Origin of the sequence: Microbacterium paraoxydans (assembly GCF_020524545.1) — a bacterium.
GTDB classification, from domain to species: Bacteria; Actinomycetota; Actinomycetes; order Actinomycetales; family Microbacteriaceae; genus Microbacterium; species Microbacterium paraoxydans_C.
The window spans coordinates 1-57671 of sequence record NZ_JAIVLG010000003.1 but is presented as its reverse complement, the minus strand read 5'-3'; the positions used below and the strand labels follow the sequence as shown (position 1 = coordinate 57671).

Genomic DNA, 57671 nt, shown 5'->3' with positions numbered 1-57671 from the left:
TTCGAGGACGCCGACGGTGCGCTTCTTCTCGTCGACCTCGTAGTCCTCCCCCGCTTCGAGGGTGCGCGCGATCTTCGCGAACTCGGCGAACCAGCGATTGGCCTCGCCGGAGGACGGCCCGGAGATGATGAGCGGCGTCCTGGCCTCGTCGATGAGGATGGAGTCGACCTCGTCGACGATCGCGAAGAAGTGCTCGCGCTGGACGAGGTCCTCCTTGCGCCACGCCATGTTGTCGCGCAGGTAGTCGAACCCGAACTCGTTGTTCGTGCCGTAGGTGATGTCTGCGGCGTACTGCTCGCGGCGGATCGCGGGCGTCTGGCCCGAGACGATGATGCCGGTGGTCATGCCCAGGGCACGGAACACACGCCCCATGAGCTCCGCCTGGTAGCTCGCGAGGAAGTCGTTGACGGTGATGACGTGGACGCCCTTGCCTGCGATCGCGTTCAGATACGCGGGAAGGGTCGCGACCAGGGTCTTGCCCTCTCCGGTCTTCATCTCGGCGATGTTCCCGAGGTGCAATGCCGCGCCGCCCATGATCTGCACGTCGTAGGCACGCATGCCGAGCGTGCGCTTGGCCGCCTCGCGTACGGCGGCGAACGCCTCGGGCATCAGCTGGTCGAGCGTCTCGCCCTTCTCGAACCGCGCCCGCAGCTCCGTCGTCTCGTTGCGCAGTTCGTCGTCGGTGAGCTTGGAGATGTCCTCTTCCAGTGCTCCCACTGCTTTGACGACCTGATTCAGGCGGCGGATGACCCGCCCCTCGCCCGCACGCAGCAGCTTCTCAAGAGGATTGGCCACGGATGTCATCTCCCTGTCAGTGGGTAATTCGCCGGACATCGATGGACCCGACGCCAGGCATACTTTGCCATGTTACCGGCCCGTGACCTGCACGTCGCCTGCATGGCGGTGCCGCGCGTCTCGACGAGTCGGTGCCCGGTATCCATATACTCGGTATCGCATTCGGCCCGATCGTAAAAGGAGACGCAGATGTCCGTACGCCAGAGCATGCTCGCCCTCCTCGCCCAGGGAGCCTGCTACGGATACCAGCTGCGGCACGAGTTCGATCGACGCACGGGTTCGGTCTGGCCGTTGAACGTCGGCCAGATCTACAACACGCTCGAAAGACTCGAACGGGACGGCCTGGTGCAGCGCGGCCACACCGATGAGCAGGGGCACGTGTACTGGCAGATCACCCGCGCAGGAGAGGCGGAGGCCGCACGGTGGCTCGCCTCCCCCATCGCACCGGCCACCGGGACCCGCGATGAGCTGGCGATCAAGCTCGCCGTCGCCGCGACCCTCCCCGGCGTCGACGCAGCGGCCACGATCCACGCCCAACGCGCGGCATCGCTGGAGCAACTCGAGACGCTGCGGCACATGCGACGGACGAAGCGCGGTGAGGACGGCCCCGAAGGACTGGCCTGGTCGCTGGTGATCGACTCGATGATCTTCTCCGCGGAAGCCGAGGTGCGCTGGCTCGACCACGCTGCCGAGCGCCTCACGGGACACCCGCAGCACGCGATGGCGCTCGAACTGACCGCCGAGCGCCCGAAACGCGGACGCCCCGCGAAATCCGCGACCGAGATCTCGGAGACCGCACCGGCGGCATGACCGCATCGGGGCGAGACGACACGGAACGACTCGTCCGATCGTCCTCGTTCGCCCGGAGCGGATGCTCAGCCGGCTCATGCGCCGGGGAAACTAGGATCGACCCATGGCTGGATTTTGGGGCAAGCGCAAACGCGAACAGGAAGAGATCGCCGCACGGGACGCCGATCTGGCTCGGCGTGCGGAGCAGGCCCTCGTCGGAGCGGACGAGCGGATCCGCACCACGGCCGATGAGCTCTCCTTCGCCGAGGCCGAACTCGGCGAAGGCCTCACCGCCGACCTGCGTACGGCACTCACGGCGGTGCGCACCCATCTGCGCGAGGCGTTCCAACTCCACCAGCTGAACCACGACGAGATCCCCGACACCGACGAAGAGCTGCGCACCCGCAACGCGCGCATCCTGCAACTGTGCGAGTGGGCTCAGGACCTCCTCGACGAGAAGACCTCCGTGCTCGCGGAGTCCGTCGCCAAGGTTCGGCGCGCGCCCGAGGTCATCGCGCAGGTGCGAGCGCAGGCCGCAGCGCTCAGCGACCGCATCCCCCAGACCACTGAGACGGTCGCGCGGCTCTCCGCACGCTACGCCGATTCCGCGATGCACCAGATCACGGCCAGCGCTGCCGAAGCGGAGCAGCTCATCAGCTTCGCAACGCACAGCGCCGACGTGTCGGAGCGCCGTCGAGCGGCGAAGCAGAACGAAGAGGCCAACGTCGCACTCGAGACGGCGACGGAAGCGACCAGGCGAGCGTCCGCCCTGCTCGACGCGGTCGAGGACTTCGAGATCGAGGCGCTGCGTGCCGAGTCCACCCTCGCCGAGGTCGTGGCCGACTCCCGCAGCGACCTCATCGCCGCACGCAACGCTCCCGCGGTGCCGGCGGTGGCTTCGGCCGTCGCCGCCCTTCAGGACGCACTCGCTGCGCTGACGCCTTCGGGACAGCCCAACGACCCGTTCGCCGAGCTCTCCCGGTTGCGTGACGCCAACTCGGCGCTGGACGACGCCATCGCGAAGGCCCGCCACCGCGCCGAGAACCCGCTCCCGAGCATCTCCCAGGTGCAGCACGCGATCGACGATGCCGATCGACAGCTGGGGGTGGCACGCGGCCTGATCGCCGGTCATCGCGGCTGGATCGGAGCGGACGCCCGCACGCGTCTCGCGGAGGCGGAACGGCTTCGTGTCGACCTCTCCGACCTCCTCCCCGCCGAAGACACCCGCGAAGCCGCTCTCGTGCAGGCACGGCGGGTGGCGCACCTCGCTGCCGAGGCTCTGCAGCTCGCGCAGCGGGACATCGATTCCTCCCGCCCGCAGGACGAGGGCTGGGGCGGCGGCGGATGGGGTGGCGGCGGACGACGTGGCGGGGGCGGAGACCTCGCGTCCGGCATCCTCGGCGGCCTCGTGATCGGCAGCCTGCTCGACGGCATCTTCGACTGAGTCCGGGCTTCCAGGTCTCCCGGACGCCGGAACGGCCCGGTCCCGTTCGGGACCGGGCCGTTCCGCGACGGGGGTCAGGAGGCGAGGGCCTCGGACGGCGGAGCCTGGGTGCTCAACGCGATCACGCCGTAGTCCCAGCCCTTTCGCCGATAGACGACGCTCGGGTGGTCGGTGCGAACGTCCACGAAGAGGAAGAAGTCGTGTCCGACCAGTTCCATCCTGTCGACGGCCTCCTCGACGGTCATCCACTCGGCATCGAAGCTCTTCGTGCGGATGACGACGGGCGAGTACTCCTCCTCTTCCGCCTGCTGCACCGGTACGTTTCCGGTGGCCACGGCATGCAGGACGTCGGCCGACGCCGGCTGGACGTCTATGCCCGTGAGTGCTCCGCTCTCCTTCTCGAAGTGGGCGCCGCGCGGGTGCTGTCGTCCATCGACCCGCTTCTCCTTCGCGCGGCGCAGCTGTTCGGACATCTTGTCGACGGCGAGATCGAGAGCGACGAACTTGTCTCCATCCGTCGCTTCCGCGCGGACGACGGGGCCCTTGCCGATCAGCGTGAGCTCGACGGTCTCATCGGGTACATGACCGTTGCGATACACGCGATGGGTGACCTTCACATCCAGCCTCTGCGCGCGAGACGCGAGCATCTGGATCTTGGCGATCTTCTCTTCGACAACGGTTCGGAAGCGATCGGTGATACCCACTCCGACGCCAACGATGCTTGTTTCCATTGCTGCCTCCTTGTCCCGGTCCTCCCGGCCAAGGGCGGACCGTGGTCGCCTTGTGTCCCCCCACCGTAGTCCGCCCGTCGGCGGATGTCACGAGCTGGTTCTCCTGTGTCTGCGGTGGGTTGCCGATGAGGTTCATCCGAATCCGCCGTGAAGCGGCGTGGCGGCGAGCGCGACGGCCGCGACGACACGGAAACCGGCCGCGGTGAGGGTGCGTGCGGCCTCGTCGAGCGTCGCGCCGGTCGTGACCACGTCGTCGACGACGACCGCCTGGGCTCCCCCTCCTCGACGCCGGGCACGCATCGTTCCTCGGACGTTCGCCTGGCGTGCGCGCGCGCCCAGCCCGCGCTGATCCGGGCGCGCTCCCACCGTCGCGAGCACGGCATGCGGATCGGCGCGCGCACGGCGGACGAGCAGGTCGGGGACGCGATAGCCCCGACGCCGGAATGCGGAGCGACTCGTCGGGACGGGCACGACCCACGTCGCCGCTGTCACCAGCGGGGTCAGGACGCTCGCCAGCGCCGCACCGAGCGGGCGTGCGACGAGAGTGTCGCCCTCCCCCTTGAGTCGTCGGATGCAGCGCGCCGCGACCCCGTCGAACGCGAGGGCGGATCGGACGGGCAGCCCCGCCGGTGTCACCGACTCCTTCGGTCTCGGCGCCAAAGCACTCCGACACCCTGGACACAACAGGAGACCGGGCTCACCGCAGCCCGCACAGCTCGCAGCGAGCAGGAACGCGGCGGCCTCTGCGCCGATCTGAAGGAGGCGGGAATCTTCCTGCATCCGACGAGTCTGCGGCTCGTCGCCTCGGCCGCACCGTCGTGCCGCCGATGATCCTCAGAGCTGCCGGACGAGACCGTGACGTGCAGGAAAGGTCATTCCCCTGCGCGGGTCGCGAGGACGGAGATGCCGGACGCGACCTCACGCCACGCCGTGCCCGCATGTGCGAACAACTGACCGTTCGCTCCGAGGATGCGCACTCCCACTGTCGTCCGTGCGCCGGCAGCGGAGATCGCGTCGCCGGGAGCAGCCTCCGACGTACCCGGTCCCCCCACCATCTGGGTGATGAGCTTCGGGCTATTCGGATCCATCAGCACGCCCAGCTGATCGGGCCCCAACCACACCAGACTCGTCGCCGGCTCTGAGAGCTGTATCAGCTGCTTGGCATCGCCCAGCTCGATCGGAACCCCCTCGGTGTCGCGGACGATGCCTGCCACGACCACCCAGTACTGCTTGCCGACCGTGATGACCGCAGCCACCCGGCTGCCGTCCGCGGCGACCCGCAGATCCGAGATCGCGGACGCATTCGGCCAGGCATTCCCCACCGCATGCGGGACCACCTCGGTGTCCCGAGCCTGCACGGCGGACGGGTCGCCCCCCGGCACCGTCCAGGTGTAGCCGTACGGGTCGAGCGAAGGCTCGATGAGACCCGTACGCGAATCCAGCTCGATACGACTGTCCTCGCGGACGAGATAGACATGGCCGTCGCCGAGTCGCGCCGCGACCTGTGACTCGTCGGCTGCCACATCGAGGGAGAGGATGGGTTGAGCGATCGCGGCGATCTCGGCGCTGACTCCCGGAAGCGGCGAGATCTCATCTCCCACGATCCTGCCGAAGACTCCGTCCTTCAGGACGAGGGTGCCCACCTCGCTCGACGGTTCGATCACCTCGACCACTCCGGCATCGAGATCTCGGCCGTCCACGGTGAACTGCACGCGGGTGATGGCGACGCCTGCGGCCCTCAGTGTCGCCTGCAACTGGGTGCGCATCCGCGCGAGCGTCGTCGCGTCGAGTGCGACGGCCGGACGGGTGAGCGCGACTTCGGCCACCTGCCCGGTGATGGGAACCGCGTCCTGGGCCAGCTGCACATCGGCGGGGAACGAGTTCTGCACGACGGGATCCAGCCAGACGCTCGGCGCGCCGCCGATCAGAGCGCGCGTGACGGTCGTCGCCGGGCTCTGGCGCCGGGGGAACCACCTCATGTCGGGCACGAGTCTGGACCAGCCGAGGTCGAAGTACTGCAACGGGTACGCGTCGTACACCTTGTCGAAACGCGCGTCGTCGATCACGACGCCGTCGAGTGCCTCCGTGATACGCCATTCGCCGTCCTCCATCCGCTCGAGGGTGAACGGCATGGTCGAGGCACCGGGCGCGTCCGCATAGGCACCGGCCTCGTCGACGCTCGCGACCAGATCCAGCTCGACCTGCACCTCCGCCGACTCCGCCTCCTCCACCAACTCATCGGGGACCGTGGAGGTGATGGTGCGGGATTCGGTTCCCACGTCGACGGACACGCCCGAAGCCGGTCGCCAGGTCCGCTGCAGCGCGGGCGAGAGGAACTCGCGCGCCGTCGCCCAGTTGTCCGAGGTGGTGATGCCGGCCTCCAGGAAACCCTCCACGATCCGCTCCGGTCCGGCGCCCTTGATCGGGCCCGAGGCGACCGGGAGGAAATCGATGTCCTGCGACGACTCGCCGAGTTTGAGACCGACCGTCACGTCACCGCTGGTCGGAAGCCCTGCACACGCGGGCAGCAGCAACGCCGCGAGCGCCAGAGCCGCAGCACGCAGCCGTCTCCTCGATCGTTCGCGGATCATGATCCCTCCCCCTCGTCGAACAGATCGATGCGACTCTCGGCGAGGGAGATCGGCTGCGTCGCGTCGCCGAGCTCCGCCAACGGTTCCTGCGGCTCGACGGGGATCGGGCTGGGACCGTCCAGCGTCCCCTCGTGGCGAGGTATGGTCAGCACGAAGTTCGTCCCGACGCCGAGTTCCGACCAGACCGCCAGCGTTCCTCCATGCAGGGTGGCGTCTCCGAGGGCGATCGACAAGCCGAGCCCCGTGCCTCCGATGGTGCGCTGCCGCGACGGGTCCGCCCGCCAGAAGCGATCGAACACGCGCTCCGCGTCACCCGGCTCCATCCCGAGACCGAAGTCGCGCACCCCTGCGGCAACAGCGTGTTGGTTGCTGTCGACGGTGATGACGACCGGGCGACCCTCCCCGTGCTCGATCGCGTTGCCGATCAGATTGCGCAGTACGCGGCGCACCCGTCGGGGGTCCATGTCCACGGGCGAGTAGCCGCCCGGCGCCACCAGCCGCAGTTCGGTGCCGTGTCCGTCCGCGAGCGGCCTCATCTGTTCGATGACGTCCTCCGCCAGGTGCGCGAGACTCGTCGCCTCCAGCTCGAGCTGCACCGATCCCGCGTCGTAGCGGCTGATCTCCAGGAGGTCGGAGAGCAGGGTCTCGAACCTCTGCACCTGCGCGTGCAGCAGTTCCGCCGCGCGTGCCGTGGTCGGCTCGAACTCCGTGCGCTGGTCGTTGAGCATGTCCGCGGCGAGCCGGATGGTGGTCAGCGGCGTGCGCAGCTCGTGCGAGACGTCGGAGACGAAACGCTGCTGCACCATCGACAGTTCGCCGAGCTCCTTGATCTGCGCCTCGATGCTGTCTGCCATGGCGTTGAACGAGCGCCCGAGGATGGCCAGCTCGTCCTCGCCGTGCACATCGATCCGCACGCCCAGATCTCCCGCGGCGAGCCGCGCGCTGGTCTCGGCGGCCTGGACGATCGGTATCGAGACCGCCCGCAGGACGACCCAGGAGATCGCCGCCACGATCGCCACCAGCCCGATACCGGCGATCCAGAGCGTGCGCTGGACGAACAGGAGAGTCTGATCGGCGTCACCCAGGTCATAGGCGAAGTAGATCTCGAAGGGTCCCGCCTCCGGAACCTGGAGCTGCTGACCGACGACGATCCCCGGGACCACACCGCCGTTCTCCACCGGCAGCGCAACCGACTGCCACTCCTGGCGGTCATCGAGCTCGACCACGCGCCTGCGCAGTTCGGGGCTCAGCAGGCTCTCGCTCAGGCCGGCCTCGAACCCGTTCAACGGCGAGGTGTCGGCATCGGTCTCGATCTTGTACCCCGCGAGCTGGTCGGTGCTGGACGTGCGCGCCAGTGTGTCCCTGATGCCGTCCCAGAGCGTGCTGAGCGCAGCCGGGTCGTCTCCCACCTCGGCCACATCGAGGATGCGCTGCGCCTGGTCGACCGCCCGACGTGCGTCTTCGAGGGCGACGTTCTTCCGAGAGATGAACAGGTCGTTCTGGATCGCGAGGGCCATCGTCACGCAGGTGATGAAGATCGCCAGCGAGGTCGCGAGCAGCGTGATAGAGAGGGTGCGGAACCGGAGGGACCGCCTCCACAGGAGGCCGAGCATCGTCGGCCAGCCTCGCCAGTCGCGCAGGACGGCGACCGTCGTCGTGGTCGCTGTCGTCGCAGCCATCGTGCTCCTAGCCCACACTCCCGGCGCGGTAGCCCACACCACGTACCGTCATCACGATCTTGGGATTGTCCGGGTCGAGCTCGACCTTGGCGCGCAGGCGCTGCACGTGCACGTTGACCAGCCGCGTGTCCGCCTTGTAGTGGTATCCCCACACCTGCTCCAGGAGCATCTCCCGCGAGAACACCTGTTGCGGCTTCGAGGCGAGAGCGACCAGCAGTTGGAACTCCAGTGGCGTGAGTGCGATCGGATCGGCGCCCCGACGCACCTCGTGCGCGTCCACGTCGACCGTGAGGTCGCCGACCCGCAACTGCTCACTCGTGGCCTGCGGCGTCGGCCGGAGACGGGTCCGGATCCGAGCCACGAGTTCCTTGGGGTTGAACGGCTTGACCATGTAGTCGTCCGCACCCACTTCGAGCCCACGGACGACGTCGGCCGTATCGCTGCGTGCCGTGAGCATGATGATCGGCACCCCGGATTCGGCGCGGATGCGAGTGCAGATCTCGATCCCATCCATCCCGGGCAGCATGAGGTCGAGCAACACCAGATCGGGCCGCTGCGTGCGCCATTCCTCGACGGCTCGTGCTCCGTCCGCGCAGAAGACCGGCTCGAAACCCTCAGTGCGCAGCACGATTCCGATCATCTCGGCGAGTGCTGTGTCATCGTCGACCACGAGAATGCGTGAGGTCATAACTGTTACCTTATGGCACCCAGTCCCACCGGCCCCAGGTCTGCGCACCACGTCGTGGATATGACACGATGGGACCGCACGATGGAGGGAGTGCCTTTTGAGTGGCCAGACGTGGACGCCCGCCCCGAAGAAGGGGATCATCCCTCTTCATCCGCTGACATTCGGGATGCTGTTGGGGAAGGCTTTCGCGGCGCTCCGACACAACCCGAAGGTGCTGTTCGGCTTCGCGGTCGTCCTCCAGCTCGTCGTGGTGCTCGTCACGGCGGGGGTGATGGGCGTCGTGCTGTTCACGACGTTCTCCCGACTGGAGACGGTCGCCCCCTCTTCCCCGGACTTCGAGGCGGTGCTGGCCGGCACGGTCGGGATCAATCTCATCGCCGGGATCGCCGTCGGTCTCGCGACGATCGCGTTCACCGCGATCATGCAGGGCGTCGTCGCCGCCGAGATCGGCTACGCAGCCGTCGGGGTGAAGGCCACGCTCCGGATGCTCTGGCGCAGGATGGCCCCGTCATTCTGGCGGCTCGCCGGCTTCGCATCGCTGACGGTGGCCGCGGTGTTCGGGCTCTTCGCGATCGTCGCGGCGATCATCGCCGCGTTCGTGGCGGGCGGTCTGGGCGGCAGCGCCGAGCTCATCGGGCTCGTCGTCCTCACGGTGATCCTCATCGTTCTCGCCGCGATCCCGCTGTTCGCGTGGCTGACGACGAAGCTGCTGCTGGTTCCGTCGATCCTCGTCCTCGAACGCGCACGCTTCCGCGACGCACTCATCCGCTCCTGGCGCCTCACCCGTGGTCGCTTCTGGGTCGCCTTCGGGGTGATGTTCCTCATCAGCGTGATCATGGGCGTGGCTATGCAAGTGGTCAGCATTCCGTCGACGCTTCTGAGCACACTCCTCACGCCCGTGATCGCGCCCACCGGGGCCGTGGAGCCGGCGGCGGTGGTCGGCTTCGTCCTGGCTGTCCTCGCCCCGCAGATCCTCATCCTCGTGATCCAGGCGATCGCCGCGGTGGTCCAGAGCACCGGTGCCGCGCTCATCTACGTCGACTGCCGCATGCGGTACGAAGGCCTGGATCAGACGCTCATCGCGTATGTGGAACGCCGGGACCTCGGCTGGACGGACGAGCAGCAGAGTGATCCGTTCCGGGTGGATCCCGCTCTCGCCGTCAGTTCCGCGCCACCGCCCCGCCAGGTACCGGAGCACGTGCAGATGACCCGGGGGTACGCCTCTGCGCCGTACGGCACAGCGCCCTACCCTCATCCGGGAGCGCCCACGTACTCGGGGCAGCCTTCGCCGTACCCCTCCGCACCGCCCGTGTCGCCGCGGAGCACGGGCTCCCCCGCGGCCACGCCGGCAGTATTCCCGCCACCGCCACCCCCCTCGCCAGCGCCGACCGCCCCGCAGGAGACCGGTTGGGCCGCGCCCGGCGGCGATGACACGGCATGATCAGACCGCTCGACGACCTGTTCGTCCCCGACGGCGACGAGGCGCGACGCTGGGCCGAGGAGGAGCTCGCCAATCCGCGCTATGCCGACGCGAAGCCGACGTGGTTCGACCTCCTCGCCCGCGACGTGGGCCGGTTCCTCGCCGATCTGTTCAGCGCCGACAACAGTGCGGGCGTGGGGCCCGCGGCCCTCGTGATCGTGATCGCCATCATCATCGCGGCACTGATCGCGGCCCTCATCATCTGGGGCCGTCCGCGTAGCTCCCGCGCCGTCCGCCGCGGGCACACGGATCTTCTCGGGGAGGCCGATGACCGCTCGGCGTCCCAACTGCGCAGCGACGCCGAGCGCCGTGCACGCGAGGGCGACTGGGACGCAGCGACGATCCTTCGATACCGCGCCATCGCCCGCGGTCTGCTGGAGCGCGATCTGATCGATCCTGCCCCCGGCGCCACCGCACAGTCCATCGCACGCGCGGCGATCCGCGTCTTCGCGGAAGAGGAGGAAGCGATGCGCCGCGCGGCCACGACCTTCGACGACGTCCGCTATCTCGGGCACTCCGCGACCGAGCAGAGCTATCGGGAACTCGCCGACACCGACGCCCGGCTGATGGCGCGTCGCCCCGTGGAGGTGCCCGCGTGAGCGTGACCGAGCGAAGCGCGTCGGTCCCGTCGACCGCCGAACGCGGACCGCGCCGGACGAAGACGATCCTGGGCTGGCTGATCGTCGCGGCGCTCGTGGTCGTCGTCGCTTTCGTCGCGCTCCGCGTCAGCGCGACACCGCCGGGAGCTCGGGGAGCCCTCGACCCCGAGGGCCGTGACGACTCCGGCGCGCTCGCCCTCGCCGAGATCCTCCGCGACCGAGGAGTCGACGTCGAGGTCCAGCGTTCCCGCACGGCGGCACGAGCGGCGATCGGCGACGACACGACCCTCGTGATGGCGAACCCCTACACGTTGACGGATGACGCCTTGGAGACGCTCCTGGCACCGGCGGCACGCGTCGTGTTCCTCTCCGCGGGGACGCATCTCCTGAGCGCACTCGACATCGGTGAGAACGCCCCGGGAACGCTTCCCGCGGTCTCCGCCGAGTGCGAGGCCGCCGAGTTCGCCCGGGTGGGGACGATCCGCGCCGACCGGCTCTTCTCCCCTGCGCCCGGAGTGACGGCCTGCTTCGGCGGCACGGACGGTGCCGCCGTGCTCGTGGATGACCGCACGGACGACCGCCGTGTCGTCGTGGAGGGCACCAGGCTGTTCGGGAACGCCTACCTCGCGGAGAACGGCAACGCCGCACTGGCCCTCGCCCTGCTCGCTCAGACAGACCACGTCGTCTGGTACGTCCCGAGCTTCGTGGACTCCGACATCGAGGGCGAGTCCGTCGACACGCTCGGCGCCCTCACGCCGCCCTGGGTCACACCGGTGATCCTCCTGCTGCTCCTCTCGGGAGTCGCCGCTGCTGTCTGGCGCGGTCAGCGCTTCGGTCCTCTGGTCGCCGAGACCCTGCCCGTGACCGTCCGCGCCTCCGAAACCATGCATGGTCGTGCGCGTCTGACGGCCAGGGCCGCAGACTCGGCGCACGCCGCGGAAGCTCTCCGCGACGGCGCCCGGCGACGTCTCGCGCGCCGGCTCGGACTCGCCGCACGCGCCGAGGCGAACGAGGTCGCAGACGCAGCCTCCGACCGACTTCGGATCCCGCGCGGAACCCTGCAGGACCTGTTGGACGGGCCCCCGCCCGCCGATGACGCCTCCCTGATCGATCTCGCACGCCGTCTCGATGACCTCGAGACGGCTGTGGAGGCGAGCACGCGCAGCGCGAGGAACGACGAATGATCGAACGAACCGACCCTTCCATCCACTCCAGAGAAGCCGAGGGAACCCCGTGACCGTTGAGAATCAACCCGCCGACGACGCCGCGCTTCGGCAGGCGATGCATCGGGTCCGCACCGAGGTCGACAAGGCCGTCGTCGGCCAGGCCGGCACCGTCACCGGACTCCTGGTGTCCCTGCTCGCCCGGGGACACGTCCTCCTCGAAGGCGTGCCCGGGGTCGCGAAGACGCTGGTGGTCCGATCCTTCGCTCGAGCGCTCGGCCTCGACACGAAGCGCGTCCAGTTCACACCCGACCTGATGCCGGGCGATGTCACCGGTTCGCTCGTGTACGACGCCCGCACCGGCGAGTTCGACTTCCGGGCCGGCCCCGTGTTCACCAACATCCTGCTCGCGGACGAGATCAACCGCACACCCCCGAAGACGCAGGCGGCGCTCCTCGAAGCCATGGAGGAGCGCCAGGTGTCGGCCGACGGCGTGAGCCGTGCGTTGCCGGACCCCTTCCTGGTCGCTGCAACCCAGAACCCGATCGAGCACGAGGGCACCTACTCGCTGCCCGAAGCACAGCTGGACCGCTTCCTGATGAAGCTCGTCGTCGGCATGCCGGAACGTGATGCCGAGGTCTCGGTCCTCCGCCGACACGCCGACGGTTTCTCCCCCCGTGAGCTGACGGGCATCGACCCGGCGGTCTCGCCGGACGAGATCCGTGCCGCCCAGCAGCGCGCCGCAGCGGTCGAGGTCACCGACGACGTCCTCGGCTACGTCGTCGACCTCGCGCGCGCGACACGACAGTCGCCCTCGGTCGAACTCGGCGCCAGCCCCCGTGCCTCGACCGGACTGCTCGCGGCCGCCAAGGCCTGGGCGTGGCTCAACGCCTCTTCCGCGGTGACCCCCGACCACGTGCAGACCATGCTGGTGCCGGTCTGGCGCCACCGGCTCCAGCTGCGACCGGATGCCCAGATGGAGGGGGTGTCGGCCGACGCGGTCCTCACCTCCGTGGTGCAGCAGACGCGGGTGCCGATCTAGGTGTTCGTCACCGGCCGGCTCGCGATCGCCCTCGCCGTGGGTGTCCTCCCGCTCGTCCTCCTCGGGCTGGCGGGCTATCCGGCGTACCCCGCGCTCGGGGCCTGGGTCGGCCTGTGTGTACTGCTGGTCGCCCTGGATCTGGCCCTCGCCGCCAGCCCGGCCTCGGTGACCGTGAGCCGCGGGGTGCCGAAGCGTTCACGTCTGGGCGAGCAGGTACTGGTGAGCGTCGCCGTCCACAACCGCGGATCCAAGACCCTGAACGCCGTGATCCGTGACGCCTGGCAGCCGACGGCCGGGGCCCCCGCCGAACGCCAGCACCTGCGGGTGCCGCCCGGGGAACGCGCCCGCGCCTCGATCGCACTCCGGCCTCGGCGGCGCGGCGAACTGGTGAGCGAGTTCGTGATGATCCGCTCGCGCGGCCCGCTGGGGCTCGCCGGCCGGCAGGCACGGCATGCGGTCCGCGGCGCGATCCGGGTGCTGCCGGCCTTCTCCTCTCGCAAGCACCTGCCCTCACGCCTGGCGCGGCTGCGCGAGCTCGACGGCAACACCAGCATCCAGGTGCGCGGTCAGGGAACCGAGTTCGATTCGTTGCGGGAATACGTGAGGGGTGACGACGTGCGCTCGATCGACTGGCGGGCCACGGCCCGCGCCGGGACGACGATGCTGCGCACCTGGCGTCCTGAACGCGACAGGCACGTCGTCATCATCATCGACACGGGGCGAACGGCCGCCGCCCGCGTCGGCGACGGGACCCGCGTCGACGCCTCCCTCGAGGCCGCTCTCCTCCTCGCCGCGCTCGCCTCGCGCGCCGGCGATCACGTGCACCTGCTCCTGTACGACCGCGTCGTCCGTGGCAGGGTGACCGGCATCGATGGCAGCGCGCTGCTCCCGGCGATGACGGACGCGATGGCCCCCGTGCATGCACGCCTTGTCGACACCGACTGGCACGGTGCGTTCGCCGCTGTCCGCTCGCTCACCACACGGCCGTCGCTGATCGTGGCGCTGACCGCGCAGGACGCCGCGGAATCGGCCCGTGGTTTCCTCGGTGCCTTCCCGCGAGCGTCACGGGCGACGACCGTTCTCGTCGGTTCGGTGACGGACGACGGCATCAGTGCTCTCGCCCGTGAGCGTGGTTCCCGGGAAGCGGTGTATCTCGCCGCCGCAGCCGAACGCACTCTCCGTGACGCAGAGAACGTCGCCGACGCGATCCGCAGAGCCGGTGGAGAGGCCATCGCCGCCGACCCGGAGGAACTCCCCCCTCGCATCGCGGATCGCTACCTCGAGTTGAAGGCCGCGGGACGCCTCTGAGCCGACCGGGCCCTCAGCCGTAGGCGATCAGCCGGCGACGAGACGCGGCGTCCCCGCCTCGTACTCGACGAGGTCGCCCGTCTCCCCCTCGCGATGAGCACGCCCGCCGACGACGAGCATGTAGATCAGGAACACCGCGAGCGCAGCAGCACCGATCCCGATCTTCACCGGCCAAGGGAGACCCCAGCCGGTCACGAAGCCCTCGACGAGCCCCGACAGGAACAGCGCGAAGACGAGTCCGATCGCGACCGTGGCGAGGGCTCTCCCCTCCTCGGCGAGCGCCTCCCCGCGGGTGCGGTGCCCCGGGGCGACCCAGGCCCAGAAGACGTGCAGCCCGGCCGCACCGGCGACGAAGATGCAGGTCATCTCGAGCATGCCGTGCGGGAGGATGTACAGCACCATGAGATCGGCTTTGTCATGCGCCGCCATGACCGCGCCGGCCGTGCCGATCCCCATCGCGTTCTGCAGGAGCATGTACACGGGCCAGACCCCCGTGACGCCGAACAGCACGCACTGCATGGCGATCCAGGCGTTGTTCGTCCACACGATGCCCATGAACGCGGCTGCGGGGTTCTCGGTGTAGTACCCCGTGAAACTCTCATCCGCGTACTGCTCGAGCGCGTCCGGTGGACCGAGGGTCGCGATGAGCGCCGGATCGCTCGCGATCCAGGCGGCCGTGCCGACCGCGACGGCGATGAAGGCGACCGCGATCACCAGGGTAGTCCACCGCAAGCGGTAGAGGGCGGCGGGCAGCTGCAGCCGGAAGAACCGGGCCGTCTGGGTGAGGATGCTGTCGGACGCGCCGGTGAGGCGGAGCCGTGCTCGCACCAGGATCGTGGACAGATACGCTCCCTGCGGAGAGTCGCCGACCGAGGTCTTCAGCTCGGCGAGGTCGGCTGAGGCAGCGCGGTAGCGGACGATCAGGTCATCCACCCCGGCACCGTCGAGGCGGCCGCGGCTGAGCTCGTCGAGCCGTTCCCACTCCGCCCGGCGTGCATCGGTCAACGCGTCGGCATCCACCTGATTTACTGTACTCATGTCCACCCCGATCGTCGTCTCCGACGAGGTGCTCTCCGGCGAGGCCGTCGCCATCGACGTGCAACCGGTCGGCTTCCTCCTGCGCGCGCTCGGAGCCGCCATCGACATGCTCCTCGGCTACGCGGTCTTCGTCCTGTGGCTGTTCCTGCGCATCTGGCTGCTGAACGCGGGCGTGCTCGACGACGCCACCGACCGCATCGCGATGGTCGCGGCGATCGTGGTCAGCTTCGTCGTGCTGCCGATCACGATGGAGGTCGCGCTCAAGGGTCGTAGTCTGGGTAAGCTCGCGATCGGCGGACGCATCGTCCGCGTGGACGGAGGTGCCGCGGGGTTCCGTCACGCCTTCATCCGAGCGCTCCTCGGCGTCCTGGAGATCTACATGACGTTCGGCGGCATCGCTGTGCTCGCGGGCGCCTTCACGGCGCGATCCCAGCGCCTGGGTGACCTGGTCGCAGGGACCTACAGCCAACGCGTGCGCACTCCGGCACTCACCTCGCACGCGCCGGCGCTGCCCCCGGCACTTGTCGGATGGTCGCAGATCGCCGACGTCGCGCGGATGCCCGACCGACTGGCTCGGCGCATCTCGCAGTTCCTGGTGAGTGCTCCACGGATGCTCCCGGCAGCGCGGATCCGTGTCGCGCACGAACTGCTGGCGGAGGCGACGCCGTACGTCTCGCCGGTGCCGCCCGTGTCCCCCGAGCAGGTTCTCATCGGCATCACCGTGCTGCGCCGCGAACGGGAGCGACGGGCACTGGAGAACGCCGATCGCCGAACCGAACTCCTCACCGGACGCCGCGTCGGCGTCTGACCCCTGTCCGGGGCGCGTTCAGTAGCGGTAGTGCTCGAGCTTGTACGGCCCGTCCACCGGTACACCGATGTATGCCGCCTGCTCGTCGCTGAGGGTCGTCAGCTGCACCCCCAGCGCGTCGAGGTGGAGGCGGGCCACTTTCTCGTCCAGGGACTTGGGGAGCACGTACACGCCGGTCGGGTACGCCTCGGTGTTCGTGTAGAGCTCGAGCTGCGCCAGCACCTGGTTCGTGAAGGACGCGCTCATCACGAAGGACGGGTGGCCGGTGGCGTTGCCGAGGTTCATCAGGCGGCCCTCGCTGAGCACGAGCACACTGCGTCCGTTCGGCAGACGCCACTCGTGGACCTGCGGCTTGATCTCGACCTTCTCCGCGCCGTCGAGGTCTTCCAGACCCGCCATGTCGATCTCGTTGTCGAAGTGTCCGACGTTGGCGACGATCGCCAGGTGCTTCAGCGCCAGCATGTGCTCGGTCGTGACGACGTCGCGGTTGCCGGTCCCCGTCACGACGATGTCGACCTCACCCGCGATGTCGAGCAGACGCGCCACCTGGAAGCCGTCCATCGCGGCCTGGAGAGCGCAGATCGGGTCGACCTCGCTGACGATGACCCTGGCTCCCTGTCCCCGGAGGGCCTCTGCCGCCCCCTTGCCGACGTCGCCGTATCCGCAGACGAAGGCGACTTTGCCACCCATGAGCACGTCGGTCGCACGGTTGAGCCCGTCGGGAAGGGAATGGCGGATTCCGTACTTGTTGTCGAACTTGCTCTTGGTCACCGAGTCGTTGACGTTGATCGCCGGGAACAGCAGATCTCCGGCTGCGGCGAGCTCGTAGAGTCGGTGCACACCCGTCGTGGTCTCCTCCGTGACTCCGATCAGCCCCGCGGCGAGCGCCGTCCAGCGATCGCTCGACTCCACAACGGAGCGGCGCAGGAGGTCGAGGATGATCGAGTACTCCTGCGAGTCGGTCTCCGTCGCCGCAGGGACCTCTCCGGCCTTCTCGAACTCGACGCCCTTGTGCACGAGCAGCGTCGCATCGCCGCCGTCGTCGAGGATCAGGTTGGGTCCTTCGAACCCGCTCGACGTCCAATCGAAGATCCGCGCCGTGCAAGCCCAGTACTCCTCGAGGGTCTCCCCCTTCCAGGCGAAGACGGGCACACCCGCGGGGGCGTCAACGGTGCCTTCGGGGCCGACGACGACCGCAGCGGCCGCCTCGTCCTGCGTCGAGAAGATGTTGCAGCTCGCCCAGCGGACTTCGGCGCCGAGGGCCACGAGGGTCTCGATGAGGACGGCGGTCTGCACCGTCATGTGGAGCGAGCCCGCGATCCGGGCGCCCCTCAGCGGCTGAGCAGCGCCGAACTCGTCCCGCAGCGCCATGAGTCCCGGCATCTCGTTCTCCGCGAGCCGCAGCTGGTGGCGGCCGGCTTCGGCGAGGGACAGATCGGCCACGCGGTACTCGAGCTCAGGCATGCCCTCATTCTTCCACCCTGTCGACGCCTCGCGTCCGTGTGTGTCAGAAGCGGATCGCGTCGATCACCTTCACCCGCAGCGCGACCAGCGCGGGGATGAACCCCGACACGGCGCCGACGATGACCGAGGCGATCAGTCCGACCAGTGCCGCCCTCATCGGGAACGGCGGGACGTCCTGGATCCCGGAGAACATCGTCGTCACGATCACGTCCGAACGCAGGACGGCGACGACGATCGCGATCCCGATGACTCCGGCGACCGTCGTCGCGACGAGACTCTCCAGGAAGACGGAGAAGAAGACCCGGCCCGAACTGGCACCGAAGGCGCGGCGCACGCCGATCTCCCGCACGCGCTGCCGCATCGCCACGAGCTGGATGTTGATCAGGCTGAGCGCGCCGAGCGCGAGGATCAGCGCCGCGATGCCTCCCGTGATCATCTCGAACGTCGCCTGCACGTCCATGGCCCCCGGCTGCGCCGCCCAGTCGGTACGACTCACCGAGATCGTCTGTCCCTCCGGCAACCCGGCGCGCAGATCCATCGCCAGCACCGGCCCGATCTGATCGACCTGGCCGACCCCGACCCACACCTCGTACTGTGTCGAGGCTTCCGCAGGCAGAGCATCCACTCGGTCGCGGTAGTCGTCGTAGAGCAGATCGACGCGCAGCTCCTCGTCTCCGAACCCCTGTCGGGGGACGATTCCGATCACCTGATAGGTGCCGCCTGCCGGCCCGCCGAACTGGACGGTGGGGTGTTGCGCCAGCGGTGCCCTCCCCAGGCGGTCCCAGAGCGCCTCCGTGATCACGGCCGGAGGCGCCAGAGCCTCCACATCGGAGTCGAGGAACCAGCGTCCCTCCAGGAGTTTCTCGCGATGGATCTGCGGGTACGCCGGGTCCATGATGCGCGCGGGAACCGGGGTGATGCCCTCGGGCAGATGCGCATCCAGCATGACCCCCTGCGCGATCCGGGTGGTGTGACTGAAGCCGAACCGTTCGGACACGCGTGTGAACCGATCGTCGAAGTCGTCGGCGTCGATCGGTGTGCCGTCGGCCGTGTTGGCGGAGACGACGATGGTCGCGGCGCGTCCACCCCACCGGTCGGACTGCTCCGCCTGGAACTGACGCTGATACTCCGAGATGGCCACGACCGCGGTGAGCGCGCCGACGGAGACGGCGATGCCGATCAGGCTGAGCAGCACACGCAGCTTGTGGACGCGGATCTCCGCCCAGGCATCGGAGAGCGCGCCGAGAAACCCGGTCACGAGACGGGCTCCGCCAGCGCGGTGGGCGTCTCCGAAGGCACGGACGCCGCAAGCGTCGAGGCCTCGAAGGCGCGGCCGAGATCCACCGGGTCCAGGCGTCCGGCATCCAGGCGGTAGTGCCGACGTGCGCGCGCGGCGACATGCAGGTCGTGCGTGATGGTGACCAGTGCGGCTTCGGTCTCGGTGGCCACCTCGTCGAGAAGCGACATCACGGACGCCCCCGTATCGATGTCGAGGGCACCCGTGGGCTCGTCCGCGAGAATCAGGACCGGTTTACGCACCAGAGCCCTGGCGATCGCGACCCGCTGCTGTTCACCGCCGGAGAGCTTGTCGGCGATCTGATCGAGGCGATGCCCGAGGCCCACACGCTCGAGCATGTCGGCCGCGATCTGTCTGCGGTTCCAGAACGTCCGCCCCTTCGCGTGCCCGAGCGGCATCATCACGTTGTCGAGGGCGGTGCGCCCCGGAAGCAGGTTGAACTGCTGGAAGACGAAGCCGACGTTGTCGCCGCGCAGTCGATCGAGGCGTCCCGACCGCATCCGAGCCACCGCGCGTCCTTCGAAGGAGACGGACCCCGATGTCGGCGCATCCAACATCCCGAGGATGTTGAGCAGTGTCGACTTCCCGGAACCCGAGCGCCCGACGATCGAGACGTGGTCCCCAGGCCCGACCTCCAACGTGATGCCGCGCAGGATCTCGAGCCGCGAATCGTCCGGGAGGAGAACGCTCTTCGCGACGTCGTGGAGAGCGACGAGGCTCACCAGCTCATCCCGCTGTCGCACTGTTCGACCCCCGGTGAGACTTCGTAGCAGAACTCCTCGACGGGGGCGACGAATCCGGGCACGAACTCGCGGACGCTGTCGCCTTCCGTCAGGCCTTCCGTGACCTCGACGATCACCCCGTCGTTGACACCGAGCTTCACCGCGCGCTCCTCGGGGTCGGAGCCGTCAGCCGCGTCCACCCAGACGGTTCCCGATCCGGCACCGCCCTGGACCGCGGTGACCGGAACCACCAGTGCGTCGTCGACCTGACCGAGGGCGAGGTCCATGGTCGCGGGAAGCCCCGCGAAGACCGTCTGGTCGCTCGGAACGGCGCAGCGCACGCTCGCTGTGCCCTCTGGCGACACCTGGACGCGCACGCCGGTGCACGCGAACGGGGCCGGTCCGCCCGTGATGGTGATCATGGCCTCGCTCGGCGCGTTCACGAGACGATACAACTGGACGGGTTCGACGGTCGCCAGCAGATGGTAGCGCGCGGGCGTGAGCTTGTACGTCTCGGCTCCGACGGATGTCATCTGCCCCTTCACGAGAGCGATCTCCGATACGTCTCCCGCCTCCGGGGCGACCACGTCGATGTCCTTCCGGGGATACTCCTGGCGGACGGTGAAGAGCTTCTGACCGGCACTCACCGCCGCGCCTTCGCTCACGTGGACGGCGGTGACCGTACCGTCGAGTTCGCTGCGCACCCCGAACGTCTCGTCGCGCGCGACATTACCGGTCAGCGTCAAGGCATTGACGACGGAACCGCGCTCCACGGCGACGATCGGGTCCGTGATCCCCGCATCCGGGCTGACGATGGTCTCCGCCCTGTCCGGGAAGAAGGCGATCTTGACGAGCGCAGCGGCGCACGCGCCGAAGATCACGACGAGAAGCAGGGGGAAGATCCAGCGACGCCAGACGATCACGAATGCCTTTCCGGCAGCGCCGCCCTGGCACGCCTCGGGACAGCGTATCCAGGCTCACGCGTTCACCTCGCGCGGCTGACACCGCGTGTCTGTCCCCCCGAGAGCACGCGCCGTCAGACGCGGAGGGCTTCGTGGCGAACGACGAGCCAGCCGGCCGGCACCGAGAGTCGATCCGCGTGCGGCGAGCAGAGGTCGTGGGCCTGAGGGTCGTTCGCGGCGCCGAGCGGGCCGAGCGCCGCCATCTGGTCGCCATAGTCATACGTGAGGGTGGCCACGGCTTCTCGCGCGCAGCCGACCTTCGAGCACAGTCGTCCGTCCATCTCCGCCAGAGTACGTCTCCCGCACATCGACGTCGGGGATGCCGCGCCGCAGACACGGACACCACCTAGACTTTCGTCATGCCTCGTCGCCGTGCCGCCCACGCCTCCGCCACCCCTCGGCGCGGCGCCCGGCACGGACGTCACGGACGTCTCGGTCGCAGCGAGGTCGTTCGGCCTCCCCTGGCGCCGCTCGACGGGCGCCTGGACCGCTTCGACCTCACCGTCGGCACAGCGGTCGAATTCCTGCGCGGCACCTGGCCGGAGCTGCAGGACGTCCGGTTCGAGATCGGGGCGATCCCGGGTTTCGACGCAACCGACGAAGTCCCGCGCTGGCACCTCGACCGCGAGATGCGGCGCATCGTGCTGTTCCGTCTGCCCATCGAACGCCTGCTTCCCCCGGGCCACGACGATGCGCCGCATCGGCGAATGGCGATCGAGAGCGCCGTCTTCCGGGCAGCGGCCGAATACGTCGGCCGCGAACCGTGGGATCTGGGTCACGAGCACTGACCTCACCCGACGGAGAGATCACGGGTAGACCGTGATCGCCTTCTCCACACCCGCACTCGCCTGCACCGGCAGCACTGCTATCGCTCCCGGGGCGGTGAGCGCCAGCGCGGCATGCACCGGGCCGTCCGTGCGCATCCGGTAGGTCGCCCCCGCGTCGACCTCCGCCCCGAGCGTCTCACCCGCGGCGATGACCAGTTCCGTGGGCGGCGCCCCATCGAGCGTCTCGAGCGTCACGGTCACGGACTGATCCGACGTGTTCGCCAGCTGGAGCCGCGGCTCCGGTCCCGACGGCACGGCGAACAGGACATCGCCCTCGATCTCGGGGGCCGGGGTGATCCAGGCGAAGTCGGAGTCGCGCCCGAAGCCGTCCTGCTGCCGCAGCGCGGCCAGCACCGGCACATCCGCCACCACATCGACCGTGTACGAGCCGGGCGCGAGGCCCGTGAGCGAAACCTGCGCGGGCAGATCGGCTTCGACAGGGACCGAGAACTCATCGACCACGGCGGATGACCCCTCGGCCCGCACCTGGACCTGCACCCGGGCATCCACTCCCGGCGACAGCACTCGGAGGACGGCCATCTCTGCATCGTCCCCCGCGGAGGAGAACACCTGCACCCCCGCGATCACCAGCTCCTCCTGCGGTCCCGCAACGGCGTCCTGCAGGTCGATACCCGCCGGGTCGAGGACCTGCACGAGAGAGGACTGGAGGACGGCACGGACGGGTGCCCCGACGGCGCCGACACGCACCACCGGCGTCGCGCTCCCCGCTGCGATCGACGTCAGCGGAATCGCGGTCTGCGTGCGAGCCGGCACGATCACGGTGCGCGCGCTCCTCGTCTCTCCGTAGACCGACAGCGTCACGGTCGACGGCACCTCGGCCGCGTTGGTCAGGACAAGGATGTCTTCGGTGCCGGTCGCTGTGCTTCCGCCGACGAGCCACGAATCCAGTTTCGGAACACCGCACGGCGCAGCCGCATATCCGGCGAGGTCATCCGTCGCGATGCTGACCGACTCGGCGGCGGCGATCAACGGAGCTGTGCGTGCCTCGACAGCGCCGGTGAGCACGCGGACCTCGCCGGCATCCGGTATGTCCTTCACAGCGAGTTCCTCGGCCGCGGGGTCTCCCGACGTGCCGCCGACGGTCAGGCTCGGCGTCGCGGCGGACGACATGTTGAGCGGATCGATCGCGTCACGGCCGAGTGCACGCAGGTCGCCGTTGCAGACGAGGACGCTGTCGCCGGGCAGCGGCGTGACCTGCACCTGCGCCGCGTCGTGACGGATGGTCGGCCAGGGCGCGTGCACGGCTGCAGCGATGCCTGCCACACAGGCGACGATGACCACGCCTCCCGTGACCAGGCGCGCACTGGTGGCGGCGACGCGGAATGCGCGTGAGCGGCTCATCGGTCCCCCTCCGCGGATCTGTCCGGTCTCTCCTCATCGACGCCCGACGGCGGCGCGGCGCCATCGGCTGCAGAGGATTCCTCAGCTTCTGCCTCGGGCTCCGACTCGGCAATCGGCATCAGGGCCTCATCGTTGAGAGCGGCGGCGTCTTGCGGGTCCTCGAGAGCGCCGACCGGGCTCTGGTCCTCGAGATCGTTCCGGTCCTCCGCGTGCCGCGGAAGCACCAGAGGCTCATCCGGCGCGCGCCCGACGATGCGGGACTGCGCGCGGGCCGCCCGGCGCGAGGCGCGCGTCGGAATCGACAAGAGCAGCGCAGCGAGCACCGCCAGCAGCTGGACCGTGAGGACGAGCCTGGCAGTGCCCTGCTGAGCGGCGCTGAGCGCCGGCGAGGTCGCGGCGTCAGCCTCCAGCCGCCACAGCACGCCGCGATCGGTCCGGCCCGCATGCACGAGTCCTGGGCGCTGATCGATCGAGGCAACGGCCGTGGCGCGGAGGGCACGAGCCTTGTCTCCATCGCTGCCGGCGCCCTGGGCGACCAGCACGTAGCTGATTCCCTTCGCCGCCAGCTCCCCCGGGGCGTCGAACTCACGGGCGGACAGCAGATCCACCGCGAGAGTCGAGACGTCGTCCCCCTGCGGGGCCGTAGCGGTGGAGATCATGGTCGTCTGCGAACCCAAGGTGTCGCTCGCGCCTCGGATGACCTCGACGGCGAGTCCCCCGTCGTTCTTCGGTGTGAGGACGAGCGTCGCGACATCGCGATCACCTGCCGCCTGCGCCGCGACGTAGGCGGGGAGCGTCGATTCGGGGCCGTTCGTCAGGACCGAACGCCCTGCGTGGAACGCCGTGAGTGCCGGAGCCGCGCAGATCGCCAGAGACAGGGCCGCGACGGTCGCCGCCAGCACCCTCAGGCGCGGCGCCGTGATCGCGGTGTCCAGCGTGACGAGCGCCGCACCGAGCACCCCGATCCAGGCCAAGCTGAGTCCTGCACCCGGCCAGATCGCCACGCCTGCGCCCTGATCGAAGCTCACGGTGATGCCGACGGCGAAGAAAGCCGTGGCGAAGCCTGCCAGCGCCACCACGAGGAGGGTGATCCCCGCTCGCCACCGCGGAGCCAGGGCGGACCCCAGTGCGAGGAGGGCGGTCGGCGCGCAAAGGACCCAGACCCAGGGGACGATCGCTTCGGGGGCGAACGAAGCCCACCCGGCGAGGTCCGTCGTCGGGAAGCCCATCGCGAGCGCCAGCCTCCCCGCGGCGTCGGCGGAGATCTGCGAGCCGGCCCGGATCAGCCCCGGGTCACCCAAGATGCCCAACGGCGTCCCGTGGGCGAACTGCCAGAAGACGAGGGGGGCGAACAGTGCCACCGTCGGCACCGGCAGCCACAGCAGACGGCCGGCCCCTCGGAACTGGGCGGTGCCGAGCACGATGCCGAGGGCCACGACCCACAGCAGGACGAGTGCCGGCGCGAGCGAGGGGGCACACGCGAGGACGGCCGCGAGCAACAGCGACGCACTGCCGGCGGCACCCCATGACCGGTGCGCGACCACAGCGGTGTGGAAGAGCCAGGGAAGGAGGAGGTGTACGAGGACGGCGCTCGGGCGACCTTCGACGAGCGCGGTCAGGAAAGGAGGGGCGAGTGCCCAGGAGATGCCGGCGAAGATGCGCAGACCCGACCTGTCGGTCACCCGCGTCGCGGCGAACCATCCACCGAGGACCGCGAGCGGGAGGGCGAGGATCCACAGGAGCACCATCGCGAACGACGGTCCGGCAGGCCACAGGGTGCCGAGCACCGCGACGATCGCCGCGAACGGGTCCGCCGGCCCGATGAGATCGACGGCTGCGCCCCGCAGACCCCAGGCCGCATCGCTCCAGAGCGCCGCGACGGTCTGACGCAGCGGGAGAAGCCCGCCACCTCCGAGCGCTGGCCAGGCCAGGAGAGTCGTGAACGAGGCGATGCTGACGACCAGCGCTCCCAGCACGGCCCACGCACCCCCGCCGGAGAAGAAGCGGAGTTCGCTGACCGCGCCGCCCTCGCTGCCGTGCCCGTCATCGAGATGGCGACGCAGATCCGAGGATGTGATGCGCAGCGGCGCGATGCTCGCCCAGGAGGACGTTCGGAAGGCGCGGATGCGAGACCTCGAACGGGCGATCGCTCCGAGCCGGATCATCGCGGTGAGCGCGGCCCCCCATTCGGCCAGCACGGCCTCAGGCCGTTTGCCGATGAGGTGGGTGATGGAGCGCCACAGGGCGAGCGGAAGCAGGCTCAGCCAGTGGAACGGCACCGCCGCAGCGGGAGCGTAGGCCAGACGTCGATGCAACTGGGCGAGCCGGGTGACATAGGCCCGGCGTGATCTCCCGGACGGCAGCGCGGCAGGACCGCCGGGAGCCGCCGAGATCCGCGCGCTCGGTGCGAGCACGACACGTCCACCGCCCAGGCGTGCGCGCACACCGAGGTCCAGTCCCTCATCGGCACCCGCGAGGGCAGGGTCGAGACGCAGGGCGTCACGGACTTCCCCGCGGATGAGGATTCCCCGCACATCGGATCCGAGGGCGTCATCCATGCGGTCGTGCTGGCCCTGGTCGAGTTCACCGGCCGCGAGTTCGACCGAGCGTCCGAGGGCCGTCATGGTCACCCCGAGGGACACGATCTCGCGGTCGTTGTCGGTCGCGACGAGCTTGGGGGCGATGATCGCGGCGGAGGGCGACCGTTCCAGGGTTCCCCGGAGACGCTCCAGTGCGCGCGGATGCGGGGCCGTGTCCTGGGCGAGCAGCCAGATCGCCGAGCCCTCGGGCACCCGCGGGCGGGCGAGGTCGACCGCGTCGGCGAAGGACGTGCTCGCGCGGGCCTCGATGATGCCTTCGACGGTCGCGGAGACCGCTTCGCTCTCGCGCATCGAGGACGAGTCGCCGCAGACGACGAGCGTCACCGCATCGGCGGGTGCGGTCTGGGATCGCACGGCGTCGAGAGTGCGGAGGAGTTGCGCGCGGGAGGCGGATCCGGGGCGCGCGACGATGATGGCGTGAACTCGGGCTGGCATGTCCTGGTCAGCCTATGCGCGGGTGGGACGGCTCTGGAGCAGTGCACGCGGCGCGCCCGCGAAGCCATGCCGCGCGGAGAGGATGCGGTCGATCAGCTGGCGCGACGCTTGAGCTTGCGGCGTTCGCGCTCCGAGAGGCCGCCCCAGATGCCGAAACGCTCGTCGTTGTTGAGCGCGTACTCGAGGCACTCGCTGCGGACGTCGCATGTCGTGCAGATGCGCTTGGCGTCCCTGGTCGATCCACCCTTCTCGGGGAAGAACGCCTCCGGGTCGGTCTGCGAGCAGAGCGCGTCGCTCTGCCAGGCGAGGGCGTTGTCGTCGTCGGATGCATCGGTCCGTCGAACCCCGGGAACACCGAGGTTGATCGGATCGACGAACCAGTTCTCCGGTACGTCGGAACGGTAACCCGTCATCTCGATCTCCAACCCTGTCTCCGCCCCCCGGCGGGCCGTGCTCATGACTAATTACACCCGTGTCATTCGCTCCGGTCAAGTCGCGGATCGTAAACCCTCAAGCGGGTCTTTAAGGTTCTTGGGGGTCGATCGGCGTGTCGCACGGCCGTGTCAGCGCCCAGGGCTCGCGACGAAGACCTCGCCGACTCCGGAGACGGTGACGGCGCCCTCGTCCGCGCTCGCGAACGCCACCGCACCGACGGCGACCTCGACGCGTGCGCCTCCCGCAGAGGCGACGGTGACTTCTCCGGCGGTCGCGAGCACCATCGTCGGCCCGGACACGTCGACAGCGACGGGCGTCCCATCGAGCTCGATCCTCGTGAGCGCGAAATCGGGGACCGGAACCGGGTAGGGGGTAACCCCACCGTCACCACGGGCGCGCAGCACCGGCACCTCACCGGGAGTGGCATCGAGGACGGCCAGCAGTTCGGGGACATCGATGCGCTTGGGCGTGAGCCCGCCCCGCAGGACGTTGTCGCTCGCCGCCATGATCTCCACCCCGAGCCCGGACAGATAGGCGTGGAGCAGACCGGCGCGCAGGAAGACCGCCTCGCCCCGACGCAGAACGAGATGGTTCATGAGCAGGGCGACCACGACACCGGGATCGCCGGGGTAGGTCTCGGCGATGCTCGCGATCGCGCGGAGCGTCGTGCCCCACTCCCCCGTGTCTGCGGGCTCGGAAGCAGAGACGACCGCAGAGATGATGTCGTCGACGGCTGTGTCGGCACCGCCCCCGAGCAACCACCCGATCGTGTCCCGCAGGGCGTCGTCTCCCCCGCTGAGCCGGTCCCGCAGCTGGGCGACCCCCTCGTTGTCTTCGAGCACTCCCAGCAGCGTGAGCGTCTTCTCGACAGGACGAAGACCACTCAGCGACTCGAATCGCTCGCTGAGAGCGACGATCAGCTCAGGCTTGTGGTTGTCGTCGCGGTAGTTGCGCCGCGGATCGTCCGCGGCGAGATCGCTCTCTCGCTCCCAGCCCGCGCGCGCCTGCGCGATGGTCGGATGCACCTGGATCGAGAGCGGACGCCCGGCCGCGAGGAGTTTGAGCAGGTACGGCAGGGTTCCCCCGGTGACCTGATCGAGAGTTCCCCCTCCGGCGACGTCGGCAGGATCTCCGGGGTGGTCTCCGAACCACACCTCGGCCTCGGGTGAACCCGTCGGTGTGCGTCCTTCGAGTCCGGCGAGGAGGGAGTCGGATCCCCACGCGTAGTCGCGGGGAGCATTCGTGAGGCTCAGCAGCATGGTCCCAGCGTAGGGCGCACTGCGGCGTTCAGCGACGCGCCGAGCGCGGCGCGGTAGCCTGAACGCGATGGCCCAGTACACCAAGCACCCGGTGGCAGCCCCGCCGACACCGCCGGAGCGCGAGTCGACGGGGCATCTGATGCTGCGCGGCTACGTGATCCTCGTGCTGATCGCCACCTTCGCGCACACTGCGGTGTACAACCTTGTCGGCATGGCGGGGGCCGGTGCCGTCCTCGTCGTCTTCACGCTCACGACGCTGGCCATCGGCGTCCCGATGCTCGCCCGGAATCACCCGCAGCCGTTCCGCTGGCGACGCCTGCCCTGGGCCGCGATCGGCTACACGGCGTTCGCTCTTCTCTCGGTCGCCTGGTCGCAATGGCGCGGACCGACGCTGATCACCTGGTCCCTCCTCGCAGCGGTGACCGTGAACGCTCTGTTCATCGCACACGTGCTCACGTGGCATGAGATCGTGCGCGCCCTCTCCTCCGCGTTCAAATGGATCCTCGGCCTTTCGCTCGCCCTCGAGCTCTGGGTCTCGCTCTTCCTGCACGGTCCGCTCCTACCGAACTTCGCGACGCTGCCGGACGGCCGGATCGACCCGCAGCTCTACTGGGTGCGCGACAACCTCTTCGACGGCGGCAGAATCCAGGGGATCGTCGGTAACGCGAACGTGCTCGCGATCATCTCGCTGTTCTCGATCATCACCTTCGGGGTGCTGTTCGTCGCCCGCGCACGCTGGCGCACGACGCTCGCGCTGTGGATACTCCTCGCGGCGTACTTCCTGTTCCGCACCTCCTCCATCACCGCGTTCGCCTGTGCCGCGGCGGCCGCGGTCGTCCTGGTGGTCGCGCTCCTCATGCGTCGAGCCCGCACCCCCGGCGCACGCACGCGCATCTACGTGATCGCCATCGGCGGGACGGCGCTGGCCGCCGCGACGGTCTGGGCGCTCCGGGAACCGCTCCTCGGCCTCGTCGGCCGCACCTCCGACCTCACCGGACGCTCCGACCTGATCTGGTCGAAGGTCCTGGAGCGGGTGGGCGAGCACCCGATTCTCGGCAACGGGTTCTCCAGCCCCTGGATTCCCACCGACCCGTCCTTCGATCACTGGATCATCGACCACGGCATCACCGTCTTCCACGCGCACAACATGTGGCTGGACGTCCTGTTCCAGCTCGGCGTCGTCGGCGTCATCCTGATGGGCGTGGCCTGCCTGAGCCTGCTGTGGCGCTCCTGGTTCTTCGCGGTCGACCGTCCACGTTGGGACCTCGACTCCACCCGCCCCTTCTCCCCGTTGACCCTGCTCCCCAGCCTGTTCACCGTGGTCCTTCTCGTGCAGGGCTTCTCCGAGTCGACGCCGATCATGCTGTGGGGGTGGATGCTCGTGGTGCTCCTGTCGTTCAAGCTGAAGTCGGTGCCGCTGGTCGGGATCGGTGAGCGCGATCTCGTCTTCGAGCGCGGCACACGACAACGGCGGGTTCCGTGACGTCGTCCCGCCCTCTGGTGCGACTGCTCGGCTCAGCGGAGTTGGCTCGCGCCTTCGCCCTCGCCGCCCTCACCGCGGTCTTCAGCTCGTACGCGATCGAGCGGATGACGTCGAAGGTCACGCTCGCGACCGTCATCGCGATGCTCTGCCTCCTGGGGGCGGCGATCCTGTGGGTGCGGCGGGACGAACTGTCCCTCCTTCGGATCGCTCCGTCGTCGCTCATCGCATTCCTCGGCTGGGCACTCGTGAGCCTGGTGTGGACGACCGACCGCTCCGACACGCTCTTCGGCTGGATGTCGCTGTTCGGCTACGCGTTCCTCGCGATCACGATCGGCCACATCCGGGACACCCTGCAGACCGTTCGCGCCATCGGCGACACCCTGCGCGCCCTCCTGGCCGTGTCGCTAGGGCTCGAGATCCTGTCCGGCATCCTCCTCGATCTCCCGTTCACCTTCCTCGAGATCCAGGGGAACCTGGCGGAGGGCGGGCCGATCCAGGGCCTGTTCGGCAGCCGCAACATGCTCGGGTTCATCGCGGTCATCGCGCTCATCACGTTCGTCATCGAGTGGCGCACGCAGTCCGTGAACCCGCCGCTCGCCGTGGTCTCGATCGGCCTCGCCGGATCCCTTGCCTTCCTCTCGGCATCACCGACCGTACTCGTGCTCGCCGTTGCCGTCGGCACCGTCACACTCGCGCTCACGATCGTGCGGCACACATCACCCGCACGACGCAACATCGTCCAACTCGTCCTCGGCATCCTCGTGACCGTGACGCTGGCGATCGCGTTCGCGCTGCGTCACCAGATCATCGCGTTGCTGGACGCCGGATCAGACTTCTCGATCCGCGCATCACTGTGGAACACCATCCTCGACTTCGTCGCCGTGAGGCCGATCAACGGGTGGGGATGGTTCGGCGAGTGGGTCCGAGGCGAATACCCCTTCACCTACATCAACTTCCAGCTGGATGACCATCACCAGAGCGCGCTGAACGCCTTCTTCGACGTGCTGCTCCAGCTCGGCGCGGCCGGATTGGTGCTGTTCCTGCTGCTGGGCGGCGTCGCGCTGATCCGGTCCTGGCTGGTGGCCAGCGTCCGACGATCCGTCGTCTACGCCTGGACACCGATCATGCTCGTCACGCTGGCCGTCGACTCCATGTTCGAGAGCTTCACGCTGGTCGGCGCCGGGTGGTTCATGCTGGTGCTCTGCGCACTGCGCGCGGGTCAGTCACGCTCCTGGCGCGAGAACATCGACGCGGTGCACACGGGGGCGATTCCGACGCTGCGCCCGCAGGAGTGACCGAGGGCGCCGCGACGCACTCAGCTCAGCGAGCGCAGTTTCTCTGTCCAGGCGATCGCGTCGCGCACACCGTCGTCGATCGAGCGCTCGGCACGCCAATCCAGCACCTCGGCCGCGCGGTCGACGATCGCGAAGGCACCCGCCTGGTCACCGGGGCGGCGATCGGTCTCGACCACTGGGAGAGGCTCGCCGGTGACACGTTCGAACGCGGCCACGAGCTCGCGGACCGTCACACCGTCACCGGTGCCGATGTTGACCACCTCGTACGGCGACTCGTGGGTGGCGACGTCGTCGAATCTCTGGACCGCCGCGACATGCGCCAGAGCGAGATCCCAGACGTGGATGTAGTCGCGGAGACCCGAGCCGTCGCGTGTGGCCCAGTCGGTTCCGGTGATCGCGAAGGGCTCTCCGGACGCCCTGGCCTGCATGATCTTGCCCAGCGCGTGCGAAGGGGTCGGATTCTGCAGGCCGGTGCGCAGCTGCGGGTCGGCCCCGATCGGGTTGAAGTAGCGGAGCGCGATCGCGCGGAAGTCCCCGGCGTGTGCCGCGTCGTCGAGGATCTGCTCGACCATCGCCTTGCTCGTGGCGTACGGGCTCGCCGGCGCCAGTCGGCCGGATTCGTCCACGCCATCGCCCGTCTCACCGGCGTAGACCGCGGCCGAGGAGCTGAACACGATGCGAGGGATGCCCGCGTCCCGCAAGCGCTGGAGAAGGACGACCGTCTTCCCCACGTTCGTCTCGTAGTACCCGAGCGGGTCGGCGACGGACTCCGGGACGACGATGCGCGCTGCACAGTGGATGACCGCATCGATGTCGGAGTGATCAGCCAGCAGCCGATCGACCACGTCGACGTCGGCGATGTCGCCGACGTACAGCTCGCGCCCCTCACCGAAAGACCGGAGCCCGCGCGAGAGGTCATCGAGAAGGACCACGTCGAGACCCGCCTCGATGCACGCCGTCGCGATGGTCGAGCCAATGTAACCGGCGCCGCCGGTGATCAGTACCTTCATCGCGGTCAGTCTAGTCAGGGCATGTGAAGCGCCCGCAGGAGACTCTCCGGAGATGCAGAGGTCATCGACGGTAGGCTACTCACTGCTCGTCGAGTCCCGCGCTGTCCGCCGACAGCGGCCTGCGGCATCAACATCGGAGAACCTCCCAGTGGCCCACGTCCTTCAGAACGTCGTCTTCCCACTCGATCGCGACCCCGACCTCCTTCCGCTGTATGCCGATCCGGAGACGTGGTCCGTGATCGAGGACGAACCCGTCCGCGTCTCGAACCGCGCCCACCTGGGGAACATCCTCGGCCGGAACCGCGCCCGCATCGTCGCTGGACGGCGCGTGTCGATGGGGACGTACTTCAATGCCTTCCCCGCGTCCTACTGGCAGCACTGGACCAGCGTCCGCGAGGTGCAGCTCACGGTGCGCACGACCGGGCCGGCGACGATCCTGGTGTACCGCTCCAACGGGTCGGGCGTGCGTCAGCGGGTCGCCACCCGCGAGGTGACCGGCGAGTCGTCGACCTCCTTCGACCTCGCGCTCACGCAGTACAGCGACGGCGGGTGGATCTGGTTCGACATCGTCGCCGATGAGAAGCCTGCTGTCCTCGAAGGCGCGGAATGGACCACCGAGCAGGATCCCGCCCGCGGGGGCAAAGCGTCCCTCGGCATCACGACCTACAACAAGCCGGACTACTGCGTCGAGACCCTCCGCGCGCTGGCCGCGTCGCCGGACGCGCTCGAGTTCATCGACCGCATCTTCTTGATCGACCAGGGCACGCAGCTCGTGGCCGAACAGGACGGCTATGACGACGTCGCAGAGAGCCTCGGAGAGACGCTCCAGGTGATCCGCCAGGACAATCTGGGCGGCTCGGGAGGGTTCGCCCGGGCGATGCACGAGACGCTGCAGCGCCCGGAGAGCGACTTCGTCCAGTTGCTCGACGACGACGTCCGCCTCGAGCCGGAATCGCTTCGTCGCTCCATCGTCTTCGGCCGGTACGCGACCACGCCGGTCCTGGTCGGCGGCCACATGTTCGACCTGCTCGACCGACCGAAGCTGCACGGCTGGGCCGAGGTCGTCGATGAGGGTCCGTTCATGTGGCGCAACCTCTACCAGGAGAAGATGCCGCATGACTTCGGCGTCTCGAACCTGCGTCAGTCCGCTCTTCTGCATATGCGCATGGATTCCGACTACAACGGCTGGTGGATGTGCCTGATCCCCCTCGATGCGATCAGGAAAGTGGGCCTGTCGCTCCCGGCCTTCATCAAGTGGGACGACGCCGAGTTCTGCCTCCGCGCGGGCGAGGCCGGCTTCCCCACCGTGTCGATGCCCGGGGTCGCGCTGTGGCACGTCTCCTGGGTCAACAAGGACGACACGATCGACTGGCAGGCCTACTTCCACGCGCGCAACCGTCTCGTCGCCGGGCTCCTGCACTCCAACGCTCCACGCGGCGGACGGCTGCTCCGACACAGTCGACGCGTCGACCTGAAGCACCTCATGATGATGCAGTACTACCCCGTCGCCCTCCGCGCACAAGCACTGCGGGATGTGTTGTCCGGTCCGGACCACATGCGTCGGAACCTGGCGACGGCCATGCCCGCCGCCCGCGCCCTCGCCGCCGACTACCCCGAGACGGTGGTGCATCGGGATCCGACCACGGTCCTCCACTCCCGTCGCGGTCGCCAGGTGTACAAGCAGCTGTCGAAGAACGATTTCGACAGCCCCAAGGGGCTCCGTCTTCGCTGGTTCACCCTCTCCACCCTGGCCTCACATTTCCTCCACCGTCCGGACCCCGTGAACATCGCGCAGCCCGAGGTCGAGTTCGGGAAGGAGGACGCGCACTGGTGGCGCGTCCCCGCGTTCGACAGCGCCCTGGTGAGCGCAGCCGACGGCTCCGGCAAGAACATCTATACGCGCGACCGCGCGAAATACCGCCGCATGCTTCGTGACACGATGCGACTGCACGAGGAACTCCGTCGCCGATGGCCTGAGCTGCAACAGGAGTACCGTCGGGCACTCCCCGATCTCGTCTCCCCCGAATCCTGGCAGAAGATCTTCGAGGAGAAGGCATGACCGCGGCGCCCGCTGCATTCGACCCGAAGGCCGCCACGATCGTCATCGTGACCTTCAACCGCTCCCACCTTCTCTCGGGCCTGCTCACGAGCATCACTGCGATGGATCCCAAGCCCGGTCACGTCGTGATCATCGACAACGCCTCGGTCGATGACACCACCGACGTCGTCGAATCATTCCGGGAAGACATCGGCACTGAGATCGTGTACCGACGACTCGAGACGAACACCGGTGGATCGGGAGGTTTCAGCGAAGGAATGCGCACCGCGTACGACCTCGGCTCCGAGTGGATCTGGATGATGGACGACGACGTCGAGGTCCTTCCCGAGGGGCTCGCGCGCATGGGGGCCTGGAGCAGCCGGTTCAAGAGCATCCAGGGTCGTCGATTCGACTACGACGGCAGCGAGTTCTACTGGCAGTACCGCATCGCCGAGCGCATGGGCATCCCGATCCCGTTCGCTCCTTCCGCCTTCGACGAGAGCGGATACAAGGAGATGAACAGCGGTTGCTTCGAGGGCATGTTCATCCACCGCTCCCTGGTGCAGCAGATCGGTCTGCCCGACCCGCGGTTCTTCATCTACTGGGACGACCAGATGTACGGCTGGCTGGCATCGCGTCTGACCACCGCCGTCATCGTGGACGAGTTCGTGTTGCGGCGCACGCGCGAGATCAAGCAGTGGGACATGGGCATCCGCCACATGAACGCCTCGAGCAACGCGTACCGCTACTACATCATGCGCAACCGCGGCTTCATCAAGCAGTACTACCGCGTTCACGGTGTCTACAACCCGATCCTCTTCGGCCTCGGCACCACGGCGACGTTCTTCAAGGAGCTCATCCGCCTCTTCTTCGTCGAGAGGACCGTGCGCGGGACGAGCAACCTCTTCCGCGGGATCCGTGACGGCGGCAAGGTCGGCCGTGACCGCAGCTGGCAGCCGATGGCACCGCTGGAGGCGTGACGATGGACGAACCGCAGCCGGAGCTCCGCTGGGCGCCGTTGCCCCCGCAGCCGAAGAAGACCGGCAAGGTCTGGCTGGTCGTCGGGCTCGTCGTCGCACTCGCCCTCATCGGCGGTGTGCTGTTCTTCCTGGCCCAGCGCGGCGATCGCATGCCGAGCACGAGCTCTTCGCCGACGTCATCGTCTGACGCAAGCGGGACGGGTGCTCCGAGCACCGCACCCGAACAGAGCGAGGTGCCAGCCGCCACCGCGCCGCCCCCTCCGAGTATGGAGGTCTTCCGCGAACATGTGACCGGCTGGCTTGATGATGCCGGCCAGGGGCTCGAGATCGCTGCAGCGGCGAGCGGTCAAGACGCCATCGCCGTCGTCGACTCGTTGCAGCAAGACGCGCAGCGTCTGTTCGACGCCCAACCGCCGTCCTCGATCGCGACGGACTGGAGCGACGGCGTGTCGCGCTACGAGCAGCGCCTCGCACAGTTGCGCACCGCAATCGCCGAGGACACCGCGACCACGTCGCATATCGAGGATGCACAATCCTCGGTGGATGAGCTCCGCTCACTCGTCGGGCTCTGAGCCACCGCTACACCGCGTAGTCGGCGTTGTAGCGGTCCAGCACCTCACCGATCGGTGCATCGAGAGCGAGCTCGCCCTTGTCGAGGTAGAGCCCTCGCGTGCAGAAGCGACGCAGATCACGCTCGTTGTGGCTGACGAAGAAGAGCGTGCGTCCGTCCGCGAGCAGCTCATCGATGCGCTTGTAGCACTTGTCGCGGAACGCCTTGTCACCGACCGCGAGGACCTCGTCCACGAGCAGGATGGGCTCGTCGAGCTGCGACACAACGGAGAAGGCCAGACGGACTTTCATACCGTTCGAGAGATGCTTGTAAGGCGTCTCTTCGAACCCCGCCAACTCGGCGAACGCGATGATGTCGTCGTAACGACGAGACACCTCGTCGCGCGACATCCCGTGCAAGCCCGCTGTGAGGCGGACGTTCTCCCGCACGGTGAGGTCCCCCACGAAGCCTCCGGTGATCTCGATCAACGGAGCCACTCCGCCGTTGACGCTGACCGTTCCCTCGTCGGGGAGCAACACCTTCGCGACCAGACGAAGCAGAGTGGACTTGCCCTGACCATTGCGTCCGACGACGCCGATCGACTCTCCGGGCTGCACGGTGAAGGAGACATTGCGCAGCGCCCAGAACTCCCCAGGCCGAGACCTGCGGGAAGCGCCGGCGAAGAGATCCTTGAAGCTCCGGCGCCCGCGCCGGTTCCGCCGGAAGTGCACACCGAGGTTCGTGACTTCGATCGCCGCAGCCATCACAGCTCCTTCAGCACGGGTCGCTCCAGGCGTCCGAACGTCCACATCCCGAGCGCGAGAATGCCCGCGCACATCACCGCGCTGATCAGGATCGGCATCGGATCCCAGAGGTCGGCGAAGAAGCCCACACGATAGAGGGTGAAGATCCCGGCGAGCGGGTTGAAGGCGCCGATCACGTCGAACGGCGCCGGAAGGTCCCGGAAGCTGTAGATCACGGGCGAAGCGTAGAAGAGTGCCCGCAGGATGAGCGCCGTCGTCCGCTCCAGATCGGTGTAGAGCGCGCAGAGCGGCGCGACCAGGAGCCCGAGCCCGACCAGAAGCATCGTCTGCAGGAGGACCGCCACCGGGAACCACAGCAGTAGCCAGTTCACGTGCGCACCGCTGAACACGGCGAAGAGCACCAGGACCGGCATCGAGAAGAGGAACTCGATGCCCTTGCTCAGCACGATGCGGTTGACCCAGATGGAGCGCGGGATCGCCGTCGAACGGACGAGCCGTGCGTCCTTCTTGAAGGCGCGGGTGAAGTCGGACACCGAGGTGTTGAACCATACCCACGGCAGCAGCGCGACGATGAGGAAGACGATGTAGGGGTCTTCTCCCACGCTGCGTCGGAAGATCTGAGTGAACACGAACCAGTAGATCGCGCTCATCACCAGGGGGTCGAGGATCGACCACAGGTATCCGAGCGAGCTCGTGGCGTAGCGCACCTTGAGGTCGCGAGCCGAGAGCAGCCACAGCGAATGCAGATAACGCCGGGGCGTCCCGGGCGCCCCGACAGCAGCGTGACTCACGATGTCGAGTCTAGGAGAGAGTGTTGTTCCAGAGCGACAGCGCCGAGCCGATGGCCATGTGCATGTCGAGGTACTGGTACGTGCCGAGGCGCCCGCCGAAGTGCACGCCGTCCTCCCCCTTCGCAAGCTCGCGATAGGCCAGCAGTCCCTCGCGGTCGCTCGGGGTGTTGACGGGGTAGTACGGCTCATCCTCGCGCTCGGCGAACCGCGAGAACTCCCGCATGATGACCGTCTTGTCCGCGTCGTACACGTCCTTGCGCTCCGGGTGGAAGTGCTTGAACTCGTGGATGCGCGTGTACGGCACGTCCATGTCGGGGTAGTTCATGACGCTCGTGCCCTGGAAGTCGCCCACGTTGAGCACCTCCTGCTCGAAATCGAGCGTGCGCCAGCTGAGCGCTCCCTCGGCGTAGTCGAAGTACCGGTCGACCGGGCCGGTGTAGACGACGGGGACCTGCCCGACGGTCGCCTTCTTGCTGAGCGGCTGGGCGTCGTCGAAGTAGTCGACGTTCAGCTTCACCTCGATGTTGGGGTGATCCGCCATGCGCTCCAGCCAGGCGGTGTAGCCGTCCGTCGGAAGCCCCTCCCACGTGTCGTTGAAGTAGCGGTTGTCGTACGTGTAGCGCACCGGGAGGCGGCTGATGATGTCGCCCGAGAGCTTCTGCGGGTCGGTCTGCCACTGCTTCGCGGTGTAGTCGCGGAAGAACGCCTCGAACAACGGGCGCCCCACGAGGGCGATGCCCTTCTCCTCGAAGTTCGAAGCCGTCTTGACGTCGAACTCCCCTGCCTGCTCCTTCACGATCGCACGCGCCTCGTCGGGCGTATAGGCCGACTGGAAGAACTGGTTGATGGTGCCGAGGTTGACCGGCATCGGGAAGACCGTGCCCTTGTGCGTCGTGTAGACGCGGTGCACGTAATTCGTGAAGCTCGTGAAGCGGTTGACGTACTCCCATACCGTCGCGTTCGAGGTGTGGAACAGATGTGCGCCGTACCGGTGGACCTCGATGCCGGTCTCGGGCTCCGCCTCGCTGTAGGCGTTCCCTCCGATGTGGTGACGGCGGTCGATGACGGTCACCTTGCGGCCGGCTTCCGCGGCGCGCTCGGCGATGGTGAGGCCGAAGAAACCCGACCCGACGACGAGAAGATCCATCAGGCTGCCGTTCCGACGACGATGCGGGGCGTCCCCGCCCACACGGCCGCATCGGTCGCGGCGCGTCCGTCGACGAGCAGCTTCACACCGGGGAGCTGCTCGGGACCCAGCTCCCGGTAGTCGGCGTGGTCGGTCTGCAGGATCGCGAGGTCCACCTCGCCGCCGATCGCGTAGGGCTCGAAGCCGAGCCCGCGGAGCTCCTCGTCGGTGTACAGCGGATCGTGCACGACGACCTCGGCGCCGCGATCCTTGAGCGCCTTGACCGTCGGGAAGACGCCCGAGAACGCCGTCTCCTTGACGCCACCGCGATAGGCCGCGCCGAGCACGACCGCACGCTGACCGCTCAGGTCGCCCAGGATGCCTTCGGCCTGCGTGACGAGACGTTCCGGCATGGAGGCGTTCAGCTGTCGTGCCACACGGACGATGTCGGCATCAGGATCGGTCGACAGGTACAGACGCGGGTACACCGGGATGCAGTGTCCTCCGACGGCGATACCCGGACGGTGGATGTGGCTGTACGGCTGCGAGTTGCAGGCTTCGATGACCTTGTACACATCGATGCCGTGCGAGGCGGCGAACAGCCCGAATTGATTCGCGAGACCGATGTTCACATCGCGGTAGGTCGTCTCGGCGAGCTTGGCCATCTCGGAGGCCTCGGTCGTGCCGAGATCCCAGACCCCGTTCGGGCGCGGAAGATCGGGGCGCTCGTCGAACTGCAGCACCGCCTCGTAGAACTCGCGTGCGCGACGGTTGCCCTCGTCGGAGAGCGCACCGATGAGCTTGGGGTACTTGCGGAGGTCTGCGAACACCCGGCCGGTGAGTACGCGCTCGGGCGAGTAGGCGAGGAAGAAGTCCTCGCCCTCGACGAGTCCAGACCCTTCTTCGAGCATCGGCTTCCAGCGGTTCCGCGTGGTTCCGACCGGGAGCGTGGTCTCGTAGGAGACCAGTGTGCCCGGCGTCAGGTGCTCTGCGAGCGAGCGGGTCGCCGCGTCCATGTACTTGAAGTCGGGTTCCCAGGTCTCGTCGTCCACGAAGACAGGGGCGACGAGGACCACGGCATCCGCGCCGGGGATCGCCTCGGCATAGTTCGTCGTCGCGCGCAGGCGACCAGACGGGATGAGCTCGGAGAGTCGCGCTTGCAGCTCAGCCTCCCCGGGGAAGGGCTCCCGCGCGGCGTTGATCGTGTCGACCGCCTTCTGATTGACATCGACACCGATCACGTCATGACCTGAAGAGGCGAACTGGACGGCGAGAGGGAGCCCGATCTTTCCGAGGGCCACGACGGCGATACGCATGGGGTCCAGTCTACGGGTCCGTTCCTGCGTCGATGCCGAGCAACGAGGCGAGAGTCGGCTCGAGTGCGGGCTCGAGATAGGAGACGAACGTCGAAGTCATGTGGTTGATGTCGCGATACACGAAAATGTCGTCGACGATCACCGGGCAGGTGTCGGCATCGCAGAGGAAGTCCGTGAGGTCGGCGTACGCGGCCCCCGCGGCCTCCGCCGCGTCACGCTCCTGCGCCGTGCGGGTGGCGTCCAGCACGCTCGCGCGCTCGCCCTCGCACGCGGAGACGTCCAGGACGTTCGCCGACACGCATGTCGCCGGCGCAGCCGTGAACCGCGGTGTATCCGCGATCACCAGCACCTCGCTCCCGGCCGCGCGAAGACGCGCCACCGTGCGCTCGACGCCCTGCTGCCACGCGAGCGAGCGGGCTTCCTCCGACGGGGCGCCGTCGAGCGCATACCCCGCGTAGCTGGAGAACACGACCAGATCCGGCGGATCGGCCACCAGGGCGGCAAGGACGCTCGCCCGCCACCGATCACAGGATGCATACGGGACGTCCTTGTCCAGGACGGTCACCTCCACCGCCGGACAGGACGACTTCGTGTAGGCGTCGACGCGAATGTTCCCCCTGCGCTCGGCGAAACCCTCGACGGCCGGGAACCACTGGGCCGAATGCGAATCGCCGAACACCGCGATCACGCGGTCACCGTCCACATCGGCGTAGTGGCACTCCTGCACGTCTTCGCGCTTCACGTCGTAATGGCAACCGTCGCCGTACATGGGCGCGACATCGTCGGCGACGGCCTCCAGGGAGGGAGTCATGTTGCGCGGGACGAAGGGCGTCGCATTCGGCGGGGATGCCGGGAAGTCGGGCGCGACCGCGACGACGCCTCCGGTGCCGACCTCTCGCGTCGCAGCCCACTGCACCGCTCCCAACGTTCCCGCCACGAGCACGACGGTCAGCGCGAGAGTCCCCCACAGCGTCGCCCTCGGACGCCGCGCGGCGAGGAATCGCGGGGCGCGCAGCGGCGTCTCGATGAATCGGAACAGGAGCCATGCGAGCGGCAGCGCAACCACGATGCCGACCAAGACCTTGATGCTCAGACGAAGGGGGTTCTGCTCGCCCACGGCTGCCTGCGTCACGATCAGCAGCGGCCAGTGCACGAGATAGAGCGAGTACGAGATCAAGCCGATGAACTGCATCGGCCTGATCGAGAGCAACCGGGTCGGACCTGCGGATGTCGCCCGCGCCCCGAACAGGATCACGAGCGCAGTGCCGAACACAGGCAGCATCGCGGCCGTGCCAGGGAATACCGTCTTCTCGTCGTAGAGCAGGGCGGAGCTCAGGATCATCGCCAGGCCGCCCCATCCCCCGACCGCTGCCAGCCAACGGGGAAAGCGCGGTGCGCCGTGCAGAAGCATCGCACCCACCAGGCCACCGACGAGGAGTTCCCACGCCCGGGTCGGCAGGAGGAAGAACGCAGATGGCTGATCCACCGGCGTCAGGAGCACTCCGGCGACCAGGCTCGCCCCGGCGAGCAGGACAATTCCCGCGATGACGAGCACCCGTCGTCGGCGGACGAGCACCACGAGCAGCAGGAGGATCAAGGGCCAGAACAGGTAGAACTGTTCTTCGACGCCGAGGGACCAGTAGTGCTGATAGGGCGAGGCCGCATGGTCGGCCAGATAGTCCGTGTTCTGGATCGCGAACCAGACGTTGGGCACGTACAGGATTGTTGCGAGCGCATCCCGGAGGATGCGCTCGAGCGCCAGGGGCGGGTAGAAGATCACGGCGGCGATCGCGGTGAGAATCGCCACCACGAGCGACGCCGGGAGGATCCGCCGGATGCGTCGGGCGTAGAAGTCCGCGAAGCGGATGCGACCGTCGCGCTCCAAGGACTCCATCAGATGACTGGAGATCAGGAACCCGGAGATCACGAAGAAGACATCGACGCCGACGTATCCGCCGGTGATGAAGGGGACTCCCGCGTGGTAGAGCAGCACCAGGCCGACTGCGACCGCGCGGAGCCCCTGGACATCCGTGCGAAAATCCCTCCTGCGCCGCGCGGGCGCCAGGTCACCGGCCGCGCGGGCGATCTGCGAGTCGGTCACCCTCGACCGGTGCCGCCGCCGGCCTTCACGAGCTCCGCGATGACCCGCTCAGCCGCGTGGCCGTCACCGTAGGGCGCCTCGGATGTGTCATCGGGGCGCGGGCGGGTGACACCCGCGGAGATCTCTTCTGCAGTGTTCGCGAGTACGTTCCAGCCGAGATGGATGGTCTCCACCCACTCGGTCTCGGTGCGCACGGTCGTGCACGGCACGCCGAGGAGGAAGGCCTCCTTCTGAAGTCCGCCCGAGTCCGTCACGACACCGGCGCTCGACAATGCGGCCGCGATGAGGTCGGCGTAGGCGAGGGGTGCGTGCGCGACGAGAGATCCCTGGGTGAGGGAGATGCCGTGCGCGGCCGCCTTCGCGACGACGCGCGGGTGCGCGAGCAGGATCACCGGGCGGTCCAGACCGGCGAGGGCGCCGGCAACCTCCGCGAGGCGCGCGGGATCGTCAGTGTTCTCCGCGCGATGAATCGTCGCAACGTAGTAACCCTGCGGTGAGAGTCCCAGCTCGTCGAGCAGGATCGAGGGCGTTCCTGCGACCTCGTCACGGATCTCGAACAGGACATCGGTCATGACGTCCCCGACCAGCACCGTGCGGTCGGCGAGTCCCTCATTCGCGAGGTGGTCGACGGCGACCTGAGTGGGTGCCAGGAGCAGGTCGGCGGCGTGGTCGGTCATCACGCGGTTGTGTTCTTCGGGCATCCGCCGATTGAAGCTGCGCAGTCCCGCCTCCAGGTGAGCCACCGGAATGTGCATCTTCACCGCGCTCAGCGCCGCGGCGACCGTGGAATTCGTGTCTCCGTACACGAGGACCCAGTCCGGGCGGTGCTCGTCGAACACCGCGTCGAGCGCAGCGAGCATCGCACCGGTTTGGACACCGTGAGAACCGCTGCCCACGCCGAGGTGCACATCCGGGGCGCCGATGCCGAGCTCCTCGAAGAACACGTCGGAGAGCATGGGGTCGTAGTGCTGCCCGGTATGCACGATGACGTGCTCGACTCCCGCGGCGAGCGCCGCCTTGTGGATGGGAGCGAGCTTGACGAACTGGGGGCGGGCGCCCACGACGCTGACGATCTTCACAGAACACAATCCTAGGCCGAGCATCCTGGTGGTTCGGTTGATAGCGTGGTTCGGGTGCGCATCCTGATGGTCACCCCCTGGTTCCCGACCCTCGCGAACCCGGTCGCCGGGGTTTTCGTGGCCCGCGACGCGGCGCTCCTCGCGGAGGTCCACGACGTACACGTCATACACCTGGTCGACCCCACGCTCCTCGCGGACGGGGAGGACATCTCGGCCGACCACCCGTTCACACTCGAGCGCGTTCCGTGGTCGCGCAGCAGCGTCCGCGACACACTCTCCGCCGGGAAGCGCCTGCGGTCGTCGATGGCGGACGCCGATGTGCTCCACACTCATGCCTTCCAAGCCCTGCTCCCACTCGCGGCGCGCAAGGTCACCGTGCCCTGGGTGCACTCCGAGCACTGGTCGGGCATCGGCGATCCGGACTCGCTGAGTCAGCGAGGCCGCGCGGTCCTCCGCGCAACCGGGGGGTTCCTGCGCCGCCCCGACGTGGTGACAGCCGTGAGCAGCCATCTGTCCGAGCGGATCAGGACCTTCCGCTCAGGACCGATACGCATCGTGCCCTCAGTGGTGTCCCCCGTGACCGCGCTCGTCGCTCCCCCTGACGATGCGCATCTCATCCGCCTCGTCGCCGTGGGCAACCTCGTGGACGGCAAGGATCCCCTGCTCGCGCTCGCGACGGTCCAACGGCTCAAGGAACAGGGGCAGGAGGCGAGCCTCGTATGGATCGGGGACGGTCCGCTGCGGAGTGCTCTCGAATCCGAGTCCGCCCACTCGACCGCACTCACGCTCACGGGAAGACAAGATGCGCACGGCGTGGCACGAGAGCTCGACCGGGCCGACATCTTCATCCTCCCCACCCGAGGGGAGACGTTGTGCCTGGCAGCTCTCGAGGCCATCGCGCATGGGCGACCCGTGGTGATCGGTTCCCGCGGCGGCCAACGCGACTACATCTCCCCGGAGAACGGGCGGCTCGTGACCGACCGTACCCCCGACGCTTACGCGCGCGCGATCCTCGATCTCTGGGCCAGTAAGCGATCACGGACGCCGGAGAGCATCGCCGCGACGATACGAGACGACTACTCCCCTGAAGCCGTCTTGCGCGGCTACACCGACGCATACCGCGAGGCGGTCTCGATCCGAGGCGACTCGTCACGCTGAGCGACAAGTCGGGCCGGCGTGCCGCGATCCGTCAGCGTTCCTGTCCGGTGAGTTCCGTCGCGACCTGAGCAGCGCGTGCCACCCAGGTGTGCTCGTGCCGGATCGAGGACGCACGCTCCGCGACCTCGCGATAGGACTGCGGCTCGCGTCGGAGTTCTTCGACGAGGTCCGCGAGAGCCTTGCCGTCGTATGGGAGAGCCCAACCGATGCCGTTCTGCTCCACGAAATCAGCGGCGAGAGATCCCGCTGTCGCAATGATCGGGCGCCCGTGCCCGAGGTATTCGTAGAGCTTCAGGGGCGCGGCGAACTCACGGTAGCCGATCGGCGCCATGAAGAGGCATCCCAGCGCCGAGACATCATAGAAGGGCTCGAGGTCACTCCCGGTAGCGTGCACGACCTTCGTCGCCCCCGAGGAGAACAGCGGCTCGTAACTGCTCTTCTCGGTCTCCCATTGCGCGGCATTGGTGCACAAGATGAACGATGAGCCCTCGACGGACTCGAATGCCCGGACGGCCTCCTGCAACTGGTAGTAGTGCCCGACCGATCCCACATAGAACATCGTCGCGGGATCGTCCACCGGGCTGGTCTCGACGATCACGCACCCCGGCGGCAGAGCGGTGCACCGGGTGGGATCCGTGAACGGCATCACTTCGGCCATCCGCATCGACGGCACGAACAAGCGGTCCACGGCCGTCCGGTAGCCCTTCAGATCTGCCCGGTAGCGCCATCGCAACAGAGTCGTGTACGGCTGCCCGACCCGCTGCGCATACTCCTCGTCGCGCCAATAGATGTCGCGATAGAAGAGGCCCACGGGGACACCGTTCCTGCGGCAGAAGCGCAAGAACGCGATGTCGCGCGTCAGACTCGTCTGCCACGTCACCGGCTCACCCAAACCCGTCGGCGTCGTCGCGGCCTCAGAGTAGACGAAGTCGACGGCCAAGCCGGCGGCGATACGTCGCTTCACCTCGCGGATCTTCGCACGACGCTGCGGATGGTGGCCGGAGATCTCGATGACGTCGTATCCGGCTTCCTCGAACGCCCGGCGCATCATCACAGGACGGATGCCGCTCGCGCTCGTCGCCTCGGGATTCAACGGGAAGGGAACATGGAAGATCATGGTCGGACGGTCGGCTGCTGGCACATCTGCCATGTTAGTCGGCGGCCAGCCGCACCTCCCGCTCGCCTCGGGCGCACCGGGAGCCCGCCCATGGGAGGATTTCCTCATGGACTCTCTCCTGATCGTGTCATTCTCCCGCTTGGAACAAGACGCTCGTGTCAGGCGCCAGGTCTCTCTCTTCGGACCGGAATACCACACGATCACGGCGGCGCACGGCCCCGGCCTCCCCGAAGCCGCGGAGCACGTCGAGCTCCCCCTCCCTCCGACGGCCGGCGTGCGTCGGAAGGCACGCTTCTACGCGGAGTCCGCGCTCTTGCGCCTCCGCCTGTACCGCATGCTGTATTGGACCGACCCCACTGTGCGCGCGGCACGGAAGGCTCTGCGCAACAGGGAGTACCGACGTGTGATCGCCAACGATATCGAAGCCGTGCCGCTCGCGCTGTCCCTCGCCGGACCGGACCGTGTGCACGCCGACCTTCACGAGTTCTATCCGGGTCTCCACGACGACAACCCGCGCTGGGTCGCGTTGCGTCGGCCCTACTTCGACTGGCTGATCCGAACCTACGCGACGAGGGCGGCATCCGCGACGACCGTCGGTGATGGCGTACGCACCGCATACGCGCCGTTCAACCTGTCACTGGGGATCGTGACGAACGCGCCGGCTCACCGTTCACTCACGCCGACCGCCGTGCACGCCCCGATCCGCCTGGTGCACGCCGGCGGTGCGATGCCCGGACGCAAGATCGAGCTCATGATGCAGGCCGCCGCCCGCACCCGGACAGATCTGGAGCTCACGCTCTACCTGACCTCCAGCTCGCCCTCCTATCTCGCGCAGCTCCGTGAGCTCGCGGCGGAGCTCGGGCCGCGCATCCACGTGGAGCCGGCCGTTCCGTCCACCGAGCTCCTGGACATCCTCAACACCTACGACGTCGGGATCCACCTCCTCCCACCGACAGTGACGAATCAGGCCCTCGCGCTTCCGAACAAGTTCTTCGACTTCGTCCAAGCCCGACTCGGAGTGATCGTCGGACCCACTCCAGGCATGGCGTCGCTCGTGGAACACCACGGCCTGGGCGCCGTCACGGCGGGCTTCGCCGTCGAGGACATCGTCTCTGTCCTCGACGCGCTCTCGCCCGAGCGGGTCGAGGAGTGGAAGGCTGCTGCCGATGCCGCATCCGATGAGCTGTCCGCAGAGCGCCAGATGCCCGTCTGGGCGACCGCGATCGCCCAGCTCGGCGGTTGACGGGAGTCACATCCTGCCGTCGCGGCTATAGGACCGCGTCATCGCCCCCGACGAGTCCGGCAAGCGCCGCTTGAAGCGCGAACTCCGGCTCCGCGGCGACAACCTCGTCGAAACTTCCGGACGCCGCAACCACACCATCCCGCATGAAGAAGATCACGTCCGCGTGCCGGATCGTGGACAGCCGATGAGCGACAGTGATCGTGGTCACCCTTCCTCGGAGCTCGTCGATGGCGGTGGTCACCGCCGCCTCCGTCGCCGTGTCGAGCGCGCTGGTCGCTTCATCCATCACGAGTACCTGAGGACGGGTGTAGAGTGCGCGGGCGATCCCCAGCCGCTGTCGCTGCCCGCCCGATAGCGCGAGTCCGCGCTCGCCGATCTTGCCGTCTACCCCGCCGTCCCTCGCCTCGATCAGCGTCAGCAGCTGCGCACTGTCGAGGGCGGCGACGACTCGATCTCGATCGAAGTCGCTTCGCCAGCTGAGAGCGACGTTCTGCGCGATCGTCGCATCGAACAACGAGACCTCCTGCGGGACGTACGCCATCTGCGCGCGCCATGCGTTGAGGGCGGCGCTCAGCGGGACGCCGTCGACCGCGATCGTTCCCGATGTGGGTTCGACGAGACCGAGCAGCAGGTCGATCATCGTTGACTTCCCTGCACCGGATGCGCCGACGAAAGCGACCTGTGACCCGAACGGGATGTCCAGCGTGACACCGCGTACCGCCTGCTCAGCATCGGGTGAGTACCGGAAGCCGACGTTTCTGAGTTCGATTCTCTTCGGCGTCGCGGGGAGCTCCTGCCGGTCACCTGCGGCGGCGAGCTCCATGTAGCGATTGGAGTTCCGAACCTCCTCCAGGACGGCGCGTGCGTGCGGAGCGGAGACATTGATCTGCTGGAGCACACTCTGGAAACGCACGAGGGCAGGAGCGAGACGGAACCCTGCGAGGCCGAAGAGCGCGATCGACCCGACCGCCCCCTGCACACTCCCCGCTGTGACGAAGCCGGCGACGCCCACCAGCACGATCCCACCGATCAGCGCCACGTCGAGGACATGCCGGGGCACCTGCGCGAGGAACTGGGAGTTCGCGCGAGCACGCGTCGCGTGCGACCTGTTCTCCCGCACGACCTCGGCGACTTCGGAGGCAGTGCCCCGCAAAGTCACCTCCTTGAGCGCACCGATCATCTCGGTGATCAGCCTCGACGAGCGCAGGGAGTACCGCAGCGCGACGAGCCCAGCTTGCTTCGAGCGGCGAGATATCTGCAGCTGAAGGACGAGGGCTATGAGACCGAGGTACACGAGCGTCACGAGGCCGACCAGAGGCTGTGCGATCGCGAGCACGAGGATGAGGGAGACGAAGCTCATGAGTTCGCCGACCAGCGAGGCGCCGGGAAGCAACAGCCCTGAGATCGTGGTGCTCACGCTCGAATCGCTGATGCGCACGAGATCGGAGGAGTTGCGTCGCAGGCGCTCGACCCATGGAGCGCGGATGTAGCCGTCGAAGACACGGACGCCGAGCTCGAGCTCGTATCGGGCGAACCGGCGGGTGGCGAACCACTGCAGCGTGAGGGCAAGGATGCCCTTGACCACGATCAACCCGCAGACAAGCCCGAGCGGGATCAGGAGCTCGGGCCCCTCGAGCGTTCCCAGCAGGGGGATTGTGATCGGGCTCGAGCTGATGAGAGGCGCTATGACGACAGCGAGCAGACCGAGCGCGAGCCCGTCCATGAGTGACAGGACGCCCATGGTGCTCGCATAGAACAGCAGGAACTTCGAAGCGCTCCGAGGGAGCACCCCGAGGACCTCCCGATAGAGGTGCCAGTTCTCTTTCACTCTGCTTCCCGTTCGTCGTGCCCGCTCCGGATCGCCTCGAGGAATGCGGCGCCTTCGGACTCGGCATTGATCTTGGCCGCGACGATACGAGCATTGGCCTTCATCTGGGAGATGCCCATCGGCTCCAGTGTCTCCAACGTCTCGCGCAACGACGCAGCGGTGAACTCGGGGACGACGACGCCGTGCCCGTATTGGCGGACGAGGGGTGCCATCGTCTGCGTCTCCCCCACGACCACTCCCAGCGCCCCTTGGGCGGCCTCGAAGAACTTGTTGGGCATCGCGTACTGCAGGTTGGGTTCGTAGGGCTTGTAGAAGATGATCTCGAGGTCGTAGCCGTTGATGTGCTCCGCGATCTCGCGCATCGGCGCAGGGGGAACGATGGCGATCCGGTCACGAGCAGGGTGCGCTGCGATCACGTTTCGCAGTCGCTCGTGGACCGCGGGACTCGGCATGAGCATGAAGGTCATCGTGAATCGGGAGGGCAACCCGTCAAGGGCTTCGAGAATCTCCTCGAAGCCGCGGCGCCAGCTCGGAAGGCCGTGGAAGAGCAGACGGATCTCGTCCGGGTCCACCCGTCCCGGTTCGAGCCCAGGCACGAAAGGTGGCGCGTTGCGTACCTCCGACGGCACCGGGAAACCGAACTCGTCGGCATAGAGCTTTCCGATCGGCGTGTTCACCACCGTCCGGCTGGAGAACTTCTCCGAGCCGAGATGCCGTCGCACCCAGCGGTAGTGTGCCCCGGTGAGCCGTCCGCCCAGAGTGCGGCGACGGACGTTCGGGTTGCGGTACTCGTGCAGATCGAGGTGCAGGTTCGCTTGCAATGCTTCCGGCGTGAAATCTCTCGGATCCTCGACCCAGGGCACGAACTCGTACTCGTTGAAGACGATCAGATCGTAGTGCCCTGAACGGATCAGTCGCCGCAGTGCGATCGGCACCCGCCGCGTGAGAAGGTTCCGGAACCGGATCCGACCGGTCAGACCGACGTGGGAGACCAGCGTTCCCCACCGCCCGCGCGTCCACCACAGGGGCGGGGCGAGGACATAGTGATCACGGACAGCATCCGTCGGGTGCTCGCCGAGGCCCAGCGTGTCGACGGTCCAGCCAGCGCTCGTCAACCAATCGATCTCCCGTCGGACACGCGGATCCGTCACGATCGCCGAGTACGAGAGGACGAGCGCGGTGCCGGGGGAATTGGAGTCGGTCACGTCGGGTTCACTTTCGCGCGGGCACGATCGGCGCCTCAGGATGCGTCACAGGGATATGGCTGCGCCGGTCTGCGACGACTCGAGGGCTGCTTCGACGACGACGAGCGTCCGAAGCCCCTGCTCCATGGTGACGACGTCGGTCTTCTTCCCGAGCACGGCGTCGCGGAAGGCCTCGTGCTCGACGCGCAGAGGCTCGCGCTTGGCGAACGCGTAGCGCGTGACGTCCCCTTCCGAGACCCCGCGGAACGACGACACGGATTCCCACTCCAGAGGGATCGTGCCGTTGGCGTAGAACGTCAGGTCTCCGGTCGAGGTGTCGGCGACGAAAGCGCCCTTCTCCCCCGTGACCACGGTGACGCGCTCCTTCATCGGACTCAGCCAATTGACGATGTTGTTCACGATGACGCCCGATGCTGTCCGCCCGGTGATCGTGATCATGTCCTCGTGCTCGCGGCCGCTCTTGAACGCCGTCTGTGCGAACACCCGCTCGTAGTCGCTCTGCACGACCCAGGCCGTGAGGTCGACGTCGTGGGAGGCCAGGTCCTTCGCGACCCCCACATCGGCGATACGCGACGGGAACGGCCCTTGGCGACGTGTGGCCACCTGGTAGAGGGCTCCGAGCTCCCCAGCCTCGATCCGGCGACGAAGTTCCTGAACGGCGGGGTTGAAGCGCTCGATGTGCCCCACGGCCCCGACCAGTCCGGCAGCAGCGAAGGCGTCGACCATGCGCTGCCCCGCCTCGACGCTGTGCGCGATCGGCTTCTCGACCAGCGTGTGCACCCCGGCCGCGGCCAGCTTCAGTGCGGCGTCCTCGTGGAAGCGCGTGGGCACGGCGACGACCGCGATGTCGATGCCGACCGCGATCAGCGCATCGATGTCGGGCAGGATCTGCAGGTCACCGGCCACACCGTGCGGATCTCCGCCCGGGTCCGCGATCGCGACGAGGTCGACGCCATCGATCTCCCGGAGCACACGAGCGTGGTGGCGCCCCATCATCCCGACGCCGAGGAGTCCGGCTCGCAAGGTCATCAGGCTCCCGCCTTCGCAACGGCGTTCACCGCGGAGACGATGCGCTCGAGGTCGTCGCCGCTCAGCGAGGGGTGGACCGGCAGCGACGCGACCTCGCGCGCGGCCCGCTCCGTCTCGGGAAGGTCGACCCCGGGTGCGAAGTGCGTCAGCGAGGGCAAACGGTGGTTCGGGATGGGGTAGTACACACCCGCACCGACGTTGTGCTCGCCCTTGAGTGCAGCGACGAACCCATCCCGGTCCTCCGGGACCCGGATCGTGTACTGGTGATACACGTGCACCGCGCCGTCGGCGACCGGCGGGACGACGACGCCCTGCAGGTTCGCGTCCAGGAACGCCGCGTTGCTCTGGCGCGTCTTCGTCCAGGCGTCGACCTTGGTCAGCTGCACGCGACCGATCGCGGCGTGGATGTCGGTCATGCGTGCGTTGAAGCCGATGACCTCGTTCTCGTACTGGCGTTCCATGCCCTGGTTGCGCAGGAGCTTCACCTGGCGAGCGAGCTCGTCGGTCGCCGTGGTCACCATCCCGCCCTCGCCGCTGGTCATGTTCTTCGTCGGATAGAGGCTGAACATCGCGAACTCACCGAAAGCGCCGACGGGGCGCCCGTCGAGCGACGCACCGTGCGCCTGCGCCGCATCCTCGTACAGGGCGACACCGCGCTCCGCGGCCAGCGCCTCGAGCTCGCGCATCCGGGCGGGGTGGCCGTACAGGTGCACAGGGAGGATTCCCCTGGTCTTCGGGGTGATGGCTGCCGCGACCGCCGCAGGGTCGAGAGTGAACGTCTCCGGCTCGATGTCGACGAACACCGGCGTTCCGCCCGTCAGCGCTACCGAGTTGCCGGTCGCGGCGAACGTGAACGACGGCACGATCACTTCGTCACCCGGACCGACCCCGGCAGCCAGGAGACCGAGGTGAAGACCCGCCGTGCCCGAGTTCACCGCGACAGACGGCCGACCGGGCACAAAATGCGCCGAGAACTCCTGCTCGAAGGCAGCGACCTCCGGCCCTTGCGCGACCATGCCGCTGCGCAGCACGCGGTCGACGGCCTCGCGCTCCTCGTCGCCGATGATGGGCTTCGCCGGGGGAATGAACTCGCTCACACGATCTCCTTGGTCAGTGTTCCGTCAGTCTCGAGGTAACGCGCGCCGGTGGAAGGACACACCCAGGTGCTCTCGTCGTCACCGGCGACCAACGGCACACCCGACTCCCCCACCCAGCCGATGCGCTTCGCGGGGACGCCGGCGACGAGGGCGAAGGCGGGGACGTCCTTGACGACGACGGCGCCGGCAGCGACTGTCGCCCACGCTCCGATGGTCACCGGTGCCACGCAGGTGGCCCTCGCGCCGATGGCGGCCCCCCGCTCGATAGTCACGCCGACGGGCTCCCAGTCGTGCGCGCTCTTTATCGTGCCGTCCGCATTGATCGCGCGCGGGTAGGTGTCGTTGGTGAGCACGACGGCGGGGCCGATGAAGACACCATCGCCGAGGCGTGCCGGCTCGTACACGAGCGCGTAGTTCTGCACCTTGCAGTTGTCGCCCATGACCACTCCGGTACCGATGTATGCGCCTCGACCGACGATGCAGTTCTCGCCGAGCTGAGCCTGCTCGCGCACCTGGGCGAGATGCCAGATGGACGAGCCGTCTCCGATGACGGCGTCAGCGGACACATCGGCGGAATCGACGATCCGCACGCTTCCGGTATTCGTCACGAAACTGGCCTTCCCTCCGGTCCGGTCGGCGCATTCCGCGCCCCCATGATCTTAGTCGGCCGCGACGATCTCACCTGGGAGACCACCTCGGCCACTCGCTCCGCCACCGCGTCGAGCGACACATGCTCCCGCGCCCACATCGCTCGTCGCGGCCGGAGTCCCTCCGAGCGGCCTTCGTCCGCTTCGATCAGAAGCAGCCGCATCGCTTCGGCGACCGCGTCGACGTCGAAGTCGACGGCGACGCCGAGTTGGGCATCGCTCACGAGCCGCGATCCGGTCTCGGGGCCGGCGAAGAGCACGGGAGTGCCTACCGCAGCGGCTGCATAGGTCTTGGTCGGCCGAGCGAAGTCGTACCCGATGCCGGGCACGATGCTGACCAAGGCGGCGACCGCTCCACGGATCCACGATGCGGACTGAGCGGGACTCACCACCCCACCGAAGTCGACGCGCCCGGGAACGACCTCGTCCGCGAGAGCGCGCAGCTCGTGCTCGACGGCGCCCTGCCCGAAGAACCGGATCCTGACGTCCGGTGCTTCCTCAGCGATCTGCGCAAAGGCCCGCACGAACACATCGGGACGCTGCCACTCCGACATGGTGCCGGTGTAGACGAAGTACCGCCCTGCCACCTCAGGGAGCGGGGCTTCCGGGGTGAAGACGCCGGTGTCGATGCCGTTGCCCACTGTGGCGATGCGCGCAGGGTCGGCATCGAGGAGACGCAGACGCTCTGTCACCTCGTCGGAGACGGAGACGATCGCGGCCGCCCGACGCAGCACCGCGCGTTCCATCGAACGCATGATCGCGATGACGGGCTTCGGCGCCCCCATCGAGATCACGCCGTCGGTCCAGACGTCGGCCGCATAGTAGACCAACGGCCGGCGTCGCAGCCACGCGACGGTCGCAGCGACGATCCCCGTGGTCGGCGGTGACTCGGCGATGACCACGTCGCATCTGGCGAAGAGCAGGCGCAGCATCAGCGGCGCGTCGAAGCTCATGTATTGGATGTAGCCGCGCACGTTGCCGCCGCGATCTCGCAGCACCGGCCACCGCCGCACGTCTACACCGGGTGCGTCTGGCGTCGACGGGGCGTGGCGCGGAGGACGAGTCGTCAGCACCACGACCTCGCCGCGAGCACGCAACGCTCGGGCGAGCGCACCGAGGCGGAATGCCCCGGCGCTCACCTCCGGCGGAAACAGCCGGGAGGCGATCAGCGCGCGCGCGGGACGACTCACCGCTCTCCCTCGGGGTCGACGTCGCTGGCCTCGGCCGCGTCACGCCCGGCGAGACGCGCTTCAAGGGCTTCGATGCGCTGTTCGTTGAACGCCGTCTTCTCAGCGAGCGCACGCATCTTGTGCTCGATCTTGGTGAGTTCCGCCCCGTACTGCAGGCTCACGAGGAACAGCAGCCCGATCGCGACGAAGAAGACGAGGTTGACCGGCAGGGCGATGCCCAATACCTGGGCGCCCCACGCGAGCGTCTGCGGGAAGACGGCGATGATCAGCGCCAGCACGCCGCCGACGAACCACCACACGGCGTGGCGCTCACGGAGCGTGCCGCGACGCATCAGCTCGACGATCGCGACGAGGGCCAGGATCGCCGCGACGATGCCGAATGCGTAGGTCACCGGGTTCATCGCGGGTCCTCCACGGGAGTTCGTGGGCGCATCATCGCCAGGAGAAAGGCCGCGCATGCGCGGAAGAGGTAGACCGCGGCCTTCCAGGGGCGGTGGGAGGGCTCGCCCCCTTGCCGTTGCCGCATCGCGACGGGAACCTGCCGGATCGATAGTCCGGCTCGCGCTCCGATCACGAGAGCCTCGATCGTGTCACCGAGATACTCGGCGGGGAAGTTCTCGGCGAAAAGTGCGATCGCCCGGGGCCCTGCGGCTTTGAAACCACTCGTCACATCGGTCAGCGTCGTGCCGGCGACACGGCTCATCACCCGGGCCAGAACTCGCATCGCCCATCGACGCGGCCCTCGCACGCCGTACTCGCCCACACCGGCGAACCGGGCGCCGATCACGAGGTCGGCTCCGGACAGGGTGTCGATCAGCGTCGGGATCATCCCCGGGTCGTGCTGACCGTCGGCATCGACCTGGACCACGACGTCGAACCCGTTGTCGCGCGCGAAGCGGAAACCCGCTCGCATCGCTCCGCCGACTCCGAGGTTGTAGGGAAGTGCGAGCACGACGGCCCCGGCCTCGCGAGCGCGCCGCGCCGTCGCGTCGGAGGAGCCGTCGTCGACGACGAGGCACCGCGCAGAGGGAGCCGCGGTTCTCACCGCGTCGACAACCTCTGCGACGGAGTCTTCTTCGTTCAGCGCCGGGATGACGACGAGAACGCGGGGGTCTACCGGGCGCAGCATCACGTCGAATCCTACCGACGCCTCCTCCTTCATCACCGAGCGCACGCTGTGATTCGCCAGAGCGAGGCGTCGCCGACCTCTGCCACCTTCTCGAATCCGGGTTGCCCGGCGAAGTCCGTCATTCCCTCGGACTCGTAGCGACCCGGCGTCACATCGCCGATTCCGAAGTCGAGCACGTACTCCGGGTCGGAATAGGCCGCGAGCGCCTCGCACACGGCGGGGTCCGTCGAAGCGTCGCGCAGGCTCGCTGCCAGCACCGCCCATGCTTCGGAGCGCGGCGTGGACCAGGTGCGCGGAAAGACGTCGACGCCGCTGAACAGGTATCCGAATCCCGCGCCCGTCGAGGGATTGCTGAGGACGCGTGCACCGGGTTCCACATACTCATCGAGGGACTCGAGCAGTGTGCGCTCGTCCGGCGAGAGGAAGCTGTCGGACTCGGCGACGTACCGGGACGCCCGATCGAAGGTCCCTTCGGTGAACGACGGCATCGCGACCGATCTCACCAGCACGAGCACGAGCATGAACACGACTGCGCTGAGCAGCGAAGCGATGACCACCGGTCCTTCCGTTTCCGTGGCGCCCGCGCGCCGACGGAAGAGTCCGACGACAAAGCGGACGAGGGCGTGCAGACCGAGCGCCGCGAGGGGAACGACGACGAGCGGCGCGAGCGCGGCGATGCGGTACGGGTCTGCATACCAGGCGCCGAGGACGTTCTCCCGGATCAGGGGTGCCCCGACCGCGGCGACGAGGATGTACAGCCCCGACACCAGGAGCCAGGCGAAGACGAACCAACGCATCCGTGCGGCGCGCCACGCCACCACGAGCCCCACGAGCATGAACACACTGACGCCGACGGCGAACGGAATCCGGAGCTGCCCGTTGAGCACCACGTCGAGCAGCACCTCGAGCTTGCCGCGGAAAGGCGGCCAGTGGGAGCCGCTGGTCCCGCGCGACAGCCCCACCCACATGACGGCGAGGGCCGCCCACGCAGCCGCTATCAGTCCCCATCGCCAGTACCGCGACGGTGCGGACGCCGTCAGCAGCTGCGCCGTCGCCCACAGCACCAGGAGCGCGGCCCAGGGCAGCAGTGCCGCCGGCTGCGAGAACACGAGCGCCGCGAGCGCGACGAGCACGAACACGACGCTCCGGGCGACCGGACGCCACCGCAGCGCGACGTCGTGCCACAACGGCAGCGAAATGACGAGGGCGATGGCCGCTGGCAGAAGCGCAAGGGACAACGCATTGGGGAACAGCACGCCCCACTGGAACATCAGCAGCGGAAAGGTCTGCAGCGCACCGGAGAGGATCGCCGCGACCCCCGCCACCGCATTCGAGGCGGTGAGCACCCGGGTGAGCCAGGCGATACCGATCGGCCAGATCAGCGCGCCGATGACGATCGTGAGAGAGTTGGCGGCGATGGGGATGCTGGTGCCGGTGAGCAGGACGATCAGGGAAACGATGGCGTGCCAGGCCGCGGGGTAGAAGCCGTTGCCGCCGATCATCCCGCTGACGTGGAGCGACGACGCATCCGCGTTCTCCAGGATGAAACGCACCGCGTTCATGTGGAAGACGGCGTCGTTGGTCTGCGAGATCGCGTCCGCGTCGGCGATGTAGTCGACCAGCCGCCAGATGCCGATGGCCATCCCTGTGGTCAGCGCCGTCGGCAACACCCAGGAGCCGCCCGTCCGCGGCTCGCGGTACCTCCCCCGGAGTACCCAGCCCACCCCGCCCGCGGCGATGACGACGACGAGCATCCCCCACACCCAGCCGGACACCGACCACGGGATACCGATCGCTCCGTATGCAAGGGCGACGATCGACGTCGCTGCAACAGTGAACAGCGGCGCCGCGGCGAGCAGCGCCAGTCCGCGCAGTCCGACGACCGCGAGCGCGACGACGCCGGGCACGAAGACCACCAGGGCGACGACGAGCACCACCGGCGCCTGCGCCGCCCACGTGAGGATCACGCGTCCACCAACGCGATGGCGCCCTCGACCTCACCGTCGTAGACGACCTCGCCCTTGTTGATCACGATCCCTCGCGTGCACAACTCGCGCACCATCTCCATGTCGTGGCTGACGACGACGAGCGTCTTGCCCTCGGCGATCAGCTCCTCGAACTTGAGGCGGCACTTCTCACGGAAGGGCGCGTCGCCGACGGAGAGGATCTCGTCGACCAGGAGGACGTCGAGCTCGACGTGGATCGCCACGGAGAAGGCGAGGCGCATGAACATCCCCGACGAGTAGTGCTTCACCTCCTGGTCGATGAACTGCTCGATCTCGCTGAAGGCGACGATCTCGTCATAGCGGGCCTCGATCTCGTGCCGCTTCATGCCGAGGATCGCCGCATTGAGGAAGACGTTCTCGCGGCCGGAGAGCTCCGGGTGGAATCCCGCTCCGACTTCGATCAGGCCCGCGACACGGCCACGAGTCAGGACTTGACCGTCATCGGGCTCCATGACACCCGAGATGAGCTTGAGGAGCGTCGACTTCCCTGAACCGTTGAGTCCGAGGATTGCGACGGATTCTCCCTCGCCGATGACGAGGTCGACTCCCTTGAGCGCTTCGAATTCGCTCGTGAGAGTGCGCCGCTTGATCCAGGACACGACCGTGTCCTTGAGGGAGAACGCGTGGTTGAGCGTGAAGCGCTTGCGCACGCCGTCGATGATGATGCTGGGCCTGATGGCAGTCTGAGCGCTCATAGATCCTGCGCGAACCTTCCCTCGAGACGTCGGAAGACGAATTGTCCGACCAGCAGTGTGCCGACCGCGATCAGGAACGTCCACAGCGTGTTCCATGCAAGATCCGGCGGAAGGTCGAAGGCGGCATTGGTCACAGGGCGCCAGAAGGCGTAGTGGAACAGCTCGACGCCTTGGGTGATGGGGTTCAGTAGGTAGAGTTCGACGATCCACTCGGGCCATCCAAGCTTGTCGACGATGGCATCCTGCACCTGCGTCCAGGCGTAGAGCACGGGCGACGCCCACGTGGCGAGGAGCAGGAGCAGCTCGACGATGTTCTCCGAGTCCCGGAAGCGCACGTTGATCGCACCGAAGAAGAGCCCCAATCCCAGCGCGAACACCATGACGATCGCCATTCCCGCCGCGATAGCAAGGATCGACAAGATGGAGATGTTCGTGATCCACCCGAGCAGGAGGCACACGACCAGGAGCAATCCGACCTGCGGCAGGAAGTGCACGAAAGCGACGATCACGGCCGACACCGCGAAGAGCTGCCGAGGCAGGAAGACCTTGCGAACCAGAGGCGCGTTGCCGACGATCGACGTGGTGGCGTTCTTGAAGGCCTCCGAGAACAGATTGATGACCACGATGCCCGAGAACAAGTAGACCGCGTAGTTCGGGATACCCCGATCAAGGTTCATGAACAGCCCGAGGACCACCCAGAAAACGAGGAACTGTGCAGCCGGCCGCACATACGACCAGGTCCAGCCCAACACCGAGTTGCGATACCGCGTGGTGACGCCGGTCCTCACGAGGAGGTTCAGCAGATAGCGCCAGCGCACCACATCGATCAATCCGCGGCTGGTGCCGGGGACGTCGAACTCGGAACGCGGGACGGCGGCGAAAAGATCTCGGGTATCAGTCACAGGCCCACTCATTCGGTCGCGGTGACAGGACGCACCGCAGGCTTGAGTATCTTATGCCACCGACGCTGGGAGGCACCGTCGGCGCGCTACTTCACGGTGATCTTTCCCGTCGTGGAGTCGTACGAGACCTCACCGTTCTGGAACCGCTGCGTCGTGAGGTTTCCGGAGACGACAGCTGACGACTTCGGGTAGCCCCAGGCGCTCTCCACCCCGCCCAGACGCTTCCATTCGTTCAAGATCGCCCCCGTCGGCACCAGCACGGAACCCGTCGACGACGACCAGCCGACCACACCCTTCTGGAACGACATCGAGCACCCACCACCGGCAAGCGTGCAATCCACGACCGACGTCGGCCACCCCCACGCAGCACCCTG

General features: G+C 68.1%; 52 protein-coding genes (1 of these 52 running past the window's edge). 16 read left to right on the top strand and 36 right to left on the bottom strand.

What is annotated here, in order from left to right; all coding sequences use genetic code 11:
- Nucleotides 1-795 carry the 5' end (the start) of a preprotein translocase subunit SecA gene (gene secA / locus LC041_RS08335; protein WP_226532651.1) on the bottom strand. The gene continues 2007 nt to the left of window position 1, outside the view, so 795 of the gene's 2802 nt are visible here — the first part of the coding sequence; its start codon is at nucleotides 793-795; its stop codon lies off the left edge, out of view.
- A gap of 189 nt (nucleotides 796-984) precedes the next feature.
- On the opposite strand from secA, the gene LC041_RS08330 reads away from it, so the two are divergent.
- The gene (locus LC041_RS08330; RefSeq protein WP_226532650.1) at nucleotides 985-1605 is read left to right on the top strand and encodes a PadR family transcriptional regulator; all 621 of its coding nucleotides are present in this window, start codon (nucleotides 985-987) and stop codon (nucleotides 1603-1605) included.
- 103 nt (nucleotides 1606-1708) lie between these two features.
- The gene (locus LC041_RS08325; protein ID WP_226532649.1) at nucleotides 1709-3028 is read left to right on the top strand and encodes a hypothetical protein; all 1320 of its coding nucleotides are present in this window, start codon (nucleotides 1709-1711) and stop codon (nucleotides 3026-3028) included.
- Between the two features lie 74 nt (nucleotides 3029-3102).
- Here LC041_RS08325 and hpf read toward each other — a convergent pair whose 3' ends face one another.
- The 5 genes from hpf to mtrA form a co-directional block, all read right to left on the bottom strand.
- On the bottom strand, nucleotides 3103-3759 hold the full coding sequence (gene hpf / locus LC041_RS08320) for a ribosome hibernation-promoting factor, HPF/YfiA family (protein ID WP_226532648.1): 657 nt from the start codon (nucleotides 3757-3759) through the stop codon (nucleotides 3103-3105).
- A gap of 132 nt (nucleotides 3760-3891) precedes the next feature.
- Nucleotides 3892-4539 (bottom strand): ComF family protein, encoded by a 648-nt coding sequence (locus tag LC041_RS08315; protein WP_226532647.1) that lies wholly within the window; start codon nucleotides 4537-4539, stop codon nucleotides 3892-3894.
- A 92-nt stretch (nucleotides 4540-4631) separates the two neighbouring features.
- On the bottom strand, nucleotides 4632-6350 hold the full coding sequence (locus tag LC041_RS08310) for an LpqB family beta-propeller domain-containing protein (protein ID WP_226532646.1): 1719 nt from the start codon (nucleotides 6348-6350) through the stop codon (nucleotides 4632-4634).
- On the bottom strand, nucleotides 6347-8029 hold the full coding sequence (mtrB, locus tag LC041_RS08305; RefSeq protein ID WP_226532645.1) for an MtrAB system histidine kinase MtrB: 1683 nt from the start codon (nucleotides 8027-8029) through the stop codon (nucleotides 6347-6349). Before mtrB ends, LC041_RS08310 begins: the two co-directional genes overlap by 4 nt.
- A 7-nt stretch (nucleotides 8030-8036) precedes the next feature.
- Nucleotides 8037-8717: an MtrAB system response regulator MtrA gene (gene mtrA / locus LC041_RS08300; RefSeq protein ID WP_226532644.1), complete on the bottom strand. Its 681-nt coding sequence runs from the start codon at nucleotides 8715-8717 to the stop codon at nucleotides 8037-8039.
- 97 nt (nucleotides 8718-8814) lie between these two features.
- Here mtrA and LC041_RS08295 point away from each other — a divergent pair, with 97 nt between their 5' ends.
- The 5 genes from LC041_RS08295 to LC041_RS08275 all read left to right on the top strand — a co-directional run bounded on the left by LC041_RS08295 (nucleotide 8815) and on the right by LC041_RS08275 (nucleotide 14309).
- Nucleotides 8815-10158, top strand: a complete 1344-nt coding sequence (locus tag LC041_RS08295) for a hypothetical protein (protein ID WP_226532643.1) — start codon at nucleotides 8815-8817, stop codon at nucleotides 10156-10158.
- Complete coding sequence (locus LC041_RS08290) at nucleotides 10155-10796, top strand: DUF4129 domain-containing protein (RefSeq protein WP_226532642.1); 642 nt, start codon at nucleotides 10155-10157, stop codon at nucleotides 10794-10796. The genes LC041_RS08295 and LC041_RS08290 overlap by 4 nt, the downstream gene beginning before the upstream one ends.
- Nucleotides 10793-11980, top strand: coding sequence for a DUF4350 domain-containing protein (locus LC041_RS08285; protein ID WP_226532641.1), 1188 nt, complete (start codon nucleotides 10793-10795; stop codon nucleotides 11978-11980). Before LC041_RS08290 ends, LC041_RS08285 begins: the two co-directional genes overlap by 4 nt.
- A gap of 97 nt (nucleotides 11981-12077) precedes the next feature.
- The gene (locus LC041_RS08280; RefSeq protein WP_226532793.1) at nucleotides 12078-13001 is read left to right on the top strand and encodes an AAA family ATPase; all 924 of its coding nucleotides are present in this window, start codon (nucleotides 12078-12080) and stop codon (nucleotides 12999-13001) included.
- Complete coding sequence (locus LC041_RS08275) at nucleotides 13002-14309, top strand: DUF58 domain-containing protein (protein WP_226532640.1); 1308 nt, start codon at nucleotides 13002-13004, stop codon at nucleotides 14307-14309. It abuts the gene before it with no gap.
- A 27-nt stretch (nucleotides 14310-14336) separates the two neighbouring features.
- Here LC041_RS08275 and LC041_RS08270 read toward each other — a convergent pair whose 3' ends face one another.
- A complete protein-coding gene (locus LC041_RS08270; RefSeq protein WP_226532792.1) occupies nucleotides 14337-15329 on the bottom strand; it encodes a stage II sporulation protein M in 993 nt (330 codons plus the stop codon).
- 16 nt (nucleotides 15330-15345) lie between these two features.
- Here LC041_RS08270 and LC041_RS08265 point away from each other — a divergent pair, with 16 nt between their 5' ends.
- Nucleotides 15346-16155, top strand: coding sequence for an RDD family protein (locus LC041_RS08265; protein ID WP_226532639.1), 810 nt, complete (start codon nucleotides 15346-15348; stop codon nucleotides 16153-16155).
- An 18-nt stretch (nucleotides 16156-16173) separates the two neighbouring features.
- Here LC041_RS08265 and ahcY read toward each other — a convergent pair whose 3' ends face one another.
- The 5 genes from ahcY to LC041_RS08240 all read right to left on the bottom strand — a co-directional run bounded on the left by ahcY (nucleotide 16174) and on the right by LC041_RS08240 (nucleotide 20881).
- Entirely contained in the window at nucleotides 16174-17619 is a 1446-nt protein-coding gene (gene ahcY / locus LC041_RS08260) for an adenosylhomocysteinase (RefSeq protein ID WP_226532638.1), read from the bottom strand.
- A 43-nt stretch (nucleotides 17620-17662) separates the two neighbouring features.
- Nucleotides 17663-18877: an ABC transporter permease gene (locus LC041_RS08255; protein ID WP_226532637.1), complete on the bottom strand. Its 1215-nt coding sequence runs from the start codon at nucleotides 18875-18877 to the stop codon at nucleotides 17663-17665.
- Entirely contained in the window at nucleotides 18874-19638 is a 765-nt protein-coding gene (locus tag LC041_RS08250) for an ABC transporter ATP-binding protein (protein WP_226532636.1), read from the bottom strand. Before LC041_RS08250 ends, LC041_RS08255 begins: the two co-directional genes overlap by 4 nt.
- A complete protein-coding gene (locus LC041_RS08245) occupies nucleotides 19635-20561 on the bottom strand; it encodes an efflux RND transporter periplasmic adaptor subunit (protein ID WP_226532635.1) in 927 nt (308 codons plus the stop codon). Before LC041_RS08245 ends, LC041_RS08250 begins: the two co-directional genes overlap by 4 nt.
- Nucleotides 20562-20674: 113 nt before the next feature.
- Nucleotides 20675-20881, bottom strand: a complete 207-nt coding sequence (locus LC041_RS08240) for a DUF3499 family protein (RefSeq protein WP_226532634.1) — start codon at nucleotides 20879-20881, stop codon at nucleotides 20675-20677.
- A 78-nt stretch (nucleotides 20882-20959) separates the two neighbouring features.
- Here LC041_RS08240 and LC041_RS08235 point away from each other — a divergent pair, with 78 nt between their 5' ends.
- Entirely contained in the window at nucleotides 20960-21388 is a 429-nt protein-coding gene (locus tag LC041_RS08235) for a hypothetical protein (protein ID WP_226532633.1), read from the top strand.
- A gap of 18 nt (nucleotides 21389-21406) precedes the next feature.
- Here LC041_RS08235 and LC041_RS08230 read toward each other — a convergent pair whose 3' ends face one another.
- The 4 genes from LC041_RS08230 to manA form a co-directional block, all read right to left on the bottom strand.
- Nucleotides 21407-22789, bottom strand: coding sequence for a DUF5719 family protein (locus LC041_RS08230; protein ID WP_226532632.1), 1383 nt, complete (start codon nucleotides 22787-22789; stop codon nucleotides 21407-21409).
- Entirely contained in the window at nucleotides 22786-25824 is a 3039-nt protein-coding gene (locus LC041_RS08225; protein ID WP_226532631.1) for a glycosyltransferase, read from the bottom strand. The genes LC041_RS08230 and LC041_RS08225 overlap by 4 nt, the downstream gene beginning before the upstream one ends.
- A 92-nt stretch (nucleotides 25825-25916) precedes the next feature.
- Nucleotides 25917-26237 (bottom strand): WhiB family transcriptional regulator, encoded by a 321-nt coding sequence (locus LC041_RS08220; RefSeq protein WP_226532791.1) that lies wholly within the window; start codon nucleotides 26235-26237, stop codon nucleotides 25917-25919.
- A gap of 150 nt (nucleotides 26238-26387) precedes the next feature.
- Nucleotides 26388-27518, bottom strand: coding sequence for a mannose-6-phosphate isomerase, class I (manA, locus tag LC041_RS08215; RefSeq protein ID WP_226532630.1), 1131 nt, complete (start codon nucleotides 27516-27518; stop codon nucleotides 26388-26390).
- A 67-nt stretch (nucleotides 27519-27585) separates the two neighbouring features.
- Between manA and LC041_RS08210 the strand changes: the two genes are divergently transcribed.
- Both LC041_RS08210 and LC041_RS08205 read left to right on the top strand, forming a co-directional pair.
- The gene (locus LC041_RS08210) at nucleotides 27586-29001 is read left to right on the top strand and encodes an O-antigen ligase family protein (protein WP_226532629.1); all 1416 of its coding nucleotides are present in this window, start codon (nucleotides 27586-27588) and stop codon (nucleotides 28999-29001) included.
- Complete coding sequence (locus LC041_RS08205; RefSeq protein WP_226532628.1) at nucleotides 28998-30296, top strand: O-antigen ligase family protein; 1299 nt, start codon at nucleotides 28998-29000, stop codon at nucleotides 30294-30296. Before LC041_RS08210 ends, LC041_RS08205 begins: the two co-directional genes overlap by 4 nt.
- A gap of 20 nt (nucleotides 30297-30316) precedes the next feature.
- On the opposite strand, the gene galE is transcribed toward LC041_RS08205, so the two are convergent.
- A complete protein-coding gene (gene galE / locus LC041_RS08200) occupies nucleotides 30317-31306 on the bottom strand; it encodes a UDP-glucose 4-epimerase GalE (RefSeq protein WP_226532627.1) in 990 nt (329 codons plus the stop codon).
- 148 nt (nucleotides 31307-31454) lie between these two features.
- Between galE and LC041_RS08195 the strand changes: the two genes are divergently transcribed.
- Genes LC041_RS08195 through LC041_RS08185 form a run of 3 tightly spaced genes read left to right on the top strand, consistent with a single transcriptional unit; the run spans nucleotide 31455 to nucleotide 34896 of the window.
- Nucleotides 31455-33365, top strand: a complete 1911-nt coding sequence (locus LC041_RS08195) for a glycosyltransferase (RefSeq protein ID WP_226532626.1) — start codon at nucleotides 31455-31457, stop codon at nucleotides 33363-33365.
- Nucleotides 33362-34324, top strand: a complete 963-nt coding sequence (locus LC041_RS08190; RefSeq protein ID WP_226532625.1) for a glycosyltransferase — start codon at nucleotides 33362-33364, stop codon at nucleotides 34322-34324. The genes LC041_RS08195 and LC041_RS08190 overlap by 4 nt, the downstream gene beginning before the upstream one ends.
- 2 nt (nucleotides 34325-34326) lie before the next feature.
- Nucleotides 34327-34896 carry a hypothetical protein gene (locus LC041_RS08185; RefSeq protein ID WP_226532624.1) on the top strand — a complete coding sequence of 190 codons (570 nt, stop codon included), beginning with the start codon at nucleotides 34327-34329 and terminating at the stop codon, nucleotides 34894-34896.
- A 7-nt stretch (nucleotides 34897-34903) separates the two neighbouring features.
- On the opposite strand, the gene LC041_RS08180 is transcribed toward LC041_RS08185, so the two are convergent.
- Genes LC041_RS08180 through wecB form a run of 6 tightly spaced genes read right to left on the bottom strand, consistent with a single transcriptional unit; the run spans nucleotide 34904 to nucleotide 42051 of the window.
- Entirely contained in the window at nucleotides 34904-35638 is a 735-nt protein-coding gene (locus LC041_RS08180) for an ABC transporter ATP-binding protein (protein ID WP_226532623.1), read from the bottom strand.
- Nucleotides 35638-36429 carry an ABC transporter permease gene (locus LC041_RS08175; RefSeq protein WP_226532622.1) on the bottom strand — a complete coding sequence of 264 codons (792 nt, stop codon included), beginning with the start codon at nucleotides 36427-36429 and terminating at the stop codon, nucleotides 35638-35640. The genes LC041_RS08180 and LC041_RS08175 overlap by 1 nt, the downstream gene beginning before the upstream one ends.
- A 10-nt stretch (nucleotides 36430-36439) precedes the next feature.
- Nucleotides 36440-37576, bottom strand: a complete 1137-nt coding sequence (gene glf / locus LC041_RS08170; protein WP_226532621.1) for a UDP-galactopyranose mutase — start codon at nucleotides 37574-37576, stop codon at nucleotides 36440-36442.
- Nucleotides 37576-38871, bottom strand: coding sequence for a nucleotide sugar dehydrogenase (locus LC041_RS08165; RefSeq protein ID WP_226532620.1), 1296 nt, complete (start codon nucleotides 38869-38871; stop codon nucleotides 37576-37578). The genes glf and LC041_RS08165 overlap by 1 nt, the downstream gene beginning before the upstream one ends.
- 10 nt (nucleotides 38872-38881) lie before the next feature.
- A complete protein-coding gene (locus tag LC041_RS08160; protein WP_226532619.1) occupies nucleotides 38882-40972 on the bottom strand; it encodes an acyltransferase family protein in 2091 nt (696 codons plus the stop codon).
- A complete protein-coding gene (gene wecB, locus LC041_RS08155; protein ID WP_226532618.1) occupies nucleotides 40969-42051 on the bottom strand; it encodes a non-hydrolyzing UDP-N-acetylglucosamine 2-epimerase in 1083 nt (360 codons plus the stop codon). Before wecB ends, LC041_RS08160 begins: the two co-directional genes overlap by 4 nt.
- Before the next feature lie 54 nt (nucleotides 42052-42105).
- Here wecB and LC041_RS08150 point away from each other — a divergent pair, with 54 nt between their 5' ends.
- Nucleotides 42106-43209, top strand: a complete 1104-nt coding sequence (locus LC041_RS08150) for a glycosyltransferase family 4 protein (protein WP_226532617.1) — start codon at nucleotides 42106-42108, stop codon at nucleotides 43207-43209.
- 31 nt (nucleotides 43210-43240) lie between these two features.
- On the opposite strand, the gene LC041_RS17350 is transcribed toward LC041_RS08150, so the two are convergent.
- A complete protein-coding gene (locus tag LC041_RS17350; protein WP_226532616.1) occupies nucleotides 43241-44350 on the bottom strand; it encodes a glycosyltransferase family protein in 1110 nt (369 codons plus the stop codon).
- 82 nt (nucleotides 44351-44432) lie between these two features.
- On the opposite strand from LC041_RS17350, the gene LC041_RS08140 reads away from it, so the two are divergent.
- Nucleotides 44433-45569, top strand: coding sequence for a glycosyltransferase family 1 protein (locus tag LC041_RS08140; protein WP_226532615.1), 1137 nt, complete (start codon nucleotides 44433-44435; stop codon nucleotides 45567-45569).
- A gap of 25 nt (nucleotides 45570-45594) precedes the next feature.
- Here LC041_RS08140 and LC041_RS08135 read toward each other — a convergent pair whose 3' ends face one another.
- The 12 genes from LC041_RS08135 to LC041_RS08080 all read right to left on the bottom strand — a co-directional run.
- A complete protein-coding gene (locus LC041_RS08135; RefSeq protein WP_226532614.1) occupies nucleotides 45595-47397 on the bottom strand; it encodes an ABC transporter ATP-binding protein in 1803 nt (600 codons plus the stop codon).
- On the bottom strand, nucleotides 47394-48602 hold the full coding sequence (locus LC041_RS08130) for a glycosyltransferase (RefSeq protein WP_226532613.1): 1209 nt from the start codon (nucleotides 48600-48602) through the stop codon (nucleotides 47394-47396). Before LC041_RS08130 ends, LC041_RS08135 begins: the two co-directional genes overlap by 4 nt.
- A 45-nt stretch (nucleotides 48603-48647) precedes the next feature.
- Nucleotides 48648-49634, bottom strand: coding sequence for a Gfo/Idh/MocA family protein (locus LC041_RS08125; RefSeq protein ID WP_226532790.1), 987 nt, complete (start codon nucleotides 49632-49634; stop codon nucleotides 48648-48650).
- Nucleotides 49631-50728, bottom strand: coding sequence for a DegT/DnrJ/EryC1/StrS family aminotransferase (locus LC041_RS08120; RefSeq protein WP_226532612.1), 1098 nt, complete (start codon nucleotides 50726-50728; stop codon nucleotides 49631-49633). Before LC041_RS08120 ends, LC041_RS08125 begins: the two co-directional genes overlap by 4 nt.
- Entirely contained in the window at nucleotides 50725-51336 is a 612-nt protein-coding gene (locus LC041_RS08115) for an acyltransferase (RefSeq protein WP_226532611.1), read from the bottom strand. Before LC041_RS08115 ends, LC041_RS08120 begins: the two co-directional genes overlap by 4 nt.
- Nucleotides 51333-52565 carry a glycosyltransferase family 4 protein gene (locus LC041_RS08110; protein ID WP_226532610.1) on the bottom strand — a complete coding sequence of 411 codons (1233 nt, stop codon included), beginning with the start codon at nucleotides 52563-52565 and terminating at the stop codon, nucleotides 51333-51335. The genes LC041_RS08115 and LC041_RS08110 overlap by 4 nt, the downstream gene beginning before the upstream one ends.
- Nucleotides 52562-52966: a DUF2304 domain-containing protein gene (locus tag LC041_RS08105; RefSeq protein WP_226532609.1), complete on the bottom strand. Its 405-nt coding sequence runs from the start codon at nucleotides 52964-52966 to the stop codon at nucleotides 52562-52564. The genes LC041_RS08110 and LC041_RS08105 overlap by 4 nt, the downstream gene beginning before the upstream one ends.
- On the bottom strand, nucleotides 52963-53694 hold the full coding sequence (locus LC041_RS08100) for a glycosyltransferase family 2 protein (RefSeq protein WP_226532608.1): 732 nt from the start codon (nucleotides 53692-53694) through the stop codon (nucleotides 52963-52965). The genes LC041_RS08105 and LC041_RS08100 overlap by 4 nt, the downstream gene beginning before the upstream one ends.
- A 32-nt stretch (nucleotides 53695-53726) precedes the next feature.
- Complete coding sequence (locus LC041_RS08095) at nucleotides 53727-55661, bottom strand: DUF6541 family protein (protein ID WP_226532607.1); 1935 nt, start codon at nucleotides 55659-55661, stop codon at nucleotides 53727-53729.
- On the bottom strand, nucleotides 55658-56395 hold the full coding sequence (locus tag LC041_RS08090) for an ABC transporter ATP-binding protein (protein ID WP_226532606.1): 738 nt from the start codon (nucleotides 56393-56395) through the stop codon (nucleotides 55658-55660). The genes LC041_RS08095 and LC041_RS08090 overlap by 4 nt, the downstream gene beginning before the upstream one ends.
- Entirely contained in the window at nucleotides 56392-57297 is a 906-nt protein-coding gene (locus LC041_RS08085) for an ABC transporter permease (protein WP_226532605.1), read from the bottom strand. The genes LC041_RS08090 and LC041_RS08085 overlap by 4 nt, the downstream gene beginning before the upstream one ends.
- Before the next feature lie 86 nt (nucleotides 57298-57383).
- Nucleotides 57384-57671, bottom strand: a 288-nt coding sequence (locus tag LC041_RS08080; protein WP_374197660.1) for an LGFP repeat-containing protein, incomplete at its 5' end; no start/stop codon positions are given.

What these genes read in the sequence shown, in the direction of transcription:
- LC041_RS08100 (WP_226532608.1), bottom strand. Translation starts at nt 53,694, where the DNA reads ATGCTGCGCCCGGTAGACCCCCGCGTTCTCGTCGTCATCCCGGCGCTG.
- LC041_RS08265 (WP_226532639.1), top strand. Translation starts at nt 15,346, where the DNA reads ATGTCCACCCCGATCGTCGTCTCCGACGAGGTGCTCTCCGGCGAGGCC.
- LC041_RS08105 (WP_226532609.1), bottom strand. Translation starts at nt 52,966, where the DNA reads ATGAACCCGGTGACCTACGCATTCGGCATCGTCGCGGCGATCCTGGCC.
- hpf (WP_226532648.1), bottom strand. Translation starts at nt 3,759, where the DNA reads ATGGAAACAAGCATCGTTGGCGTCGGAGTGGGTATCACCGATCGCTTC.
- mtrA (WP_226532644.1), bottom strand. Translation starts at nt 8,717, where the DNA reads ATGACCTCACGCATTCTCGTGGTCGACGATGACACAGCACTCGCCGAG.
- LC041_RS08140 (WP_226532615.1), top strand. Translation starts at nt 44,433, where the DNA reads ATGGACTCTCTCCTGATCGTGTCATTCTCCCGCTTGGAACAAGACGCT.
- LC041_RS08180 (WP_226532623.1), bottom strand. Translation starts at nt 35,638, where the DNA reads ATGGCTGCGGCGATCGAAGTCACGAACCTCGGTGTGCACTTCCGGCGG.
- mtrB (WP_226532645.1), bottom strand. Translation starts at nt 8,029, where the DNA reads ATGGCTGCGACGACAGCGACCACGACGACGGTCGCCGTCCTGCGCGAC.
- LC041_RS08330 (WP_226532650.1), top strand. Translation starts at nt 985, where the DNA reads ATGTCCGTACGCCAGAGCATGCTCGCCCTCCTCGCCCAGGGAGCCTGC.
- glf (WP_226532621.1), bottom strand. Translation starts at nt 37,576, where the DNA reads ATGGATCTTCTCGTCGTCGGGTCGGGTTTCTTCGGCCTCACCATCGCC.
- LC041_RS08210 (WP_226532629.1), top strand. Translation starts at nt 27,586, where the DNA reads ATGGCCCAGTACACCAAGCACCCGGTGGCAGCCCCGCCGACACCGCCG.
- LC041_RS08190 (WP_226532625.1), top strand. Translation starts at nt 33,362, where the DNA reads ATGACCGCGGCGCCCGCTGCATTCGACCCGAAGGCCGCCACGATCGTC.
- LC041_RS08220 (WP_226532791.1), bottom strand. Translation starts at nt 26,237, where the DNA reads ATGACGGGTTACCGTTCCGACGTACCGGAGAACTGGTTCGTCGATCCG.
- LC041_RS08240 (WP_226532634.1), bottom strand. Translation starts at nt 20,881, where the DNA reads ATGGACGGACGACTGTGCTCGAAGGTCGGCTGCGCGCGAGAAGCCGTG.
- LC041_RS08230 (WP_226532632.1), bottom strand. Translation starts at nt 22,789, where the DNA reads ATGAGCCGCTCACGCGCATTCCGCGTCGCCGCCACCAGTGCGCGCCTG.
- LC041_RS08280 (WP_226532793.1), top strand. Translation starts at nt 12,078, where the DNA reads ATGCATCGGGTCCGCACCGAGGTCGACAAGGCCGTCGTCGGCCAGGCC.
- LC041_RS08235 (WP_226532633.1), top strand. Translation starts at nt 20,960, where the DNA reads ATGCCTCGTCGCCGTGCCGCCCACGCCTCCGCCACCCCTCGGCGCGGC.
- LC041_RS08325 (WP_226532649.1), top strand. Translation starts at nt 1,709, where the DNA reads ATGGCTGGATTTTGGGGCAAGCGCAAACGCGAACAGGAAGAGATCGCC.
- LC041_RS08185 (WP_226532624.1), top strand. Translation starts at nt 34,327, where the DNA reads ATGGACGAACCGCAGCCGGAGCTCCGCTGGGCGCCGTTGCCCCCGCAG.
- LC041_RS08090 (WP_226532606.1), bottom strand. Translation starts at nt 56,395, where the DNA reads ATGAGCGCTCAGACTGCCATCAGGCCCAGCATCATCATCGACGGCGTG.
- LC041_RS08165 (WP_226532620.1), bottom strand. Translation starts at nt 38,871, where the DNA reads ATGCGTATCGCCGTCGTGGCCCTCGGAAAGATCGGGCTCCCTCTCGCC.
- LC041_RS08315 (WP_226532647.1), bottom strand. Translation starts at nt 4,539, where the DNA reads ATGCAGGAAGATTCCCGCCTCCTTCAGATCGGCGCAGAGGCCGCCGCG.
- ahcY (WP_226532638.1), bottom strand. Translation starts at nt 17,619, where the DNA reads ATGCCTGAGCTCGAGTACCGCGTGGCCGATCTGTCCCTCGCCGAAGCC.
- LC041_RS08290 (WP_226532642.1), top strand. Translation starts at nt 10,155, where the DNA reads ATGATCAGACCGCTCGACGACCTGTTCGTCCCCGACGGCGACGAGGCG.
- LC041_RS08225 (WP_226532631.1), bottom strand. Translation starts at nt 25,824, where the DNA reads ATGCCAGCCCGAGTTCACGCCATCATCGTCGCGCGCCCCGGATCCGCC.
- LC041_RS08310 (WP_226532646.1), bottom strand. Translation starts at nt 6,350, where the DNA reads ATGATCCGCGAACGATCGAGGAGACGGCTGCGTGCTGCGGCTCTGGCG.
- galE (WP_226532627.1), bottom strand. Translation starts at nt 31,306, where the DNA reads ATGAAGGTACTGATCACCGGCGGCGCCGGTTACATTGGCTCGACCATC.
- manA (WP_226532630.1), bottom strand. Translation starts at nt 27,518, where the DNA reads ATGCTGCTGAGCCTCACGAATGCTCCCCGCGACTACGCGTGGGGATCC.